Origin of the sequence: Streptomyces sp. NPDC059008, assembly GCF_042749045.1 — a bacterium.
GTDB lineage: Bacteria > Actinomycetota > Actinomycetes > Streptomycetales > Streptomycetaceae > Streptomyces.
Genome location: NZ_JBHYJC010000047.1, coordinates 1 through 55889 on the forward strand (window position 1 = coordinate 1; position 55889 = coordinate 55889).

A 55889-nucleotide genomic window follows, 5' to 3' on the forward strand; every position below is an offset into this window, starting at 1 on the left:
AACCTCATGACCCGCCGCCTCACCCACGAAGCCACCACCAACTGGCGTGACACCTGAGCCAAACAAAACAGACAACCCAGAATCAAACGCTCACTGAGGTCAACCCGACCAGTATTCCGAGCGTTGACCACTAAGCCTGCGTCGGCGAAGGCGGTCGGCATCCACCAACGCCACACCACCTCACGTCACCCGAAGGCGAAGTACCGCAGCCACACGTAGCCGAGGGACAGTGCCACCGTCACCGCGGTGACGATCAGTCCGTACTTGGTGAACTGCCAGAAGGAGATGGGCTGGCGGTTGCGTTCGGCGATGCCGAGGACGACGACGTTGGCGGAGGCGCCGATGGCGGTGGCGTTGCCGCCGAGGTCGGCGCCGAGGGCGAGGGCCCACCACAGGACGTGATCACTGCCACCGCCCATGGTGTGGACGAGATCGCTGGTGATGGGAGCCATGGTCGCGACGTACGGGATGTTGTCGACGATTCCGGAGAGGACCGCGGAGCCGCTCAGCAGCGTCATGGAACCGCCGAGTTCATTGGAGCCGATCATGTCGGCGAGCGCCTTGGAGATCTCGCTGACGACGCCGGTGTCGATCAGACCACCGATCATGACGAAGAGGCCCGCGAAGAAGGCGAGCGTGGGCCATTCCACCTCTGCCAGTACCTCGTTGGTCTCCGCAGACGAGATGGCGACGAGGAGGCCGGCGCCGAGCAGGGCGACGATGCTGGGCGCGTAGTGCAGGACCGGGTGCAGAACGAAGCCGGCCACGACCAGGGCCAGGACGATGAGGCCCTGGACCAGCAGGCGCGGGTGCTTGATGGCCTCGCCCTCCTCAAGCGTCATGATCTCGGCGGCCCGGTCCTCGTCATAGACGAAGGTCTTGCGGAACATCACCCGGCACAGGACGAGGAGTACGACGACCAGGAACGCGGAGAGGGGGGCGAGGTGGACCAGGAAGTCGTTGAAGGTGAGGTCGGCACGGCTGGCAATGATGATGTTGGGCGGGTCGCCGACCAGGGTTGCGGTGCCGCCGATGTTCGAGGCGAGCACCTCGGCGATGAGAAAGGGCGCGGCGGGGAGAGCGAGGCGTTCGCAGACGAGCAGGGTGACGGGGGCGATCAGCAGGACCGTGGTGACGTTGTCGAGGAGCGCCGAGGCCACGGCCGTGATGACGATGAGCATGGCCATCACCCGGAAGGGTTTGGCGCGGGCCCGTTTGACCGACCAGATCGCCAGGTACTCGAAGACGCCGGTCTTCTTCAGTACGCCGACGATCATCATCATGCCCATGAGCAGGAAGATGACGTTCCAGTCGATGCCGGACTCCTTGGCGTAGAACGCCGAGACATCGTCGGTCGCCCCGATCACCAGCATCAGCCCAGCGCCGCCGAGGGCCACGGCGACCCGGTGAATCTTCTCGCTGATGATCAGGGCGTAGGCGCCGACGAACACGACGACTGCCGCCCAGCTGTGCCAGTTGTTCACGATCCTCCGATGAAAGGTTCCGGCAGAGTGTCCCCGCGTGTGTGCACCGGCTCGGTCTCCGCAGTGCCCGCACGGGGGCAGGGGGCACCGCCATCGCGTGCGGCCGGGGCGCCGGCCGGGCCATCGACGTGGAAGGCGCGAGCGATCGGCACATCCGTGGAACTGTGGGCAATGATCGAGAAGGCGATGCACACCGCGATGAGGGTGAACGCCTCCTCGGCGTGCGGGATGCCGGACTGGAGCACCAGAAGGCCGTAGACCACCGACGCGAAGCCCTTGGGACCGAACCAGGCGGCCACCAGCTTCTCCCGGCGGGGGAAGCTCGTACCGAGCAGCGAGATCAGCAGCGAGGCCGGGCGGATGAGCACGATCGCCAGAATCACCACCACGTAGCCGCCCCAGGACAGGGCGCCGAACAGCTGCGGCGTCAGCAGCGCGCCGAAGACCAGCAGTGCCGCGAACTTCGCCAGCTCCGCCAGCGCCTCGCCGAGCGGTTCGAAGGACCTCTGCGCCTCCGGCGAGACGTGGGCCAGGACCGCGCCGGCCGAGAACGCGGCCAGGTAGGGGTTGGCGTGGGTCAGGTGGCACAGCGCATACAGGATGATGCCGGTCGCCAAGGGCAGCAGCGGCTGCAGCTTCGGCTCGGCGCCGAGGTGCCGGAAGCGTACGAGGCCGTTGACGAACAGCGGCAGCGTGATCCCGACGGCCATACCGAGCGCCAGTTCCAGGGCGATCTTGGTCAGCGACGCCTCCGCGTCACCCGCGGTCGGGCCGGCGGCGGCGATCAGGACGAGGACGACCGGGAGAGCGAGACCATCGTTGATGCCGCTCTCCACGTTCAGCAGCTGCCGCAGTTTGGCCGGGACTTCGATCCGGCCGACGATCGCCGAGGCGAACACCGGGTCGGTGGGCGCGAGAACAGCTCCGACCAGGAACGACGTCGTCCAGTCCAGGCCCACCAGGTAGTGGGTGATCAGTGCCATGAAGACGAACGCAAGCGGCATGCCCAGGCCCAGGGCGCGGGCGGGACTCTTCCAGTTCGCCCGCAGTTTCGGCAGCGAGACATGCATGCCGTCGGTGAACAGCACCGCGAAAAGCGCCAGGTCGGCCGTGACGGACACCATCTCGCTGTCGCGCGTGATGTGGATCAGCCCCAGGAACCCGTCGCTGACCAACGCCCCACCGATGAGGAAGAGCAGCGATGTGGAGAGCACCGTCCGCGCCGCCAGCCCGGACAACAACACCGCCACCAACAGTGCGACACCGAACACCACCACGAGCACCATGACGTAAGCCCCGATCGGAAGAGAGAGTGATCCCCTGCTCGCCGACCAGACTTCCCGGCACACCGCGCGGAAGCTTACATTTCCTTGACGAGTCTTTGACAGATCCCTAACGGGCAGTACGAGGGCCGGATGGTTGCCGGACTCCGGCAACTGACGGTGGACGAACAGCCGTGCCTGACCGGCTCAGCCACGCCGCGGGGCTCCGTTCGACCTACTCCCGCCCCGCCTAGAGCGGCGGGGTGGTGGGAGATGACCATAGGCTCACGATCAAGTGCGCCGGGAAGTCTGGTCGGCAGTCAGCCGCCCCTGCCCTGGAGCCCGGATGCCGAACGAGTTCCCTGCCGGAGAGCACCACGGCCGCCATGACCCGCGCCAGCCGGACGCTCTTCTTCGGCATCCATTTCGCCCCCGAGCGAGCGGGGCCGATCCCGCTCCGGATCACGTCACTGTGCGGCTGCCCCGCGAAGTCACCCTCGACAATGTGGACCGCATCAAAGAAGAGCTCCGGGAGGCCCTCAGCTCCGGACCGCCTGTCAGGGCGCGGCGATGAGTAGCCGCTCCAGCAGATGGGAGGCGGTGATCACGCCGAGCAGGCGTGGTGCGCCGGTCCCGTCCTTGTCTGTGACCGCCACCAGTGGGCTGCGGACCTGCGCCATCAGTGCCGCGACCTCCAGTGCGGTGTCGTCGGGCGCCGCGACCGGCGGCGCGGGTGCCGTCTTCGACAGGCAGTCCCGCACGGTGCGGCCGGACAACGCTTGGCACAGCCGGTCGGCGTGGTGCTCGTCCACCACTGCTGCCAGTGTCGGGTCCTCCACGACATAGCCGGGTACCAGGACTTTGATCATCTGGGAGGCCGGGAGGATCGCCGCCGGGGCGCCCTGTTCATCCACCACCAGCAGGCCGGGCAGCCGGTGCTCGGCCATCAGCCGGGCCGCGTCCAGGGCCTCACTGTCGAGGCCGACCGTCTCGTATTCCACCGCCAGGTCACGTGCGCGCACGATCGGCTCCTGTCTCGCGCCTGAGGCGCCGCCTTCGGCGCCGCGGATGCGACGCCGGGACGGACCTGGGCACCATACAACCGGCCGAGACGGACACCGACGACGCGGCACTGCGTTCCAGACCATGGCGCCAACCGTTGCATACCCGCGGAGCCAGGCTCTCGCTCCCCTTGTGGCCTGGCCGCGTGCCGGCCGGGGGTGGCCATGAGGTGGCGGGGTCGGCAGCACGGTGCTGACGGATTTCGACGGCAATTGCCCGTTCCCGGCAGTCTTCACTAAGGTCTCCGTGCCCAGGATGCCGCTAAGAAAGCGTCACCAGCACGTCAGGAAACCGGGGGAACTGTGGCGGACCATGAGATACCCGAGGACTGTCTGACGGGGTATGCGCAGATCCTCGCCGACGTCGCGGCCACCGGCCGCCGGCTGACCCGCGACGAGATCACCGCCCGCCGCTCCCTCGGCGAGCAGGCCGCCGAAGCCGGACTAAGCCTCCGCACCCTCGTCAGCAGCCACCTCGCGGCCACCCGCACCGCCTGGCCCAGCGCCCCCACATCGGCAGACAGCATGCTTGCCGCCGTGCAGCAGGCCATCGACGCCTTCGCCGAGGGCTACGAGCGGGCTCAGCGGCTGGCCGTACGTCAAGAGGAGGCCGCCCGCCGTGAGTTCATCGACGACCTCCTCTACGGCCGCAGCGATCTGGGCCGCCTGGCCGAGCGCGCCGAACGCTTCGGCCTGCGCCTCTCCCACGCCCATGCGGTCGCCGTCGCGCAGGGACCGGCCGCTTACGACGAGGGCGACCCCGTTCCCCGACGCGTCGAGCAGTCCCTCATCGCCCGGTTCGGCGACCGCAGCACCCTGCTCACCACCAAGGACGGGCGCATGCTGTGCATCGCCCCAGGCGACCAGGACGAGGTCCTCCTCCACTTCGCCAAGCAGGCGCACGCTGCCACGGACGGCGGCCGGGTCGCCATCGGGCGTGCCCAGCCCGGCCCCGGCGGCGTGGTCCAGTCGTACGAGGAAGCGCTCAACACCCTGGACCTCGCCGACCGCATGGAGCTCGACGCCCCCGTGCTGCACGCCGCCGACCTGCTCGTCTACCCCGTCCTCACCCGCGACCGGCAGGCCATGGCCGACCTCGTCCGCAGCGCCCTCGGTCCCCTCACCACGGCCCGGGGCGGGCCCGAGCCCCTGCTCGACACGCTCACCGCGTACTTCGACTCCGGCTGCATTGCCGCCGAAGCCGCCCGCCGGCTCTCCCTGAGCGTGCGCGCACTGACCTACCGCCTGGAACGCATCCACACCCTGACCGGCGCCAACCCCGCCGCCCCCGACCACCGCTACATGCTCCAGACCGCGGTGATCGGCGCCCGACTGCTCGACTGGCCCGCCACGGCTCTGTGAAGGGCGCGGGCCGAAGCCCGCTCACCATCAGGCGGAAGGACGGCGACGTTCATCACCGGCCGGTGCAGGAGAGTTGCCGGCCGGAGCCGGGTCCGATGCGCGAGGGGCCGGACAGGCTCGGCCCGAGGATCTTCGTGGCATTGCGCACCGACCCCAGCAGCGCGTTCGCCTCCCGGATCCGGGCCTTGCCGACGAGTTGGGGTACGAAACCGCGCAGCGCCGGCGTGGCGAAGGCGGCGAGAGTGCCGTTGAGGAATTCCAGCGCCGCCACGAGGGGCAGCGCGCCTCGCTGATCGAGGTCCTGACCGCGTTCGCCGAGGCAGGCGGGAACCGGCCGCCCCCGGCGCCAGCCCGGCTGCACCCGCTGGGATGGCCGGACCCGCCCGGCCCCGCAGCATCCTGATGTCGACGCGATCCGGAAGTCGCCTCGCATGTTCATTTGCCCTCTGCAAAGATAACGAAGCCATCTCCGGTAGCGGTGGACGTACGGCGGCGTGAGCTTGCGAAGCAGTACTGATGCCGTCGTGCGGTCACCGTGAGACGCACGTCGGGCACAGGCCCAGGCCGGACCGTCTCACCCGCGCCCGTACGCAGGGAAGTCCGGCTGCGATGCGTGGTGTCGTGCCGCCGCCATCCCACCGAAGGGTCTGCGATGCCGCGCAAGGTCAAAGCCACCCCGTCCCCGACCGGCTGGCGCCGCCTCATCGCACGCGCCCCGATCCACCTGTACCGCTGGCACCTGGGCGCCCTCACGGGCAGCCGAGTCCTGCTGCTCACCCACACCGGCCGCAAAAGCGGACAGCCCCGCCAGGTCGTCCTGGAAATCACCGGACGCAATCCGCAGAACGGCGCCTACCACCTGGCCTCCGGCTTCGGCCCCACCTCACAGTGGTACCGCAACATCCGCCACACCCCGCGCGTCACCATCCAGGTCGGGCGGCACCGCACCACCGCCCTCGCCCGCCCCATGACACCCGAAGAATCCGGCCGCGCCATGGCCGACTACGCACCCCGCCACCCCCGAACCGCCCGCCGCCTCATGGGCATCTGCGGCATAGAGACCGACGGCAGCACGGACGACTACTACCTCATCGGCCGCGACCACATCCCCTTCGTCGAGATCACCCCAACACCCGGCACGAGTCCGACCCTCAACCCGTGACGGCCGGACCTTTGCTGAGGGCCCCAACTGCCGTGAACAGCAACTGACCGCCATGCTCCAGCAGGCTCAGGAGGACGGCTCGCTCAGCCCACAACGGGACGCCGCACCGAGGCCGCGGGGCACCATGGAGATATGGAGATCGAGCTGCTCACAGTGGCCGACTGCCCCCATGCACAGCCTGCGGCCGACCAGGTACGCCGGGCACTGGCCGAAGTCGGGCCGCCGGAAGCTGTGTTCACCACACGGGTGATCAAAGACCCGGACGATGCGGAGCGGTCCGGGTTCGCCGGATCGCCCACGGTGCTGGTCAACGGGCGCGCCCCGTTCGCCCAGCCCGGCCAGCTGCCCGGCATGACCTGCCGGGTTTACCAGGGCCCGCAGGGGCTGTCCGGCATTCCACCCCTGGCGGAGCTGCGACAGGCCCTGCGAGAGGCCGCAGCGGCCAGCTGAGTCAGGTCCGGGCCGGCGTGGCCTGGTCCAGACGGGCGTTCAGGGTGGCGGCGAAGTCCTCGGCTCGGGACAGCTGCACCCGCAGTTCCTTGACGCGCCGGGCCGCCACCTGCTGGTACTCCCGCACGCGGCCCAGGAGCGCCTCGCGCTCGCTGTCGCCGAGCCCGGCGGGGGCGTCGAGACGGTCGGTGGCCTCCAGCAGGTCGCGCATCTGGTCGAGCGTGAAGCCCAGCGGCTTCATACGCCGGATCACCATCAGCCGGGCGACATCCGCCTCGGTGTACAGGCGAAATCCGCCCTGGGAACGGGCCGACGGGATGACGAGGCCGGTCTCCTCGTAATGCCGGATGGTGCGCAGCGACAGTTCGGTACGCGCGGCGACCTCGCCGATCTGCATGTGCTCGCTGCTCACGCGGACGCCTTCCTCGTCTTTCGCCGCAGGCCGGGCGGCCCACAGCGATCTCTACCGTAACGTTAGGGTAGAGTCTGCGGATGCAAGGGGCGGTGTTGGGCCGTCCCCACTCCATGGTGCGGGACACCATCTCGCACTTTCTCAGCCGTGTCGGGGCCGACGACGCCCCCGGCGAAGCCCGATGCCTGCAGGAGAGAGCGTGCGCATCCCCTTGACGCCCAGCGCCGCCGCCTGCCCACCGTGACCCTTCGCCCCCAAGCTGTGCCCGGTCTCCTCCCGGTCGCACTCGCTGCTGCGTTGTGACTTCAAGCCCGCCGCTCGCGGGCTTTGCGGAGTGCCGCCCCGGTCTTCCGCGTCTCCCCGCACGCCTGCCGTGACACCAGGTGTGCCCGAGCACGACAGGATCGCCTCCTCTTGTCCACGTCCGCACTGCCCCCGGCGGCCGATCGGCTGCGCGGCCTTCGCCCCTCCTGGCTGTCCCCGAAGGTCTTCCGCACCGAGGTCCTCGCCGGCCTCGTCGTCGCCCTGGCGCTGATCCCCGAGGCGATCTCGTTCTCGATCATCGCCGGCGTCGATCCGGCGATCGGCCTCTTCGCGTCCGTCACCATGGCCGTGACCATCGCGATCGTCGGCGGCCGCCCGGCCATGATCTCCGCGGCGACCGGCGCCGTGGCCCTGGTCATCGCACCGCTCAACCGCGAGCACGGCTTCGGCTATCTGGTCGCGGCCGTCATCCTCGCCGGCGTCTTCCAGATCGTGCTGGGCGCGCTGGGCGTCGCGAAGCTGATGCGGTTCGTGCCGCGCAGCGTGATGGTCGGCTTCGTCAACTCCTTGGCGATCCTGATCTTCATGGCGCAGGTGCCGGAGATGACGGGCGTGCCGTGGGCCGTCTATCCGCTGATCGCCGCCGGCCTGGCGCTGATGGTGTTCTTCCCCAAGGTCACCAAGGTGGTGCCCGCGCCGCTGGTGTCCATCGTGATCCTCACCGTCATCACGGTCGCGGCGGGCATCGCGGTGCCGACCGTGGGCGACAAGGGCGAACTGCCCTCCTCGCTGCCCGTGCCTGGGCTGCCGGACGTGCCGTTCACCCCGGACACGTTGAAGATCGTCGCTCCGTACGCGCTCGCCATGGCCCTGGTCGGCCTGATGGAATCCCTGATGACGGCCAAATTGGTCGACGACATCACCGACACCCGCTCCTCCAAGACCCGCGAGTCCATCGGCCAGGGCATCGCCAACATCGTCACCGGCTTCTTCGGCGGCATGGGCGGCTGCGCGATGATCGGCCAGACCATGATCAACGTACGGGTCTCCGGCGCCCGGACCCGCCTGTCCACCTTCCTGGCCGGCGCCTTCCTGATGGTGCTGTGCATCGCCTTCGGACCCATCGTCTCCGACATCCCCATGGCAGCCCTCGTCGCCGTCATGGTCATGGTGTCCATCGGCACCTTCGACTGGCACTCCATCGCCCCGAAGACCCTCAAGCGGATGCCCGTCGGCGAGATCACCGTCATGCTGGTCACGGTCGCCTGCGTAGTGGCCACCCACAACCTCGCCATCGGCGTCGTCGCCGGCTCCCTCACCGCGATGGTCATCTTCGCCAAGCGCGTCGCCCACCTGGCGAACGTCACCGCCGTCACCGACCCCGACGGCAGCCAGGTCGTCTACGCCGTCACCGGCGAACTGTTCTTCGCCTCCTCCAACGACCTGGCCCCCCAGTTCAACTACGCCACCGACCCCGACAAGGTCGTCATCGACCTGAGCGCCGCACACATCTGGGACGCCTCCTCCGTCGCAGCCCTCGACGCCATCACCACCAAGTACGCCCAGCGCGGCAAAACCGTCGAGATCATCGGCCTCAACAAGCCGAGCGCCCAGATCCACAAGAAGCTCAGCGGCGAACTCACCGGGAGCCACTGACCTGTCTCCCCGGTCGATGGCCGCCCGGAAAGCACAGGCTTCCTGGGCGGCCATCGCGTTTTTCCCAGACTCCCCCGCAATCCGCGGACCCACCGCAGTAGTGCCCGCGACGCACAGCGATCCGGTACCTGCGTGGAAACTCCGAATCACCGGCGATGCCCCGCCGTGCCAGTCGCGTGCCAGATAGAGCGGTAAACAGGGGTCAACAAGGGACAGAGAAGGGACAGAGATTCGACTGGTCGTGCCAGCCCCAACTGCGATATCTGCGCTGCTCAGAAGGACCTTGGACACCCGAAAGTCCCCTGATTCCGGAGCTCAGGGCGCGTCCCGCTCAGTCAATGCGGCCGCCCCTGTCAGCGCGACCAAGATCACTGGGGGATGGTGCTGACTTTTCGCTGACCTCTCAGTGTGAGCTATTTCCCGATTTACGCCGAATGGGAATCCCGGATGGGCTGTAGATTCACCAACAGGGCCCAGCGCTCTTCGAGTTGATACCCTTCAGGAGAGGTGAGAATGATGTCAGGAACCCCGCCCATTCCTAATTAGGGAATTGCGAGGACATGGACTACACCTGGTCCCAGCAACTCGCCGGCAGACGTGCGGTCTACGTCCCCGACGCCGTCGCCCTCGCCGCCGACCCCGAAGACCTCACCTACCTCCGCAAACAGGTCTGGCGCTGGATGGCCGGCTTCTGTCAGAACGTCCGCCTCCATCTGGGCCGCCTGATCCTCCGCAAACCGCTCCTGGCGCTCTGGGTGCTCCTCGCCCTCTTCGAGATCGTCACCGCACCCCTGTGGTGGGCGACGCCCTTCCTGGCCGCCGCCACCACCGGTCAGCCGCTCCCGCTGACCGTCACCTGGTGGGCCGGAGCCGAACTCCTCCTCACCGCCCCACCCCTGATCTACGCCGCCCACCGTCGCAAACTCCCGCTGACCGGCGTCCTGTTGAACCTCCCCTGTGTCTACGCCACCAAGGCCGTCAACCTCGTCTACGCCTGGAAGGCCCTCGTCGTGGAGCTGCTCCTGGTGCCGCTCCATCTGGCACGGGGCCTGACGGTGTACGAGAAGGGGCGGGCCGACACCCCGTCCGGACGGACGGCGCTCGCGGGAGCGGGGTGAGTACGAAGGGTCGTCCGGCAAGCCACAGGGCCGGCGCCCGCCTGCTCAGGACACGAGGGTCTGCTCCGCCAATTCGGTCAGCTGCACGGTGCACAAGCCGCCGCGCTCGGCCTTCACGTCCGTCACCTTGAGCTGCGTGCCGGGCGAGAGGATGAATTCCTCCTCGTCGGTGAACGCGGAGAAGCTGTGGATTCCCACGGCCCGGACGGGGAGCACCTCGAAGAGCGTCCGCTTGCCGCGGCTGCCGAGAAACGCCCGGGCCACGCTGAGTTTGGAGGTGCAGGAGGACACGCCCCACCAGGTCACGGTCCGTCCGAGTGGGTACTGCGCACGCAGGTCCAGCGACACCCCGCGCCACAAGGACTCCGTGCGGGCGGGAAGCCGTGACACCGCCGAGAACAGCAGCCGCAGATAAGGGAGGTAGGGAATGATCCTGGTCCGGTCCGGAGAGCGGAGGATGGCGTTGATCTCCCGGTAGAACGCGGACTCGCAGGTATAGAGGTAAAGGGCGGCGATGGCGTCGGCGGACAGGCTGTCGGCCACCTCGTCCGCCCGCCGCTTGCCGAATTCATGCGACAGCTCGACGTGCCGATCGAGCCCGGACAGCAGCTTGGCCACCGGGCCGACGGCGTCGCGGAAGTCCATGAGCGGGGTGTCGAATACACCCGTGATCGCGGGGAGGACGAGGCCCTCGTCTTTTACACCGGCGAGCCGTTCGAGGTAGAGCTGATGAAGCTCCATGGTGGAGGCGATGAACGCGCCCATGCGTGCGGCGAGGTCGCCGTTGGTCCCGTCGGCCTCCGCCGCGAGCTCGTTCCACCCTGTGCTCGGCAGCCAGTCGATCTCCTCGGCGCCCAGCGATGCGAGGGCCGCGTTCACCGTTCCGAAAGGGTCGCCTTCACAGAAGATGTCGCCCTGCGCGGCGGGATTGGGGTGGTCGATATGCCGGACTTCGACCTCGGGGTACTTCTCCTGGAGCCGGAGGACGATCTTCTTCAGATTGCGCGCGTGAGCTCCCCACCATGCGAAGACCACACCCCGGTCTTCCTCGTCGGCGTTCTGTTTGGCCCTGAGGATCTCTTCGACGATCCGCTCGGCGACCGGACGCCAGAACGCGGTGTGCCGGTCGGTCCCCGTCGTCCCGTCACCGCTGGCGGTGAGTGCCGCGTTCAACAGCAGTACGCCCTGCGTGAGCATCGCCTGGAACCACTCCGGTGGTTGGACGGCGTCCTGTTCCTTCAAGAGTGCGCGAATATCGGCAATCGGGGTCTTCTTGGGTATGCCGTACTTCCACATCGCCGCGGCCTTGATGATGCAGCGGATACTGACGACCCTGCCGAACTGACTGTCTTTCCAGTTGTGGAAGGTGTTGTCGAACATGGCGATACCCGTGGCGCTTTCCGGTCGCGGGTAAGGGTTCTGGCCGAAGATGACGACCTTCCACTTGTGTGGTGGATGGGGCTTGAGGGCCTGGAAGGTCAATTCACGGACGGGGACGACCTCCGGACCGCGGTCCGCGCCAATGAACGCGGCCGCGTCCGGCTGGGCCTCGATGACCGGCTTCAGCAGGGGAAGCCACGGCTCACCGCCGCCCTTGAACAATTCGACGAGGGCCAGCGGGTCATTCGGATCGGGCGTGGCAGGCATGTGGGCATCGCTCATGGTGAGGGAACTCCGAATTGTTCAGAACGTGCTTGAGGGCATGATGACGAGGTGGAAGGGAATGGAATTTTTGAACGAAATGGAGGGGTGGGGTGGTGACGTAGTCGATGTCGGCGCAGGGGGCTGGATGTGATGCTGGAGAACCTCAAATGCCGTGCATTTGGGCAGGCGTCGAATCTTGTCGACGGTGGGGGAATCCAGGGCCTGGCCCGCGGAAATCTGGCGGCAGGCTAACACCGGGTCGGGGCACTGGCAATCATGACGAGAGGTCACGAACGGCCGCTGGCAGAGGCGTTGTCAGTGGGGCAGGGTAGCGTCGTGAGCGGTGGAAGGACCGTCTCTCAGGGGGAGTGGATTATGACCGGCAACCGCGTTCAGTCGCCGCTCAGGGTGGTGTTGACCGACATCAACACGAAGGTGGTGGAGGCCTGGCGGGCGGCGTTCGCCGACACCCCCGGGATCGAGATCCGCGAGGGCTCGATCCTCGATGAGGAGGTCGATGCCTGGGTCAACCCGACCAACTCCCGGGGCCGGATGGACGGCGGGGTCGACGCGGTCATCAAGCGGCATATCGGAGCGGGCATCCAGCTACGGGTGCAGCGGGCGATCCGCGACCAGTTCGCCGGAAGACTCCCGGTGGGCAGCGCGGTGTGCGTGCGGTCCGGGGCGGTCAATCCGAAGTTCCTGATCTCGACGCCGACGATGGAAGCCTCTTACCAGAACGTGAGCGAGACCCTGAACGTGGCCCTCGCGTGCGCCGCCGCGTTCCAGGCGATCCATCGGCAGAACAGGGAGGCGCCGGGAAGCATCGGGTCGGTGGCGCTGGTCGGCATGGGCGCCCATACGGGCCGGGTGCCGGCGCAGGTGTGCGCCAACCTGATGTGGACGGGCTACACGTTGTTCCACGACTTCCACTTCGAGGACTACGACGAGCTGCGCAGCACGATCATCGCGCAGCTCGACGACATAGAGAACGCGCCCCAGGAGAGGCGGGTACGCATCGCCGCGCCCCCGCGCCCCGCCTCCCGACGCTGAAGGGCCGCCGGGCCCTCCTAGCCGATATCGGGCGCCGACCGTACTTCGATCCCGTCGCCCGTCCGCTCCATCTCCAGTACGACGAGGTCGTTCCGGCCGCGCCGCCACAGATGGCTCGGTGCGTAGAGGGTGACCTGTGGTCCCAGGGACCAGTACCGGCCGAGCGCGAAACCGTTGAGCCAGACCATGCCCTTGTCCCAGCCGGGAAAGGCCAGGAAGCCGTCAGCGGGGGTGTCGACATGGACCCGGGCCCGGTGGAATGCGGGGCCGGTCGGGGTGCTTCCGCTGCCGAACTTCAGGGGTGAGAGATCGTCCAGGGGCAGTCGGCGGATCTCCCAGTCGCGCAGTTCCTCTTCGTCGAGGAGGACTGTGCCGCTGATTCCCTTGGGGTCGTTGAGGCCCTGGCCGAAGTTGACCCGCCCGGTGGGGTCGACCAGCAGATCGAGGGTGCTTAAGGCGCCGGAAACGGTGAAGTCGACGGTGTGGGCCGGCTGGTTGCGGTCGAAGGTGCCGATGCGCCGGCCGTCGCCGTACACCAGCGCACGGTCGCCGAGTCCGGTGATCCGCAGGCGCCTGGTCCCCTGCGGTCCGCGCACCCGGGCGCGGTAGTGGATCAGCCCGTGCGGCTGTCCGAGGGCCTCCATGTGGACGGGGGCGGCACGGCGCACGGGGGCGCCGCTCAGTGCGTCGAGGGCCTGCATCAGCGGTACGGACTCGCGGACGGTGACCTTCTGGGCTGGCATCCGGCGTGGTGTGGCCGGCAGGGGTGTGGGCGGCAGCGTGGTGTACTCGGCGAGCACCTCGCGCACCTTGTGGAACTTCTCGGTGAGTTCGCCGGATTCGCTGATCGGGGAGTCGTAGTCGTAGCTGGTGACGGTGGGCTGGTAGGCGCTGCCGCGCAGATTGGCCCCGGCGGACCAGCCGAAGTTCGTTCCACCCACCGCCATATAGAAGTTGATCGACCCTCCTGCTTCGAGGATCTTCCGCACGTCGGCCGCGGTCTGCGCCGGGTCGGTGGTGTGGTGGCGCTCGCCCCAGTGGTCGAACCAGCCGTCCCAGAACTCCGTGCAGAACAGGGGCTTGCCCGGCTGGAATTCACGCAGCTGCGCGAACGGCCCGGTGGGGTCCCCGGCGAAGTTGACGGTGGAGAGGAGGTCGGGGAGGCTGCCGGCCTCGAGCGCTTCCCGGGAGGCTCCGTTGGAGCAGAACAGGAGGCTGTCTATGCCCTGCGCCCGCATGGTGTCCCGCAGATGCTCCAGGTGTGCGTGGTCGTCGTCGTAGCTGCCGTACTCGTTCTCGACCTGCAGGGCGATGACGGGCCCGCCGCGGGTGGCCTGCAGATCGACGAAGCGCGGCAGCAGTTCGGCGAACCAGGTGTCGACGGCTCGCTCGTACGCGGGGTCGGAGCGGCGCAGCGGCGCGTCCTTGTCCTTCAGGAGCCAGGCGGGCAGACCGCCGAAGTCCCACTCCGCGCAGATGTACGGCCCCGGTCGCACGATCACCTTCAGCCCGACCTCGTCCGCGGTCCGTACGAAGGCGACGACGTCGCGCCATCCGGTGAAGTCGGGCTTGCGCTCGTACGGTTGGTGGAAGTTCCAGGCGACGTAGGTCTCCACCGTGTTCAGGCCCATGGCCCGCATCCGCAGCAACCGGTCCCGCCAGTCCTTGGGATGCGTTCGGAAGTAGTGGAAGGCGCCCGAGAGGATCCGGAACGGCTCGCCGTCCAGCAGGAATTCGTCGCCGCGGACGGTCAGTCCCCGCGGGCTTTCGGCCTGGGCGAGGGTGGTACGGCCGCTGCCCAGGGCGACACCCACCGACGCGGCGCCCACCATGGCCGCGCTCACGAATCTCCGTCGGCTGAACTGCGTCATCTCTGCTCTCCTCGACTCGATCGGTCGTCGCCCAAGGTTCGAACATGTTCAGCGGTGCGCGTTTCTGTGCATTGAGAGTGTTGTGTAGAACAGAAAGGAACACAAGGGTTCGTGGCGCAACGCGGTGGCCGGCTCCGCACACGCACAAGCGCGTGCGGAGGGGGTGTCAGCAGGTGGCGGGGGCGTCTCGAACGTGCCCTGGCCGTCGACCGTGATCAGGGCGACATACGAACGGCCGCAGGGTCAGCTCATGTTCCAGGTGCTGTCGGCGCGCTCGTTCGTGCTGAGGGTCTTCTTCGGGCCCCAGGTCGTGCCGTTGGCGCGGAAACCGAGGTGCGCCTTGATCCGAGGTCAGGTGGGGACCGGCGCCGGCTCCCCTTCGTGTCGCGGTGCGTTGTCGCGACGGGGGAGGAGGAACGGCGTGGCCAGAAGGAGGAGACCGGCGAGGGCGATTGCCGTGCGGGGGCCGGTGAGGCCGGCCAACAGGCCCCACAACCCGGTCAGGGCCGCGGTGGCGGCCTTGCCGGTGACCGACCACGCGGACAGGGTGCGGGCCACTTGGTCCGTCGCGGTGCGCTCCAGCCGATAGGTCGCGTACACCGTGTTGAACACGCTGGAGCAGGTGATCAGCCCGAGTTCGACGGCCATGACCAGCACCATCCCGGCGGCCCCGGGACCGACGAAGGCCAGTCCGAGCGACCAGCAGGCGCGCAGCGTCCCAGAGGTCAGCATCACCGTGCGCTGCCCGAACCGCGCGACGAGCCGGCGGGCCAGCCGTGCGCCGATCAGTCCGCCGACGCAGGGCACCGCGAAGGCGAGGCCGTACTGCCAGGGGGCGAAGCCGAGGCGGCCGAGCATGAGGACGGCGAGCAGCGGCATGGTCGCCATGATCAGCGCATTGACCAGGACCGTGTTGAACAGTAGCGGACGCAGTGTCGGGTGGGCGAGCAGGTATCGCCATCCCTCGAGCAGGCCGCCGGCCCGGCGGCGTGGCGCGGCGGTGCGTCGCGCGGGGCGTGGCTCACCGCCGCCGATCGCGCGGATCCCGGCCGCCGAGAGCAGATAGCTGACGGCATCGGCCACCACGGTCGCCATGGGGCCGAGCAGTCCGATCGCGGTCGTGCCGAGCGGGGGCCCGAGCAGGGTCGTGGTCCATGTCGTGCCCTCGAACCGCCCGTTGGCGACGAGGAGATCCTCCTGCGGTACGAGCGACTTCAGGTACGCCCCGCTGGCCGCCCTGAAGGCGATGTCGGCCGCGGCCACGACGACCGACACGATCACGAGCTGGGCGAAACCGAGCCGGCCGAGCGCGTACGCGGCGGGGATGCTCAGCAGCGCCGCGAACCGGACCAGGTCCATCGCCACCATCACCGGCCGCTTGCGGCGGAACTCCACCCACGGCCCGAGCGGCACCGCCACCACCGCACCCACCGCCAGCCCCGCGGCGGTCAGCGCCGACACCTGTGCCGGCCCGGCGTGCAGCACCAGGATCGCGATCATGGGGAACGCGTCGAACGCGAGCCGGGTACCGAACGCGCTGACCGCGTACGCCGCCCACAGCCACCCGAAACTCCGCCCCAGCGACCTCCTGGACTCCATGCCCCCGCCCCCCTGACCGTCGCCCTCACGCCACCCGAACGACCTCGCGTTGTTGTGTCGTATCCAAGCCAGGGGCAGGCCCGCCGATCAAACAACCGCTGTGCGTGGTGGAGTACAACCATGCGTTGTACGCGGAGGTGGAGCCGACCCTAGGGTGGTCGGCGTGAATCTCGATGCCGTGCGCACCTTCGTCGCCGTCGCGGACGCGGGGCAGTTCCAGGAGGCCGCCGCCCACCTGTCGATCACCCAGCAGGCCGTCTCCAAGCGGGTCGCCACGCTGGAGGGGGACCTCGGGGTGCGGCTGTTCACGCGTACGGCGCGCGGGGCCCGGCTCACCATCGACGGGCAGGCGTTCCTGCCGCACGCCCGCGACCTCCTGCGGGCCGAGGAGCGGGCCGCCGCCTCCGTGCGCCCCGGCAGCCGCGCGCTGCGCGTCGACGTGATCGGGCGGCAACTGGCCCCCGCGGCGCTGCTGCGCGACTTCCACCGCGCGCACCCCGGCACCGCACTCGACGTCGTGACCCTCTTCGACGCCGACGCGGCCCTCGCCGCCGTCCGGTCCGGCACGATCGACGCGTCCTTCCGCGCCGTCACCCTGCCCACGCGGCAGCTCCCCGACGGCATCGAGGCCGTCCGGGTCCTCCATGAGCCCCTGCAGCTCCTCACCGGACCGGCCCACCGGTTCGCCGCCGCCCGTTCGGTCGCCCCCGCCCGGCTCGCCGGCCACCGGATCTGGATGCCCGGTCTCGTCACCGGCACCGAGTGGGCCGTCTACTACGACGACCTCGCCGCCGCGTTCGGCCTCACCATCGAGGTGACCGGCCCCGACTTCGGCACCGAGCCGCTGCTCGACACGATCGCCGACTCGGCGGTGCTGGCGACCTTCGTCGGCGAGCAGACCCGCCTGGTCTGGCCCGCCGACTGCGATCTGCGGCGCATCGACCTGCACGACCCGACACCGGTCTACCCGCACTCGCTGATCTGGCGCGGCGACAATCCGCACCCCGCGCTGCGTACGCTTCGCGACTACCTCGCCGCCAGGCGGCCCGGCCCGCACGAGGCCGGGACGTGGCGACCGGAATGGGCGCAGTGACCCACACCGGCGCCGGTCCGGCTCCCGCACCGTGGCCAGGACCGGAGGCCGGGGCCCCTGCGCCGCCCCGGGCGCAGCGCGCTCAGGCGATCAGTGCCGGCAGCTCACCGCGGGCGCCGGCCAGCACCGACTGGTCGTAGCGGCGCAGCACCAGCCGGGCCAGTTCGGGAGCGGCGCCGAGGACGGGGGCGAGGACGTCGGCGCGGGCCTCCCGGGCACCGGCGGCGATCCGGTCCGGGAGGAAGCCGGGGGCGATGACGTACGGGGCGACGGCCACCCGGTGCACGCCCTCGGCGCGCAGCGCCCGTACGGCATCGGCCGTGCGGGGAAGAGATGCGGAGGCGAACGCAGGTCGCACGGCACACCAACCAGCGGTGCGCCGCCACTCCCGCGCGATTTCAGCGATCACTGCGATCGCCTCCGGGTCCGAAGAGCCCGCCGAGGCCAGTACGACCCCGGTCGAGCGGCGGTCGCCGGGCCGCAGCCCGGCTTCGGCCAGCCGGCGCTCCAGCGCACCGGTCAGGAGGGGGGACGGGCCGAGCACCTCGGCCTGGCGGACGGTCAGCAGGGGAAGCCGCGCGGCGGCCTCGCGCAGCACCGACGGAATGTCGGACTTCGCGTGGAAGGCGCGGGTGAGCAGAAGCGGCAGCGCCACCACATCCCGGACCCCTTCGGCCGACAGGCGCTCCAGCACCCGCGGCACCCGGGGCGCGTTGAAGTCGAGATGGCCGACCTCGACGCGCAGCCCCGGCCGCAGCGCCCGTACCCGCGCGCAGAGCGCGGAGACGGTCGCCGCGTGCCGCGGGTCGCGGCTGCCGTGGGCGACGACGACAAGCGTGGGGGAGGCGGGGCGGATGTCCATCGGTCAGCTCTTCACCAGCAGGCCGCGGCTGCGCAGCACCCGCCGCTCGATCGGCGCGAAGATCAGCAGCTCGATGCCGATGCCGACGATCAGGATCAGCAGGATCGCGCCCAGCACCCAGGACATGTCCTGCAGTTCGCGCCCCTGCTCCAGCAACTGCCCCAGACCGGTGCCCAGGTCGGGCGCGTTGACGATCAGTTCGGCGGCCATCAGCGAGCGCCAGGAGAACGCCCAGCCCTGCTTGAGGCCGGCGATGTAGCCGGGCAGCGCGGCCGGCAGCAGCACATGCCGCACCCCGGCCAGACCCGTCGCACCGATGGTGCGGCCGGCCCGCAGATAGAGCGGGGAGATCTGATCGACGCCCGCCACCAGGCCGTTGGCGATGGAGGGGACGGCGCCCAGCAGCACCACCGCGTAGATGGTGGCGTCGCTCAGCCCGAACCAGATGATCGCCGCCGGCACCCAGGCCACCGAGGGCAGCGACTGCAGACCGCTGAGGATCGGGCCGATCGCGGCCCGTACGGCCTTGATCTTGGCGACGATCAGTCCGAGCACCGTACCCAGGGCGACCGAGGCCAGGAAGCCCAGGGCGCCGCGGGAGACGCTGGTCCACACGAAGTTCAGCAGGGTGCCCTCGAGCCACTTCTGCTGCAGCGAGCGGGCGACGTCCACGGGACTCGGCAGCAGGTAGTGCGCCTTGAGCTCGAAGTGGTAGGCGAGCTGCCACAGTCCCAGCACGATCGCGATGGCGACGAGCGGGGGCAGCGCCTTCGAGGCGGTGGTGCGCAGCCACGGCTGCCGGGCGACGACCGTGGACTCCAGCGCGTCGAGGCCGGCCTCCAGACCGGCGATGTCACCGGAGGCGTCGCGCTTCTTGGCGAGGGCGGTGTCGGTGGCCGGGGCGTCGCCGCTCGATGCGGCGGCCGACTCGGCCGAGGTCTCAGTGCTGGCCATGGCGGCGGATCTCCCCACGGAGCTGTTCGGTGATCTCGATGGAAAGGTCGGCGACCGCGGCGTCCTCGATGCGGCGCGGCTGCGGGATGTCCACCCGCCACTCGCGCGCGATCCGGCCCGGCCGCGAGGACAGCAGCACCACCCGCTCGGCCAGCCGTACGGCCTCGCGGACGTTGTGGGTGACGAACAGCACCGAGAGGTTGCCGGCGGAGCCGCTGTCGTTCTGCTCCTGCCAGATGCGGGTCAGCTCGTCGTGCAGGACATCGCGGGTGATCGCGTCCAGCGCGGCGAACGGCTCGTCCATCAGCAGCAGCTGGCTGTCCTGGGCGAGCGCACGGGCCATCGCGACGCGCTGGCGCATACCGCCCGACAGCTCGTGCACCCGCTTGCCGTACGCGCCCTTGAGACGGACGAGTTCGAGCAGCCGCTCGGCCTCGTCGCGGCGCTCGGCGCGCGGCACCCCGCGCAGCCGCAGCGCCAGCTCGATGTTGCGGCCCGCGGTCAGCCACGGGAACAGCGCGTGCTCCTGGAACATCAGGGCCGGCCGGCCGCCGGGCGTCTCTATGGCGCCGGCGGACGGCGCGTCGAGGCCGGCGACCAGATTGAGCAGGGTGGACTTGCCGCAGCCCGAGGCCCCCAGGAGGCAGACGAACTCGCCGGGTGCCACATCGATGCTGATGTCGTCCAGCACCTGCTGCTGCGCGCCGGTGCGGCCGAACGACTTCGAGACATGGTCGATGCGAGCCGCGTACGGCACGGTGGTGCCCGTGTCCGCCGTGGCGGGCTGCTGCTTGGTGAGCGTGGTGGTCGTCATCGGTGTCACCTCCTGGGGGAGTGCGGTGCGGTGAGGGCTACTTGCTGCCGAGGCCGGCGTCGTCGACCGGCTGCTTGCCCTCGGACTTGAGCACCTTGTTCAGCAGCGTGAGGTCGTAGATGCCCTTGAGGTCGGGCTTCTGCAGCAGACCCGCCTTCACGGCGTGATCGGCCTCCTGCTCAAGGGTGGCGGCCAGCGGGTCGTCGGTGATGTCGACGTTCTTGAACGCCGGGTCGAGGACGTCGTTCGGCAGCGGCTTGCCGGCGACCTCCGCCAGCTTGTCGTTGAGCGCCTTCTTCGCGTCGGCCGGGTGCGACCGGATCCAGGCGTTGGTCTTCACCGAGGCGCGCAGCACGGCCTCGACGGCCTTCGGGTGCTCCTTGAGGAACTTCTGCGAGACGATCACGTTCGTGATGACGAACCTGCCGTCCTTCCACAGCTTCTTCTCGTCCAGGATCGTCTTGCCGCCCGCGGCGACCAGCTTGGACGCGGTGGGCTCGGGCACCCAGGCACCGTCGATGGAGCCCTGCTCGAAGGCGGTCGGCGTCACCTTGTTGTCGGTGCGCTGGACGGTGACGTCACCCTTGCCGGTGGTGGCATCGACCTTGTAGCCCTTGCCGGCCAGGAAGTTCAGCAGCGCCACGTCCTGGGTGTTGCCGAGCTGGGGGGTGGCGATCTTCTTGCCCTTGAGGTCGTCCAGACCCTTGATCTTCTTGGGGTCGACGACGAGCGAGACACCACCGGACGCCGAGCCCGAGATGATCTTCAGGCTCTTGCCCTGCGACTTGGTGAAGCCGTTGATCGCGGGGGAGGGGCCGATCCAGCCGATGTCGATGGCGCCCGAGTTGAGCGCCTCGATCTCGGCGGGGCCCGCGTTGAAGGTGGCGGGCTTGATGGCCGTGCCGCCCAGTTCCTTCTGGAACAGGCCCTTCTGGAGGCCGATCAGGGGGGTGGCGTGCGTGGTGTTGCCGAAGTACCCGATCTTGATCTGATCGAGCCCGTCGGTCTTGGCGCCCTTGGGGGCGACGCCGGCGGACGTTTCCTTCTTGGCCTCGGAGCCGTAGCCGCAGGCGCCCAGCGCGCCGATCAGAAGCGGGACGGTGGCGGCGGCCGCCAGCAGGCGGTGTCGAACGGCAGACACGGGAGGAGTTCCTCTCGGAGGGCCGGGGCAGTCCGCGCCCGTACTAGGGCGCGCCCGGCGGTGCTATGGATCTTCGGAAAGGTGGCGTGGGGGGTACGGAGTCGTGCATCGTCAGCACACACATCGGCCGACTCCGCCCTGACCGCTCCCTAGGGCGCCGCTGCCGATGCGGCCGCCCTCCTTCGCGAAGGTCGAGAAGATGTCCTGGGTCGTCTCTGGCATGTTCAGAAGTCCCATCCCTCGTCGTCCGCCGCCGTCGCCGGTGCGGCGTCCGCGGCCGCTTCCGCGAACGCGGTGCCCGCCATCCCCGCGGTCAGCGTCGTGCCGTCCGCCGGGTCGATCAGCAGGAACGAGCCGGTGCGGCGGGAGTCGGCGTAGGCGTCCAGGGCCAGCGGCTCGGCCGTACGGACCACCACCCGCCCGATGTCGTTGGCGGCCAGCTCACCGGGCGCCGGGTGCTGGGAGAGATCGTCCAGCGTCAGCCGGGACGGGATGTCCTTGACGATCGCCTTGACGGTACGGGTGGTGTGCTTGAGCAGCACCCGCTGGCCGACGGTCAGCGGACGGTCCGCCACATGGCAGACCGTCGCCTCGATGTCCTGGGAGACGGCCGGGGCCGCGGCGGTCGGCGCGATCAGGTCGCCGCGCGAGATGTCGATGTCGTCGCTCAGGCGCACGGTCACCGACTGCGGTGCCCAGGCGACGTCCACGGCCTGGCCGAGCGCGTCGATCGCCTCGATGGTGGTGGTACGGCCCGAGGGCAGCACGGTGACGGCGTCGCCGACGCGCAGCACGCCGGAGGCGATCTGGCCCGCGTAGCCGCGGTAGTCGGGATGCTCGGCGGTCTGCGGGCGGATCACGTACTGGACCGGGAAGCGGCCGGGGTCGTCCGACGGGTCGGCGACGACCGGCACGGTCTCCAGGTGCTCCAGCACGGTCGGGCCGCCGTACCAGTCCATGTGGGCCGACGGCGACACGACGTTGTCGCCGGCCAGCGCCGAGATCGGGATCGCGGTGATCTCCGGGACGCCCAGCGAGGCCGCGTACGTCGTGAACTCCTCGGCGATGGCGGCGAAGACCGGCTCGGCGTAGTCGACCAGGTCCATCTTGTTGACCGCGAGGACGACATGGGGGACGCGCAGCAGGGCGGCGACCGCGGCGTGCCGGCGGGTCTGCTCGACCACGCCGTTGCGGGCGTCGACCAGCACCACGGCGAGTTCGGCGGTGGAGGCGCCGGTGACCATGTTGCGGGTGTACTGCACATGCCCGGGGGTGTCGGCGAGGATGAAGCGGCGCCGCGGGGTGGCGAAGTAGCGGTAGGCGACGTCGATGGTGATGCCCTGCTCGCGCTCGGCGCGCAGCCCGTCGGTGAGCAGCGCCAGGTCGGGCGCCTCCTGCCCGCGGCCCAGAGAGGCCCGCTCGACGGCCTCCAGCTGGTCGGCGAGCACCGACTTGGAGTCGTGCAGCAGCCGCCCGACCAGGGTGGACTTGCCGTCGTCGACGGAGCCGGCGGTGGCGAAGCGCAGCAGTGAGGTGGCACCCGCGTCCACGGTGTTGATCGTGCTCATGGTTAGAAGTACCCCTCGCGCTTACGGTCCTCCATGGCGGCCTCGGACATCTTGTCGTCCGCCCTCGTCGCGCCCCGCTCGGTGAGCCGGGACGCGGCGATCTCCGCGATCACGGCCTCGATGGTGTCGGCGTCGGAGTCGACGGCACCGGTGCAGGACATGTCGCCGACGGTGCGGTAGCGCACCTGCCGGATCTCCAGACTCTCGCCGTCCTTGGGGCCGCCCCACTCACCGGGCGCCAGCCACATGCCGCTGCGGGCGAACACCTCGCGCTCGTGGGCGTAGTAGATGGCGGGCAGTTCGATCTTCTCGCGGGCGATGTACTGCCACACGTCCAGCTCGGTCCAGTTGGACAGCGGGAAGACCCGGACGTGCTCGCCGGGCGAGTGGCGGCCGTTGTAGAGCTGCCACAGCTCGGGCCGCTGCCGGCGCGGGTCCCAGCCGCCGAACTCGTCGCGCAGCGAGAAGACCCGCTCCTTGGCGCGTGCCTTCTCCTCGTCCCGGCGGCCGCCGCCGAAGACCGCGTCGAAGCGGTTGCTGTCGATGGCGTCCAGCAGCGGGACGGTCTGCAGCGGGTTGCGGGTGCCGTCGGGGCGCTCGCGCAGCTCGCCGCGGTCGATGAAGTCCTGTACGGAGGCGACGTGCAGCCGCAGGCCGTGCCGCTCCACGGTGCGGTCGCGGTAGTCGAGGACCTCGGGGAAGTTGTGCCCGGTGTCGACGTGCAGCAGCGAGAAGGGGATCGCGGCGGGCGCGAACGCCTTGAGCGCCAGGTGCAGCATGACGATGGAGTCCTTGCCGCCGGAGAACAGGATCACCGGCCGCTCGAACTCGCCCGCCACCTCGCGGAAGATGTGCACCGCCTCGGACTCCAGGGCGTCCAGGTGCGACAGCGCGTAGGGGTTGTCGCCGCCGGGCTCGCCGCCGGTCTCGGTACGAACGGTCGCGGTGGTCACGCCAGTCCCCTTTCGGTGAGCAGCGCATGCAGCGCCGCAGCGGACTCCTGCACGGTCTGGGTGTGCGACTCGATGCGCAGATCGGGCGATTCGGGCTGCTCGTAGGGGTCGTCCACGCCGGTCAGACCGGAGATCTCGCCGGCCGCCTGCTTGGCGTACAGCCCCTTCACATCACGCTCGGAGCACACCTCGACCGGCGTGGCCACATGCACCTCCAGATACGCCGTGCCCTCGTTCTGGTGGCGCTTGCGCACCGCCTCGCGGCTGTCCGCGTACGGCGCGATCACCGGCACCAGCGCCTTGACGCCGTTGCTCGCCAGCAGCTCGGCCACGAAGCCGATGCGCTGGACGTTGGTGTGCCGGTCCTCGCGGGTGAAGCCGAGGCCCGCGGAGAGGAACTCGCGGATCTCGTCGCCGTCGAGCACCTCGACGCGATGCCCCTCGCCGCGCAGCCGGTCGGCCAGCTCGCGCGCGATGGTCGTCTTGCCCGCGCTCGGCAGTCCGGTCAGCCAGATCGTGGCGCCCGTCATGGATATCTCCTGATGCGTCGTCATCAGTGCAGCCCGCACTCGGTCTTGTTGCTCCCGGCCCAGCGGCCGGCCCTGGCGTCCTCGCCCGCCAGCACCCGGCGGGTGCAGGGCGCGCAGCCGACGGAGGCGTAGCCGTCCATCAGCAGCGGGTTGGTGAGTACACCGTGCTCGGCCACGTAGGCGTCCACGTCGGCCTGCGTCCAGCGGGCGATCGGCGAGACCTTCACCTTCTGCCGCTTGGGGTCCCAGCCGACGACCGGGGTGTTCGCCCGGGTCGGCGACTCGTCCCGGCGCAGGCCCGTGGCCCAGGCGTCGTACCCGGTCAGGCCCTCTTCGAGGGGCTTGACCTTGCGCAGCGCGCAGCACAGGTCCGGGTCGCGGTCGTGCAGCTTCGGGCCGTACTCGGCGTCCTGCTCGGCCACCGTCTGCCGCGGCGTCAGGGTGATGACGTTGACGTCCATCACCTCGGCGACCGCGTCCCGGGTCCCGATGGTCTCGGGGAAGTGGTAGCCGGTGTCCAGGAAGACCACGTCCACGCCCGGGAAGGCCCGCGAGGCCAGGTGCGCGACGACCGCGTCCTCCATCGAGGAGGTCACGCAGAAGCGCGGACCGAAGGTCTCGGCGGCCCACTTGAGGATCTCCAGGGCGGGCGCGTCCTCCAGGTCGCGGCCCGCCTGTTCGGCGAGCTGCTGAAGGTCGGTAGCGGTGGTCACGACGTACCTCCGTCGGACGGTGAAGCGGTGGCCGGCCTGCTCCGGGAGAGCAGGCCGAGGAACTTCAGCCGGAACGCCCTGCTGCACGCCCGGCACTCCCAGGCCGCGCCCTCGCCGCGGACCGAGCCCTCCTCGGAGGGGCGCAGGTCCTCGTCGCCGCAGTACGGGCAGTAGAACGGGGCGGCGCGCTCGCTCACAGTGCCTCCCTGTTCGCTTCTCCGCCCACGCGGCGCAGAGGTGCAGCCATCGCCGTTGTCTGCGGCCCGGCGGCCGCGCGTGCGTCGCTCACTTCAGCGCACCCTCTTCCGCGCGGGCCGCCCACTGGGCGAACCGCTCGCCGTCGGTGCGCTGCTCCTGGAAGTTGCGCAGCACCCGCTCGACGTAGTCGGGGAGTTCGGCGGCGGTGACCTTCAGGCCCCGGACCTTGCGGCCGAACCCGGCCTCCAGCCCGAGCGCGCCGCCCAGGTGCACCTGGTAGCCCTCGACCTGGTTGCCGTCGTCGTCCAGGACCAGCTGGCCCTTGAGGCCGATGTCCGCGACCTGGATACGGGCGCAGGCGTTGGGGCAGCCGTTGATGTTGATGGTGAGCGGTTCGTCGAACTCGGGGAGTCGGCGCTCCAGTTCGTCGATCAGCGAGGCGCCGCGGCCCTTGGTCTCGACGATCGCCAGCTTGCAGAACTCGATGCCGGTGCAGGCCATCGTGCCGCGCCGGAACGGGGAGGGGCTGACCCGCAGGTCGAGCGCCTCCAGACCGGCGACCAGCGAGTCGACCTGCGACTCCTCGACGTCCAGCACGATCATCTTCTGCTCGGCGGTGGTCCGCAGCCGGCCCGAGCCGTGCTCCGCGGCGACCTCGGCGATCTTGGTGAGGGTGGTGCCGTCCACCCGGCCGACGCGCGGCGCGAAGCCCACGTAGTAGCGGCCGTCCTTCTGCCGGTGCACACCGACGTGGTCGCGCCACCGCTGGGCGGGCTGCGCCGGGGCGGGGCCGTCGGACAGCTTCCGCTCGAGGTACTCGTCCTCCAGCACCTGGCGGAACTTCGCCACGCCCCAGTCGGCGACCAGGAACTTCAGCCGGGCGCGGGTGCGCAGCCGGCGGTAGCCGTAGTCGCGGAAGATCGAGATGACGCCCTCGTAGACGTCGGCGGCCTCGTCGACGGAGACCCAGACGCCGAGCCGGACACCGAGCTTGGGGTTGGTGGACAGTCCGCCGCCGACCCACACGTCGAAGCCCGGACCGTGCTCGGGGTGCTCGACGCCGACGAAGGAGATGTCGTTGATCTCGTGCGCGACGTCCAGCAGCGGCGAGCCGGAGACCGCGGACTTGAACTTGCGCGGGAGGTTGGAGAACTCCGGGTTGCCGATGATCCGGCGCTGGATCTCCTCGATGACCGGGGTGCCGTCGACGATCTCGTCCTCGGCGATACCGGCGACCGGCGAGCCGAGGATGACGCGGGGGGTGTCACCGCAGGCCTCGGTCGTGGACAGGCCGACGGCCTCCAGCCGCTGCCAGATCTCCGGCACGTCCTCGATGCGGATCCAGTGGTACTGGACGTTCTGCCGGTCGGTGATGTCCGCGGTGCCGCGGGCGAACTCCTGGGAGATCTCGCCGATCACCCGCAGCTGATCGGTGGTCAGCCGTCCGCCGTCGATGCGGACCCGCAGCATGAAGTACTTGTCGTCCAGCTCCTCGGGCTCCAGGATCGCGGTCTTGCCGCCGTCGATCCCGGGCTTGCGCTGGGTGTACAGGCCCCACCAGCGCATCCGCCCGCGCAGGTCGTTGGGGTCGATCGAGTCGAATCCGGCCTTGGAGTAGATCGTCTCAATGCGTGTCCGCACATTGAGACCGTCGTCGTCCTTCTTGAACTGCTCGTTGCCGTTCAGGGGCGTGAAGTGGCCCACGGCCCACTGGCCCTCGCCGCGGTGGCGTCCGGCCTTGCGGCGGGTCGTGGCTGCGGCGCGGGCACCCCCGGCCGACGGCTGGGGGGCATCTGGGGTGGCGGCCATGGGTGTACGTCCTTCTGGGCAGGCTCAAGGGATCGGGACCGGCGCCGGGCGCCCACGGTGACCTGCGCGGACACACCGAAGAGCGGCGCGTGGCGACGCGTCGGCGGTGGGTCTGCGGATCGTGGGGTCTCAGCGCGTCCGCGACGATGGGGACGGCGGGGTGTTCGGTGGTGCTGGGTGCTGTCCGGGGCCGATCGCCCCAGGTGGGTACGGCCTCAGCCCGTCCGACAAATGGCGCTGGACATGCGGCCGAGGTCGACGTGCCGCCGACTCACCAAGGCAATTCCAGCTCGAGACATGACGGAAGCGTGGCACGCCGCTCTCCGGCCAGTCCACCGTTATCCAGGATATGGACATCGACGTCTCGCATGGCGGGACGGTGTGGTGCCGATCACTCCCCGGCGGGGGTGTGGGGCGCGATGAGCGGTCCCGCGCCCGGCCAGGGTCCCGGGGCCGCTGTGTCGGACTCCTCGGTCACGGTGGTGTCGTACAGCCGGAACCCCCGCCGCTGGTAGTTCGCCATCGCGTGCGCGCCGTCCAGGGAGCAGGTGTGCAGCCACACCCGCTTCGTCGGGGCCTGTCCGGGCCACCGTTCGGCCAGGTCCCAGGCCCGCTCGATCCCGTACGCCAGCAGGTGCCCGCCGATCCGGCGCCCCCGGAAGGCCGGGACGAGCCCGAAGTAGACGATCTCCACGGATCCGTCCCGGGCCGCCTCCAGCTCGATGAACCCGGCGGGCGTCCCCCGCTCGTACGCCACCCAGGTCTCCACGCCCGGCCGCCCCAGGTACTGCGCCCACCGCGCGTACGGCCACCCCAGCCGGTCGGTCCAGGCGACGTCCCCGCCGACCGCCGTATAGAGGAACCGGCTGAATTCGGGTGACGGCTGCTCGGACCGGACGATGCGGACACCCTGCTCGGCCGGCGGCTCCTGCGCGGGGCGCAGATCGGCGCGCGCGGTCTGTTCGAGGTACCAGGTGGTGACCGAGAGGCTCATGCGGCCAGCACATCACACCGGCCCGCGCCGGCCGGATGCGGTCCGGGCGCCGGGGCGGGGTGCCTCCGTGCCGTGCGGCGGCGCACCATCCGGATGGTGAGACATCGGCTCACCGTGTGGACGGCGCGGTGGTGCGTTCCGCGGCCCGCCCGGCCCCCGCTACCCGGTCTTGACCATCCTGGCGAAGACCACCACGTTGCCCGTGTAGCCCGAACCCGCGGAGTACGTCCCGCCGCAGGTCAGCACGCGCAGCTCGGGGCGCCCGGTGTCGCCGTAGACCTTCCGGGCGGGGAAGCGGCGCTTGTCGAAGACCTGGACGCCGTAGACCTCGAAGTCCGCGATCCGCCCGTCCTCACGGGTCACCCGGATCGTCCTGCCCTTCTCCAGGGCGCCCAGCGAGTAGAAGACCGCCGGTCCGCCGGCAGTGTCGACATGGCCGACCAGGACGGCGGTGCCGCGCTCCCCGGGAGACGCCGCCGCCTTGTACCAGCCCGCCAGACGGGCGTCCGACGCCGGCGGCGCCTCGATCCAGCCGTCCCTGTCCAGGCCCAGCGGCAGCACCGGGGCGGACACCCCGATCGACGGGATCGCCACCAGCGAGGGGGCGGAACGGGGCAGCGCGGCCGGGGCGGGGCCGCCGGGCGGCGGATCGCCGGAGAACAGGGAGAGGGCGGCGTCCGGCTGCGGCGGCCCGTCCGCCTCACCGGACAGACCGTGGCGCAGCATGCCGAACCCGACGAGGCCGACCAGCGCCAGCGTGCCCCACCGGGGCCGCCGTCCGACCGCGGGCTGCTCCTGGGCCGTTTCCGGTGTCCTCGGCGAGCCTGCCGGGCCCATCGCTCACCTCCCGGGGCCGCACGCCGGGGAGTGCGCGGCCCCGGTCGGCACGCTAGGGCGCCGCCGGGGCGGCGGCGAGCGCAGCCCGCCGAACGGGTGGCGGCGGACCGCCGCGGCCGCAGCCCGCCGTGGCCCCGGCCGTCGGCCACGGGCCCCTCACGCCCGCCGCGCCGCCACCACCGCCGGCGCCGTCGACTGCGGCAGCAGCTCGACGGGGCGCGGCGGCAGCCGCAGCTCCACCTCCACACCGTCGGCGAAGCGGTACGGCCGGTGCGCCAGCACGCCCCCCAGATGGCGGCGCAGGCGGGACAGCTCGGCGCGCACCGTGACCGTACGGCTCCCGTCGCCGAACAGGTCCTCGGCCAGCTCGACGGCGCTGCGCCCCGGCGGATGCGCGGCGAGGGCGAACAGCAGCTCGGCATGGCGCGGGGTCAGCGCGTGCGACCAGCTGCCGGCCGGCCCGCTGACCGTGACCGTGGCGCCGTCGCGTCCGCTGACGTCCAGCACCACCCGGCTCGGCCCGGCCGCCGGCTCCGGCCGGCCGACCCGGATCAGCCAGCCGCCGGGCAGCGGCTCCAGGGCGCACATGCCGTAGCGCGGCAGCCACAGCGGCCCGGCCTCGGGCGCCTTGGGCAGCGCCACGCGTTCCGTCGGCGTCAGGCCCGTCACGCCGACGACCCAGCCGTGGGGGTCGACGGCCAGCGCCCGCCCGCCGAGCCGCGCCAGCACCGGCGCCGCACTCGACCGCAGCCGCTCCAGGGACGTGTGGTGGCGGGTGCGCAGCTCACCCTCCGCGAGCCGGGCGACCGCGGACACCAGGGACAGTGTCGTGGGGTGGAAGGTGTGCGCCGGTCCGCTGATGTCCACGGTGCCCAGCAGGCGTCCGTCACGCGGGTCGTGCAGCGGTGCCGCGGCACAGGTCCACTGGTGGTGGCTGCGCACGAAGTGCTCGGCGGAGTGCACCAGCACCGGGCGGCGGGCCACCAGCGCGGTGCCGATGGCGTTGGTGCCGACGACGCCCTCCGTCCAGTCGGCGCCCTTGTCGAAGCCCAGCCGGTCGGCCATCCGCCGGACCGGCGCGCTGCCCTCCCGCCACAGCACCCGGCCCTCGGCGTCGGTGACGACCATGATCTGCTGGGCCGCGTCGGCCGTCGCCAGCAGTCCCTCGTTGAGCACCGGCAGCACTGTCGCCAGCTGCGACTTCTGCCGACGGTGCTCCAACTCCGCGACGGACAGCAGGAATTGGGGCTGATCGCGGTCGGGGTCCACGCCGGAGCCCAGCACCCGGCGCCAGGACTCGCCGATGACCGCGCGGGGCGACTCCGGCGCTGCGCCCGGTGGCGCCTCGCCCGCGAGCGCGGCCTCGTGCACGGTGGCGAGGCGGCGGGCGGTCGAGCGGATGTCCTGGGCCGACCAGATGGCGCTGTGGATCGGTCTGTCGCTCACGCTGTTCTCCGTTGTGCGGTCCACCGGTCGGTGCCCATCGTGCCGTCACCAGGCCGTCCGGGAGGCGCCATTGTCCAGATCCGCCGGTGCGCACTGCAACGCACTGCAACCGTTGTGGCCTATGACGCGTAACCAGGACGCTGATCACAGCGGCCGATGGCTTCTCGCCACCGCGAGGTTCGCCGGTCACCCGTCGGAGGACCCGCCGGTGACGTCGGGAACCCATCGGCCGCGGCGCGACGTCGGCACGGTGCGAGGGGGGCTCACCATGGTGGCCGCTGCTCCGCGCGTCGTGGTGATCGGCGCGAGCGAGGGGGTGCGGATCGCGCGCGCCGCCCGGCTCGCCGGCCACTACCGGGTCCCCCGGCTGCCCGCGGTCGACGTCCTGATCGGGCGTCAGCCGCCGCCCGCCGGCGGCTATGTCATCGACGGCGCCCCGCAACTGCTCGACCGGGTGGCCGGCGTCGGCGGTCTGCTGCCCGCGCTGGCCTTCGCCGACCTCGTCGTGGTGCTGCGCACCGCCGAGTGCAACGGCACGGGTGAGGCCTGCCGGGTCCTGCGGTACTACGAGGCGCGCGGGGTGCTGGCGGCCTTCCCGCCGGGCACACCCGACGGCGAGATCATCGTGGCCGTCGACGCGGCGCTGCGCGGGCGCACCGCCGTGGACCCGCCCGACGACCCGACGGACCCGCCCTAGCGGCCCTTGAGACCGGGAGCGGTGCCGAGTCGGCGCGGCACCGCTCCCCGACGGGCGCGGCGGCGGTAACCCCCTGTCCCCGTCCCCCCGCGAGGCAACGGCCCGGAGGTGACGGGGAGCCGCCGCCGCGCCGACGTCGTACGGGGCCGGCGCCGCTCAGGGCGCGTCGTCCAGGACCGGCCGCGCCCGCGCCACGACCGCCGCGAGATCCAGTGTGTGCGGCAGCGTCCCGAACGCGGCGCCCGCGTCGCCGCCCAGACGGGAGGCGCAGAACGCGTCCGCGACCTCGGGCGGTGCGTAGCGCACCAGCAGCGAGCCCTGCAGCACCAGCGCCATCCGCTCCACCAGACGCCGGGCCCGGGCCTCGATGCCCTCCAGGTCGGCGAGTTCGGTGAGCAGCCCACGGATCGCCCGGTCCAACCGGTGGTCCGCGCCCCGCGCGCCGCCGATCTCGGTCAAAAAGGCGTGCAGCGGCTCGGGATCGTGCCGCAGCGCCCGCAGCACGTCCAGCGCCTGGACGTTGCCGGAGCCCTCCCAGATCGAGTTCAGCGGGGCCTCGCGCAACAGCCGCGGCAGCCCCGACTCCTCGACGTAGCCGTTGCCGCCCAGGCACTCCAGCGCCTCCGCGACCACCGGCGTGCACCGCTTGGTCACCCAGTACTTCGCCGCCGGGACCGCGAGCCGCAGCAGGTGCCGGTCCTGCTCGCCGCCGCTGTCGTACGCCGCCGCCAGCCGCAGCGCGAGCGTGGTCGCCGCCTCCGACTCCAGCGCCAGGTCGGCCAGCACGTTGCGCATCAGCGGCTTGTCGATCAGCCGGCCGCCGAACGCCTCCCGGTACGCCGTGTGGTGCAGCGCCTGCGCCACCGCCTGCCGCATCACCGCGGCCGCGGCGGTCACGCAGTCCAGCCGGGTCGCCGCGACCATCTCGATGATCGTCGCCACTCCGCGCCCCTCCTCACCGACCCGGCGCGCCCAGCTCCGCCCGTCGAACTCGACCTCCGCCGAGGCGTTGGAGCGGTTGCCGAGCTTGTCCTTGAGCCGCTGGATGCGGAACGCGTTGCGGCCGCCGTCCGGCAGCACCCGCGGCAGCAGGAAACAGGTGAGCCCCCCGGGCGCCTGCGCCAGCACCAAGAAGGCGTCCGACATCGGCGCCGAGCAGAACCACTTGTGCCCGGTCAGCACGTACTCGCCGGGCGCGGCCAGCGGCTCGGCGCGCGTGGTGTTGGCCCGTACGTCGCTGCCGCCCTGCTTCTCCGTCATGGCCATGCCCGCCAGCGCACCGCCCTTCTCGGCGACCGGCCGCAGCTCGTGGGCGTAGATGTGCGAGGTGAGCAGCGGCTCCCATACGGCCGCCAGATCCGGCTCGGCGCGCAGCGCGGGCACCGCCGCATGGGTCATCGACAGCGGGCAGCCGTGTCCGGCCTCCGCCTGGGTCCACACCAGGAAGCCGGCGGTGCGGCGAAGATGGCCGTGGGGCCGCGACCAGGCGTCGGTCAGGCCCGCCGAGACGGCGTGACCGAGCAGCCGGTGCCAGGCCGGGTGGAACTCCACCTCGTCGATGCGATGGCCGAACCGGTCGTGGGTGTGCAGGACCGGCGGATGGGCGTTGGCCTGCTCGCCCCAGCGCTGGGCGTGCGCCGAGCCGGCCGCCTTCCCCAGCAGGCTCAGTTCCGCCCGTGCCTGAGTGAGCCGGGCGCCGTCGAGGTACCGGGCGACGCCCTCGGTGAGGGCCGGGTCGCTGCCGAAGACGTCGTAGCCGACCAGCGGCGGGGGCTGGTTGGTGACCGTGTGAGTGGTGGCTGCCATGCCGGATACGGTAAGGAGGTGCAGCCGGCAAACGAACCAACCGAGCGGCCCGCGGGGCGTCTGACCAGGGCCCGCGTGCTGTACCGCAATGTCTCCAAGCGCCGGCTGGCCTGGCTGCTGCTCAAGGACATCGTCCACTCGTGTATGACCTACCGCGTCACCGGCCTGGCGGCCGAGGCGGCGTTCTGGTGCCTGCTGTCGCTGCCGCCGCTGATCCTCGGACTCCTCGGCGTGCTCGGCTACACGCAGGCCTGGATCGGGCACGACACGATCGACGGCGTCCGCGAGCGCATCCTCAGCGCCGCCGGCACCGTGCTGTCCGGCAAGGGCGTGGACCAGATCGCCCGCCCCCTGCTGGACGACGTCTTCACCGGCCGCCGCCCCGACGTCATCTCCCTCGGCTTCGCCATCGCCCTGTGGTCCGGCTCCCGGGCGCTGAACGTCTTCGTCGACACCATCACCATCATGTACGGGCTCGACGGCCGGCGCGGCATCGTCAGGACCCGGCTGCTGGCGTTCGCGCTCTACCTGGGCGGGCTGGTCGTCGGCGCCGTCGCGCTGCCGCTGATGGTGGCCGGACCCGACACCGTCGTCAGCTGGCTGCCGGCCAGCGAGCAGATCATCCGGGTGCTGTACTGGCCGTTCGTCCTGCTGGTGTCCATCGCCTTCCTCACCACGCTCTACCACCTGTCCGTACCGGTCCGGTCGCCCTGGCAGGAGGACATTCCGGGGGCGGTGGTCGCACTCGGCATCTGGGTGCTCGGCAGCTTCCTGCTGCGGCTCTACCTCGTCTCGACCGTGGAGGGCCCCACGATCTACGGGTCGCTGGCCGCGCCGGTCGCGGTACTGCTGTGGATCGGTGTGTCCGCCTTCGCGGTGCTGGTCGGTGCCGCGATGAACGCCTCGCTCGACCGGGTGTGGCCGTCGGTCGCCACGGCCGCGGCGCGCGAGGAGATCGCGCGCCGGGCGGCGGAGCGGGACGGCGACGGGGACGAGGGCGGGGACGAGGGCGCGGACGGGGAAGAGGGGGCGGCCGGCGACGGCGGCGGGCGCACCGGCTGAGCGTTGTCGTCCTGGTATCGCCTGTCGCAGCGGCGGCCGGGCCTGCTTCAGTGACCGGGTACGCGTCCGCCCGGGCCCGTCCTCACACCGCAGGGAGACGCCACATGGCCCCGACCCCGCAGCCCACCCCCCTCGATGCTCCCCGCGCCCCGGAGCACCCCGCCCGCGACCACGTCCCGTACCGCAGCGGCGCGTTACGCCGCCCCCACCGGCCGCCGGTCGAGATCGACCACCGCGTCGACCCGGAGGCCGTGGAGCTCCGCGGACCCGTGTTCGGCGTCACGGACGTCGGCGCACTCGACGCCGACCTCACCCGGCAGCACACCGGCGAACCCCTCGGCGAGCGCATCACCGTCACCGGCCGCGTCCTGGACCGCGCCGGCCGCCCCGTACGCGGCCAGCTCGTCGAGGTCTGGCAGGCCAACGCCTCCGGCCGGTACGCCCATCGGGGCGACCGGCACCCCGCCCCGCTGGACCCGAACTTCACCGGCACCGGCCGCGCACTGACCGACGACGAGGGCCGCTACGCCTTCACCACCGTCAGGCCCGGCGCCTATCCGCTGAGCGGGCACGACCACACCTGGCGCCCGGCCCATATCCACTTCTCGCTCTTCGGAGCGGCGTTCACCCAGCGGCTGATCACCCAGATGTACTTCCCCGGCGACCCGCTGCTGCCGTACGACCCGGTCCTCGGCTCGGTCAGCGACCCCGCCGCCCGTGCGCGCCTGGTGGCCACCTACGACCACGAACTGTCCGACCCGGAAGGGTCCCTGGGCTACCGCTGGGACATCGTCCTGGACGGCCCGTCCGCCACCTGGACCGAGGAGGGCCGCTGATGCCCCGCGCCACCACCCGGCCGGATACGTCCGACGCGGCGCCGCCCGCTCCGTCGCCCGCGCCGCTCGCCCCCACACCCTCGCAGACCATCGGCCCGTTCTACGGCAACGCGCTCCCGTTCCCCGGCGGCGGGCAGATCGCGCCGGCCGGCCACCCCGACACGATCACCGTGCACGGCTGCGTACGGGACGGAGCCGGCGACCCGGTGCCCGACGCGCTGTTGGAGTTCTGGCAGGCGGCACCGGACGGCAGCCTGACCGGCGCGCCCGGTTCGCTGCGCCACGACCCGGCCACCGGCGCGGTCCTCGGTCGCGACGGCGTGGACTTCACCGGCTTCGGCCGCGTCCCCACCGACGCCGACGGGCGCTACGCCGTACGCACCCTGCCCGCCGCCGCCCCCGCCGGCCGCCCGGACGCCGCGCCGTACCTCGCCGTGTGCGTCTTCGCCCGCGGACTGATCGACCACCTCTTCACCCGCGTCTACTTCCCCGAGCACCCCGCCGCCCACGCCGCCGACCCGCTGCTGGCACAGCTGCCCGCCGCCCGCGCGCGCACCCTGCTCGCCCGCCCGGACGGACCGGGACGGTACCGCTTCGACGTACGGCTGCAGCGGTCGGCGGACGGCGCGCACGAGGAGACGGTCTTCCTCGCCCACCGCTGACCGCCCGGACCAGAGCCGGTTCGACACCCGGCTGCAGCGCTCCTCGCTCGACCGGCTCGCCGCCTTCGGGCGCACGCCGCGGCGGAGCCGGCGGAGAACTGCGCGGGGCCGCCCCTGGGGTGACGCCGGTTCAGCGGCGCTCGCGGTAACGCACCAGCAGCATCGCCGCGTCATCGTGCAGCGGCCCCTCGGCGTGCTCGACCACGTCCTCGCGGACGGAGCGCAGCGCGGCCTCCGGGTCGGGGTCCTTCAGCAGCGCGGAGCGCTCGTCGAGGGGGTAGAAGCGGCCCGCCGCGTCGCGGGCCTCGGTGACCCCGTCGGTGTAGAACAGCAGCTGGTCGCCGGCGGTGAACGGCACCTCGTAGGGGAGCGGGGCACCGGGGCCGGTGGAGGTGAGGCCGAGCGGCAGGGCCCGGTCGGGGGGCGCGGCGAAGGCGACCGTACCGGCGGGGCGGACGACCAGCGGGGCCGGATGGCCGTAGTTGAGCAGCGTGGCATGTGGACCGTCACCGATCTCCGCGAGCACCGCCGTGACGAACCGTTCGCCGGACAGATGGCGGTTCAGGGCCCGTTCGACGCGCTCGCCGACGGCCGGCAGATCCGGCTCGTCGTGCGCGGCCTCCCGGAACGCGCCCAGCACCACCGCGGCGCTCTCCACCGCCTCCAGACCCTTGCCCTGGACGTCGCCGACGATGATCCGCACACCGGCGGGCGAGGTCACCACCTCGTACAGATCGCCGCCTATCCGGGCCTCGGCCACCGCCGAGGTGTAGGAGACCGCGATCCGCAGCGGGCCCGCGCTGCGCGGCACGGGGCGCAGCAGCACCCGCTGGGCGACCTCGGCGATGGAACGGACGCTGGCCAGCTCCGCCTCGCGGCGCTGCCGCATCACCGCCGCGACCACACCGGCCGCGGTCACCCCGGCCACCGACAGCAGCGCGGTCAGCCCGCGCCGGCTCTCGAACAGACCGCTGTAGAGGCCCAGTCCGAGGCAGAGGACGAACGCCGTGAGTCCGACCAGGGCGGTGCGCCGCCAGCCGCCCACCAGTCCGGCGAACGCGGGCCCCAGGGACACCAGGGGCAGAAAGCCCACTTCCGGGCCCGCGGTGAGGTCGACGACGCTGACCACGGCCATCACCGTGTAGGGGAGTACGGACAGCACACGGGAGCCGGTGCGCAGCTCCCCGTTCTCCACGGCCAAGGTGTTCTCCGACGGTGTCGTGTCCGGTGATCGGGCTATGGGGGCCGTCGGCCGTCGGAGTGTCCGAAAACGGCCCCCCAACCCCCGACCTGAGCATATGCAACCCATGCCGTACCGAAATACCTCGAATGCGCCTGTTACCGAATCGCAGTGGCCCGGGGCGCGCCGCGCCAGTGGCCCGGGGCGCACCGCGCCAGTGGCAGGAGCGGCCGCGGGATCTTACGGACCGGTGACACGACGGTCGTGGCGCGCGCCGGACGGCCCGGTCCCGCTTAGCGTGACCGGCATGCGAGTACTGGTCACCGGAGGCGCCGGCTTCATCGGATCGCAGGTCGTCACCGCGCTCGTCGCACGCGGCCACGAGCCCGTGGTGTTCGACGCGCTGCTTGCCTCGGCGCACCCCGAACCCCCGCCGCCGCGCCCGCAGGAGCGCCGCATCGTCGCGGACGTACGCGACCGGGCTGCCGTCGACGCGGCCCTGCGGGGCATCGACGCGGTCTGCCATCAGGCGGCGATGGTCGGCCTGGGCAAGGACTTCGCCGACGCGCCCGACTACGTCGGCTGCAACGACCTGGGAACGGCCGTGCTGCTGGCCGCCATGGCCGCCGTGGGCGTACGCCAGTTGGTGCTCGCCGGGTCGATGGTGGTCTACGGGGAGGGGCGCTACACCTGCCCCGCGCACGGTGCGGTGCGGCCCGGTCCGCGCGGCGCCGCCGAGCTGGCCGCCGGACGGTTCGAGCCGTGCTGCCCGCGGTGCGGTGCGCAGTTGCGACCGGGGCTGGTCGGCGAGGACGCGCCCACCGATCCGCGCAACGTCTACGCCGCCACCAAGCTCGCCCAGGAGCATCTGGCCGCCTCCTGGGCGCGGGCGACCGGCGGCCGGGCCGTCTCGCTGCGCTATCACAACGTCTACGGGCCCGGAATGCCACGCGACACCCCGTACGCCGGCGTCGCCTCATTCTTCCGCTCGGCACTGGCCCGCGGCCAGGCACCGACCGTCTACGAGGACGGGGGCCAGCGCCGGGACTTCGTGCACGTGCGGGACATCGCGGCGGCCAACGTGGTGGCGCTGGAGGCCCTGCCGGAGCGGGCGCCCGACACCCTGACCGCGTACAACACGGGCAGCTCGCAGCCGCACACCGTCGGCGAGATGGCGCACGCCCTGGCCGAGGCCCACGGCGGGCCGGCGCCGGTGGTGACGGGGGAGTACCGGCTGGGCGACGTACGGCACATCACGGCGTCGTCGCGGCGGATCGCCGAGGACCTCGGCTGGCGGGCGGCGACCGGATTCGCGGAAGGGATGGCGGAGTTCGCCCGGGAGGAGATGCGCCCGGCGGCCGGGGTGGCCGGGGTGACCGGGGTGGCCGGGGTGACCGGGGCCGCGGCGGGCGCCGCCCGCCCCGCCCCGGTGGACGTCGTCCTGCCCTGCCTCGACGAGGCCGCCGCGCTGCCCTGGGTACTGGCGCGCATCCCGGCCGGCTGGCGGGCGATCGTCGTGGACAACGGCTCCACCGACGGCTCGGCCGAGATCGCCCGCGACCTGGGCGCCACCGTCGTCCACGAACCGCGCCGCGGCTTCGGCGCCGCCTGCCACGCCGGACTGCTGGCCGCCGCGGCGGACATCGTCTGCTTCTGCGACTGCGACGCCTCCCTCGACCCGGCACTGCTCGCCCCGTTCGTGGCCGCCGTCCGCGACGGCGACAGCGATCTGGTGCTGGGCCGCCGGCGCCCCCAAGGGCGTGGCGCCTGGCCGCCGCACGCCCGCGCCGGCAACCTCGCCCTGGCCCGGATGCTGCGCCGCCGCACCGGGCTGCGGCTGCACGACCTCGGCCCGCTGCGCGCCGCCCGGCGCACCGCGCTGCTCGACCTCGGCCTCACCGACCGCCGCAGCGGCTACCCCCTGCAGATGGTCGTCCGGGCCGCCGACGCCGGCTGGCGCATCGAGGAGCGCGATGTGCCCTACCGGCCGCGCACCGGCCGCTCGAAGGTCACCGGCACCTGGCGCGGCACCTGGCACGCGGTCCGCGACATGCGCGGCGTCCTCCACCAGCCGCCGCTGACACCGCGTACGAAGGAGGCGGCCCGATGACCGCGCCCGACCGTCCGGAGCCGCTGCCGGGCCCCGGGCCGACCACGGTCCTGGTCATCGCCAAGGAGCCGGTGCCCGGCCGGGTCAAGACCCGGCTCACCCCGCCGTACACCCCCGCCGAGGCCGCCCAGTTGGCCGAGGCCGCGCTGTACGACACCCTCCGGGCCGTACGCGCCATGCCCGCCCGGCGACGGGTCGTGGTGCTCGACGGCCGGCCGGGAAGCTGGCTGCCGGCCGGCTTCGACGTGCGGCCGCAGGGCAGCGGCGGCCTCGACGAGCGGCTCGCCCAGGCCTTCGCCGCCAGCACCGGACCGACCCTGCTGATCGGCATGGACACTCCGCAGATCACCCCGCAACTCCTCGCCCCCGCGACGGACTCCGGCGCGTGGGACGACTGCGACGCCTGGTTCGGCGCGGCGGAGGACGGCGGATTCTGGGCGCTCGGCCTGGCCGTGCCCGACCCCCGGCTGCTGCGCGGCGTCCCCATGTCCACCGACCGCACCGGCGCCGCCCAGCGGGCCCGGCTGACCGCCTCCGGGCTCCGGGTGGCGGAGTTGCCGCCGCTGTGCGACGTCGACACCGCGGACGACGCCGAGCGGGTCGCGGCCGCGGCCCCCGGCGGACGGTTCGCCGCCACCCTCGCCCGGCTGACCCGGGCCGGCGGGCGATGAGCCGCGCCGTGCCACCGGCGGCGACCGCCCCGCCCGGCACCGCCTCCTGGGGAGCGGACCCGTACGCCGACGCCCTCCGCCGGGGCCGCGGCCCGCTCTTCCTGCGCCGTACCGACGGCTGGCTGCTGCCGCTGGAGGTCGAGCGCTGGTGCGCCGGGGCGGACGCCGCCGACCTGTCGGCGCTCGGCCGCTGCGAGGGCGCCGTCCTCGACATCGGCTGCGGCCCCGGACGGCTGGTCGCCGCGCTCGCCGCACAGGGCCGGCCGGTGCTCGGCATCGACGTCAGCCGGGCCGCGGTCACCCGCACCGCGGCGACCGGTGGTGCCGCGCTGCACCGCTCCGTCTTCGACCCCCTGCCCGACGAGGGGAGCTGGGGCACCGCGCTGCTCATGGACGGCAACATCGGCATCGGCGGCGACCCGCGCGCCCTGCTCGCCCGGACGGCCCAACTCGTCGGCCCGTCCGGCCTGCTCATAGTGGAGACCGCCCCGGCGGACCTCGACGAACGCGTCGAGGTCCGGGTCGACACCGGGCAGTACGCGGTCGCCGGCCACGGCCACGCATCCCGCGCACCGGGCGCCCCCTTCCCCTGGGCCCGGGTCGGCACCCGCGCGCTGTTGCGGTACGCGGCCGCCACCAGCTGGACGCCCGCCGAGCGGTGGACCGTCGCGCCGGCGCCCGCTCAGTCCCCGGCGCCCGGCCGCTGCTTCGTCTCCCTGCGCCGGCGCCGGACCCTGCCCGCCCGGCGCGGCTGAACCGTACGACACAGCAGCCACAGGGCCGAGACCGCGAACAGCCCCGCGGTGATCAGCAGCCAGCGGGTCAGGAACCCCTGGCCGGACAGCCCGGTGGCGGCCTCGAAGTGCGCCGCCGACCCGCTCCCCGCGGAGCCCGCGATCAGCGGGAACCACACCAGCAGCAACAGCCCGGACAGCGCGGCGGGGACCCGGACGTACCCGGTCCAGGCCGTGTGCCGGGCGGTCCCGGCCGCGTACGCCGCCACCGCGCGGTCGGCGCACGCGTACAGCGGCAGCAGCACCAGATCGTGCAGCAGCGCCGCCCCGACGAACCACACGACCACCAGCGGCCACTCCCCGCCGCCCAGCAACCGCAGCCCCGCATAGCCGGTGAGCGCGAACGAGGCGAGCATCAGCACCAGATGCAACGGCCCTTCGCCGTACCAGCGGTGACGCCTCAGTGCCCGCCGCCACCCTCCCGCGCGCTCGCGCCACGTGCGCCGCACCCTCACCACTCCCCGAACGTCAGCCGCGACACCCACTTGGTGTTGAGCACCCCGGGGGCCGCCGGAACGATGATCCGCGCCGGACGGCCGTGGTCCGCGGACAGCTCCGCACCGCCCACCCGCAGCGCGAGCAGCGACCGCGGATCGCGCACCTGGTTGCCGCGCAGCGCGGCCCGGCGGAACGCGCCGTGCAACTGGAGCGACTCCACCAGCAGGTCGGGCGGCTGCGCGCCGAGCCCCACCAGCGCGGCGAGATCACGCAGCCGCACTCCGCTCCACAGCTGGTCATCCGTCGACCAGCCCTCCACACAGGCGATCGGCAGCGCCGACTCGTGCTGCGGCAGCGCCAGCAGCGCGGCGCGGTCCAGCCGCACCCGCCGCCCGCCGCCCTCGACCGTCAGCCGCCAGTCGTCGCCGGTGTCCTGCGGTCTGATCCCGACGAACGCGGCCGTCTTGTTGATCTGGAAGCCGTTCGGTCCGCTGCCCGGGTCGCGGCCACCGTGCGGCGCCAGCACGGCCGTCCGCCGCCACCGTCCCCCGATGCTCTGACCGGCGGTCGTCGCGAGCAGCAGCAGCGATCCGGCGCCGACCAGCCCCAGCGCACCGCGCCGGGACACCGTCGGCCGGTCCGGCCGGACCGCCACCAACCCGGTGTCGTCGGCGTCCGCCGCGGGGTCCGTGCGCTCCCGCAGCGCCCGTACGGTCCGCGGCAGACGCAGCACCACATGGGCGAGGAAGGCGCCGATGAACACCCACGCGCCGTAGAAGTGCAGCGGATAGAACGACCCCGGAAAGAGGTACTCCAACTGGATGTTGAGGATGCCGGTCACGAACTCGAACAGTGCCCCGCCGACCAGCAACAACAGCGAGACCCGCTCCAGCGCGTGCCCGACGGACCGGGCCGGCGGCAGCGTGAACAGCTTGGGGATCACCGACCACAGCTTCGCCAGCAGGACGGGCACCAGCGCGACGCCGAGCGTGACGTGCACCCCCTGGGTGAGCCGGTAGATCCAGTGCGGATCGGTCGGCCAGTCGAAGAGGTAGAAGCCCAGCAGCCCCTTGCCCGGCGTCTTGTCGTTGACACCGCCGGCCAGGTCCGGGTTGTACGCGGCGTAGGAGAGCAGGCCGGTGACGAACAGCAGGGTGATCCCGGCCAGCAGCACCACGCCGAGCACCGCGGTCAGCCGGGGGCCGCGCAGCGGGCTGCGCCAGAACGTCGGCGAGGTGGGGGGAGCGAGACGGTGGTGGGCACCCATGATGAGTCCTCGGCGGTCGATGAGCCTTCGGAGGTCGGCGCGACGACGCTCCGCCGCCCGGACGAACACGTCCGCTCCGACGGTATGCCGCCACCCGGGCCCCCAGAGGGGCGCGACGCATGACGAAACTCTGACGTCGGCGGAACGGCGGGCCCAGGTCACCCCGCCGGCGCCCTAGCGTGCCGGTGTGACCTCCCGACCGACGTCTGAAGAACGCGCCGACGCGGCCGCCGCCCGCCGGACTCCGGAAGAGCGCGCCGCGTGCCGTGCCGATCTGCTGGCCGCCGCGGCCGGCGCCCTGCTCGTCGCGCTGGCCGCGGTCGTCGGCACCGTCATCCAGCGCGCCAACGGCAGCCTGCACGTCAACGTGCCGCCGCTGTACGCCTCGTGGTTCGCACACCTGGGCCCCGGCACCCCCGCCGCGCTCGCGGTCGCCGTCCTCGTGATCGCCTACGGGCCGCCGCTCGCCGACCGGCTGCCGTGGCGCCGGCTGGTCCTCACGGGCTGGGCGGCCGCCCTGGCCTGGACGTGGTCGCTGGCCCTGGTCGACGGCTGGCAGACCGGTGTCGCCCGCCGGCTCACCACCGAGTACGAGTACCTGACCGTCATCCGCCGCTTCGACGATCTCGGCCCGGCCCTGCGCGGCTTCACCGCGCACATCCTCAACACCGCGCCCGACCACTGGCCCGCCCATGTCGCCGGGCACCCTCCGGCCGCGGTGCTCACCTTCGTCGGCCTGGACCGCGTCGGCCTGGGCGGCGGGGCCTGGGCCGGCGCCTGGTGCATCACCGTCGGCACCTCCGCCGCGGCCGCGGTCCTCATCGCGCTGCGCGCCCTCACCGACGAGCCGACCGCGCGCCGGGCCGCCCCGTTCCTCGCGCTGGCCCCGGCCGCGGTGTGGGTGGGCACCTCCGCCGACGGCTACTTCACCGCCGTCGCCGCCTGGTCGACGGCGCTGCTCGCCCTCGCCGCCACCCGCCGCACCCGTCACCCCGCGGCCGCGGCCCTGGCCTCCGGTCTCCTCCTCGGCCTGACCTGCTACCTCTCCTACGGCCTCACCCTCGTCGCGCTGATCGCCGCCGCCGTGCTGCTGCTCGCCCGTACCGCGCGGCCGCTGTCCCTCCTGGTCGTCGGGGTCGCCGCCGTGGCGGCGGTCTTCACCCTCGCCGGGTTCGACTGGTGGGAGGGCTACCGCCTGCTGGTGGAGCGCTACTACCAGGGTGCCGCGGCGGTCCGCCCGTACGCGTACTGGGTCTGGGGCAACCTCGCCTGCACCGTGCTGATCACCGGCCTGGCGACGGTCGCCGGTCTGCGCCGCGTCCTCGCGGCCGCACCCACCGCGGTACGGCAGCTCCGCTCCCGGCCCCCTTCCGTCACCGGACCGACCGGCACCGGCCCCCTGCACCGACCCGTCGACCGCCTGGCGATCCTCGTCCTGGCCGCGCTGCTCGCCCTGCTGGTCGCCGACCTCTCCGGCATGAGCAAGGCGGAGACCGAGCGCATCTGGCTCCCCTTCGCCGTCTGGCTCCTGCCCGCCTGCGCCCTGCTGCCCACCGCCCGGCACCGCCACTGGCTCACCGCGCAGGCGGTACTGGCGCTGGGCGTCAACCATCTGCTGTACACCGGCTGGTGACGGGGCGTCAGTGCGGGGCGGGGCGGGCTGTCGCGTCGGTCAGGGGCGTGGGGCAGGCGCAGGTGTGGGCGTCGGGCCACCCGCCGGGCGCGTACGGACGGGCGCCGGCCTCAGGCGAGGTACGTACGGGCCGTGTTCACCCGGCCGGGGCGCAGGATCCGGATCGGGCCGCGGTTGCAGGACGGGCAGTCGTTGCGGGTCAGCGGGGAGGCGACCCGGACGCCGCGGGTGAAGTAGTCGGCGCGCCGATGCCCGGACAGGTCCGTGGTGTGCCGGATCTCGTACTCCTCCTCCCAGCCGTGCCCGCAGTGCAGACAGACGAACGCATACGCCTCGTGAACCGTCTCGGTGTCCCGTTCCATGGTCACCACGCCCTCTCCCCGGGCCCACCGCGCTCGCGCCGGGGCCGGATACTTGCCGCACCTCCCATTATTGCGCCGTGCAACCGCGAGCGCCGGGGCAGACCTCCGGGCCGCCGGCAGCGCCCGAAGGGGCCTGTCACCAGGTGCGATGCCGTCAGCGGTATAAAGGCAGCCATGGGGCCGAAGGCAGCGGCGGGGCACGACGACGATCCCGGCCGGGACGACGATCTCGACCATGATGCCGAGGAGGTCATCGCCGCCGTGCTGACCGCCTCCCGGCTGCTGGTCGGGATCTCGGTCCGTGCGCTCGCCCGGACGGATCCCTCGCTCACGCTGCCCCAGCTGAGGGCACTGGTGGTGCTGGACGGCCGGGGCCCGGTCAAGCTCGCCGCGCTGGCCGCCGCGCTGGGCGTCAATCCGTCGACCGCGATGCGCATGGTCGACCGGCTGGCGGCGGCCGGCAGCGTCACCCGGCAGGCCAATCCCGGTAACCGCCGGGAGGTGGTGCTGAGCCTGACGGCCCAGGGCCGCGCGCTCGTCGAGCGCGTACTGGCCCACCGGCATGCGGAGATCGCCGCGGTCGTGGCCCGGCTGCCGGTCGCCCAGCGCGCCGGGCTCGTGGCGTCGCTGCGCGCGCTCACCGATGCCGCCGGCGAGCCGCCCGTCGCCCCGAGGCCCGCGCCGCCGCCCGAATCGGCCATGCCCTAGGGCCGGTGCGTCAGCCCCGCACCCGTTCCAGGGCCGTGTACACCGCCGCGACCAGACCGACGTTGCGCGGGTCGTCGCCGCTCGTGCCGCCGCCGCACCTGTTCATGACGTAGGCGTACGACAGCCCGTTCTCCGGGTCGGCGAAGGCGTACGAACCGCCCGCCCCGCCGTGCCCGAAGGCCCGCGGATTGGGGCCCGCCAGGCCGTGCTGGTTGAGGAGGTAGCCAAGGCCCCAGCGGTGCTCGAAGCCCGCCGGGGCGAGCGCCCCGAGGGCCAGGTCGCGCTCGCCGGGCAGGCTCTGCGACCGGCGCATCTCCTCCAGGGTGGCCGGGCCGACGAGCGTGCCGCACGCCAGCGCGCCGTAGACCGCCGCCAGGCCGTGTGCGGTGGCGTGCCCGTTGCCCGCCGGGATCTCGGCCGAGCGGTAGGCGGCACTGTTGACGTCACCGGTGGGGATATAGGTCAGCGCCAGCAGCACGGCCGTCAGCGGATGATCGGTGATCGACCGGAACGGCGGCTTCGGCGCGCCGGGGAACCATTCCCCGATCCGTGCCCCGTCCAGCTGCCCGATCATGTCCGCGCAGGAGGCGTGCTCCTCGGCGGGGGTCCCGATGAACACCCGCGCGCCCATGGGACCGGTGATCTCGCTGCGCAGGAACGCGCCGAGGGACTGCCCGGTGATCCGCCGTACCACCTCGCCGACGAGGTACCCGAAGGTCACCGCGTGGTAGCCCTGAGCGGTGCCCGGCTCCCACCACGGCGCGGTGACCGCCAGGGCGGCGCACACCCGGTCCCAGTCGTAGGCGCGCCCCGCGGGCAGCGGCTCTCCGGGCGCGATCAGTCCGGCGCGGTGGCTGAGCAGCCAGCGGACGGGTAAGTCCTGCTTGCCGGCCTGCGCGAACTCCGGCCAGTAGCGGGCGACCGGCGCGTCGAGGTCCAACTCGCCCCGGTCCACGAGGAGATGGGCGCACAGGGCGGTCATCCCCTTGGACGTCGAGTAGACGTTCACGAGGGTGTCGCGCTCCCAGGGGCGGGTCCGGCCGGCGTCCGCGTGGCCGCCCCACAGGTCGACCACCGTCGTGCCGTCCACGGTCACCGCGACCGCCGCGCCGACGTCGTCGTGCTCGCCGAAGTTCCGCTCGAAGGCCTCCCGTACGCCGGCGAACTCCGGTGCGCAGTGGCCGTTGACGGCGGCTGGTCCCACGGCGGCTCTCCTCGCGTCGTCCTTGTGCGTCGTCCCATGAGCCCGTACGGCGCGTGCACGGGCTGGTACGCAGGGCGCGTACGTGCGGCGGGTACCTGCGTACGGTGTGCTCGACGGGATGATCCGCCGGGTCGATGTCCATGGCAACGAAGTGAGCCCGGACGGCTCAGCGGCGCGTGTCCGGACCGGCCGGAGCGCTGCGGCAGCACCAGCCCCCGGCCCTTGCACCAGCCCCTGGCCCTTGCGCCCTTTCGCCGCGACCGTCCGCTGCGTGACCTTCCCTGGCCGGATCCCGCCGTGCTCGGCGATCACCGCCCGTCCGCGCCCGCACCATGGTCACCATGACCACGACCAGCACCACGACCGGCCCGCACACCGGGCCCGAGGCGCGGCCCGGGACCGGGGCGCATGCCGTCGCCGCGACCGGCGAGCCGATTCACCCCGCCGGCCCCCTCCTCCCCGTCGAGGCCCTCCTCCTCGTCGACCTGCAGTCGGCCTTCGTCGCGGGCGACGAGGCGGTGCCCGACGCGGCGCGGGTGCTCGACCGGAGCCGCGACCTGCTCGCCAGGGCCCGCGCCGCCGGCGCCCTCGTCGTCCATCTGCAGAACGACGGCGCCCCCGGAACCGTCGACGAGCCGCACACGCCCGGCTGGGAACTCCAGCTGCCCGTCGAGCCGGGCCCCCGTGAGGTCGTGGTCCGCAAGACGGAGGACGACGGCTTCGAGGGCACCGCGCTGGGCGCCCTGCTCGCCGACGCCGGCGTCCAGGCGCTGGCCGTCGGCGGGGTCCTGTCCGAGATGTGCGTCGCCGCGACCGCCCGCACGGCCCTGGACCGCGACTTCCGGGTGGTTCTGCCGCACGACGCACACGCCACCTACGACATCCCCGCGGCTCCGGGCATCAGCGATGTCGTCCCGGCGGCCATGTCCTCCCGGGCCGCAGAATGGGCCCTGGGCGACGAGGTGGAGATCGTCGCCCGCGCCGCCGACGTCCCCTTCACCCGCACCCCGTCCACCGCGTCCCGCCCCGACCGATGAATCCGCGCCCCGGGCGCGGTCTACCTCCCCGGACCCGGCGGTCCGTCTCCTCGGACCCTCGGGCCTCGTAGCCCCTACACCTCGCCACAGGAGGACATCGTGTCCGACACCCCCGCCCCCGCCGCCATCCAGCCCGTGATCGTCACTCCTGACGCCGAACGGCTGCAGAGCTTCTATTGCGAGCTGCTCGGCGCCGAGGAGTTCACCCGTGTGCCCGAAGAGGGGCCGGTCTTCTTCGTGGGGCTGCGGCTCGGTGGTTCGGAGCTGGGCATCGTGGCGGACAAGGACGTCGAGACCGGCACCCCGACCCGCATCCTGCTCAGCTTCGCGGTCGAGGACGTGGACCACCTCCTGGACCGGGTCGCACCCCTCGGCGGCACGGTGCGCGGCCCGGCCAACGACATGCCCTGGGGCCAGCGGGTGGCCCACATCCAGGACCCGGACGGCAACGCCGTCAACCTCACCCAGCCGGTCAGTTCTGGTTCTTCTCCAGGGCGTTGATGTACGCGTTCATGAAGTGGTCGCGGACGCCGTCGGAGGCGGGCGCGAACACATCGGCGGTGAGCCCCTTGGCGCGGTCGAACAGGCCGGTGATCACCGGCATGGAGTTGTGGATGGTGCCCTTGGAATCGATGTAGCGCAGCGCGGTGACGTGGTGGAAGGCGGGCTCCGGCGGGAGCTGCGGCACGATGTCGTTGTTGTTGACGAAGCGGTACATGCGGTCCGTGAACGCCGTGCTGAAGGCCTGTGACAACAGCTGGTCGCAGGTCCGCGGCTGCCCGAAGGTGTACACGCCGGTGGCCGTCACATGCGGCTCTTCGAAGTGCAGCCGGGCACCGGCCAGCATCGCCAGCGCGCCGCCGAGGCTGTGGCCGGTGAACCACACGGTCTGGCCGTTGTCGCGGAACTCGTCGATGGCGGCGCGGACCTGCGGCCAGATGCCCGCCAGCGCCTCGCTGAAGCCGTAGTGGACGTACCCCTTGCCGCCGGGGCCGGGACACGGCGGCGTGGTGGCGTCGGAGAGCCAGTCGCGAAGGTTCGCCGGTTCCGTGCCCCGGAACGCGGTGATGATCATGTTCTCGCCGCCGAGGGTGTAGGCCTGGGTGTCCTCCAGCGGGAAGGGCTGACGGAACTCGGTGTGATGATGGCGCACCCGGTCGAAGCCCCAACTGCGGGCGGTGGCCTCGACGGACTTCTCGTCCTTGTACGCGAGCTCGGCGGCGCGCGCCATGCACAGCGCATGACGGACGCTGTAGCGGGTGGCTTTCTGATCGATGACGGTGCTGGTCACAGTGGCCTCCTGGTGGGGTCGAAGGTGGGCAGTGACTGCCGATGATCACAGAGAGGCGCCTTCGATTACAGAACGTAACATTCGCGTGTCGCGTCGCGGCGTTGCGCCGTTCAAACCACTCGTTCGAGCCTCGGGTCGCACACACCGGGCCGTGGCGCGAGCCTGGAAGCGTTCGGCCCCGGAGGAAGGCCCGCAGAGGAAGGCCCCACAGTGAACAGCGCGGATCAGGCATCACACGCGGAACACGTATCGGCCGAGGTGGTGGTGGAGCTGGAGAGCTGCGCCGCGCAGGACGCACACGCCGTCTTCAGTGCGCTGCGTACCTCGTTCAGCTCAGACCGGGCCGCCGATGACGTGCCCGAGGAGATGGCGGGGCCAGGTGCGACCGTGTGGACCTCGACCTTCGACGTGAGCGAACGCAAGGCCGAGGCCGAGCCCCGGCGGCTGAGCGCGCCCGTCATCGTCAGCCTCCAGGGGGGCTATTGGGCGGTCGACCAACTGGTCAAGGGCCTGCAGCCGGCCTTCGCGGTACAGATTCTCGGCATGGCCGCCGGCGACCAGGAAAAGGAGGTCGAACTGCGCCTGGAGTCCCGCTGACGGACGATGCGCGGCGCAGAGCGAGCGGCGGGGGAATCACGTACGGCACGACCCGCACCGGAAGGTATGACCGAGTGGAGCCCACCAACGACCCGTCGGCCGCAGCCGGCGACGCCCCGGCCGACTCCGACGGCGCCCGGCCGGAGGCCGGCCAGGCGTCCGAGCTGGTGCTGCACGTCAACAACCGGACGCACCCGCTGACCCTGGACCACCGGACGACGCTCCTGGACGCGCTCCGTGAGCACCTCGGTCTCACCGGCGCCAAGAAGGGGTGCGACCACGGACAGTGCGGCGCCTGCACGGTCCTCGTCGACGGCCGGCGCGCCAACAGCTGTCTGCTGTTGGCGGTGGCGCAGGACGGACGGCGGATCGTCACCGTCGAGGGCCTGGCCGAGGGGGAGCGGTTGCACCCCCTGCAGGAGGCCTTCCTGGAGCGGGACGCCCTGCAGTGCGGCTACTGCACCCCTGGCCAGATCTGTTCGGCCGTCGGGGTGCTGGCGGAGGCGGCCGACGGCTTTCCGTCCCACGTCACCCCGGCCACCGCGGACCCCGGGGCCCCGGTGGAGCTCGATGCGGAGGAGATCCGCGAGCGGATGAGCGGAAACCTGTGCCGCTGCGGCGCCTATCCCCGGATCGTCGAAGCGGTCGGGGACGTCGGCGCCGAGGACGCGGCGGCAGGCTTGCCGACCGGTCGGGGGGTGGCCTCGTGAAGCCGTTCGGATACGTCCGCGTGACCAGCGTCGACGAGGCCGTACGGGCGGCCGGCGGCCGGCCCGGCGCACGGTTCCTCGGCGGGGGCACCAACCTCGTCGACCTGATGAAGCTGGGCGTGGAGACGCCGCGGCTGCTCATCGACGTCACCCGGTTGCCGCTCGACCGTATCGAGGAGCTGCCGGACGGCGGACTGCGCATCGGCGCCATGGTCCGCAACAGCGATCTCGCCGCGGCCGTCCCCGTACGCGACCGCTACCCGGTGCTGTCGCAGGCGCTGCTGGCGGGCGCGTCCGGGCAGCTGCGCAACACCGCGACCACCGGCGGCAATCTGCTGCAGCGCACCCGCTGCCTGTACTTCCAGGACACCTCCAAGCCCTGCAACAAGCGCGCCCCGGGAAGCGGCTGCCCGGCCCGTGAGGGCGCGCACCGCGACCTCGCCGTCCTGGGCCACTCCGAACACTGCGTCGCCACCCAGCCGTCGGACATGGCGGTCGCGCTGGCCGCCCTCGACGCCACCGTGCACCTGCACGGCCCCGACGGCGTACGCAGTGTGCCGGCGACCGACTTCCACCGGCTGCCGGGCGAGCAGCCGGAGCAGGACACCGTGATCCGGCCCGGCGAGCTGGTCACCGCCGTCGAGCTGCCGCCGGCGGGCCCCGGCGCGCGCTCGCGCTACCGCAAGGCCCGTGACCGCGCCTCGTTCGCCTTCGCGCTGGTCTCCGTCGGCGCCGTACTGGAGGTCCGGGACGGTGTCGTACGGCGCGCGGCGCTGGCGTTCGGCGGGCTCGCGCACCGGCCGTGGCGAGCCCGTGCGGCCGAGGAGGTGCTGCAGGGCGCGCCAGCCACCGAGGAGACCTTCGCACGCGCCGCCGACGCCGAACTCGGCGCCGCCCGGCCGCTGCGCGACAACGGCTTCAAGGTCCCCCTGGCCCGCAATCTCGCCGTCGGAGTGCTGTCGGACCTGTCGGGCCTGTCGGATCAGCCGGACCCGGCAGCGAGCGGTTGACGGTTGACGGCCAACGGTACCGATCCCCACCCCCAAGGACCCCGCCATGACCCCCCAGTTCCCGTCAGGTCCACCGCCCTACCCCCTGGGCGAGCCCCTCGTCCGCCGGGAGGGCCGGCTGAAGGTCACCGGCGCCGCCCGTTACGCGGCCGAACACACCCCGCCGGACTGCGCCTACGCCTGGCCGGTGCCGGCGACCGTCGCCCGCGGCCGGGTCACCGCGGTGGACACCGCGCGGGCGCTCGCGTTGCCGGGGGTGTGCGCGGTGCTGACGCACGAGAACGCGCCCCGTCTCGCGGCCGCCGACGATCCGACGCTGTCGGTGCTCCAGGAGGACCGGGTGCCGCACCGCGGCTGGTACGTCGCGCTGGCCGTCGCGGACAGCCTCGAAGCCGCCCGTGCCGCCGCCGAGGCGGTACGCGTCACCTACGAGTCCGACGCGCACGACGTGCGGCTGAGCGCCGGGCATCCGCGCCTGTACGAGCCGGAGACGGCCAACGGCGGCTATCCGGGGACCCGGGAGCGCGGCGACTTCGACGCGGCGTTCGCGGCCGCTCCGGTCACCGTCGACGCCACCTACACCGTGCCCCCGCTGCACAACCACCCCATGGAACCGCACGCCTCCACCGCCCACTGGAACGACGGCCGTCTGACGGTCCATGACTCCAGCCAGGGCTCCACCAAGGTGTGCGAGGACCTCGCCGCGCTGTTCAAACTGGACAAGAGCGACGTCACCGTCGTCTCCGAGCACGTCGGCGGCGGCTTCGGCTCCAAGGGCACCCCGCGCCCGCAGGTCGTACTGGCCGCGATGGCCGCCCGGCACACCGGGCGGCCGGTCAAGCTGGCCCTGCCGCGCCGCCAGATGCCGGCCGTCGTCGGGCATCGGGCCCCCACCGTCCAACGGGTGCGCATCGGGGCGGGCGAGGACGGTGTCATCACCGCCCTCGCGCACGAGGTCGTCACCCACACCTCCACCGTCAAGGAGTTCGTGGAGCAGGCCGCGGTCCCGGCGCGCGTCATGTACACCTCGCCCCACAGCCGTACCGTGCACCGCGTCGTCCCGCTCGACGTGCCGAGCCCCTCGTGGATGCGCGCACCGGGCGAGGCCCCCGGGATGTTCGCCCTGGAGTCGGCCGTCGACGAACTCGCCGTCCTCCTGGACGTCGACCCCGTCGAACTGCGGATGCGCAACGAACCGGACACCGAGCCGGACAGCGACCGCGCCTTCAGCAGCCGGCACCTCGTGGGCTGCCTTCGGGAGGGTGCCCGGCGCTTCGGCTGGCAGCCGCGCGACCCCCGGCCGGCCGTCCGGCAGGAAGGCCGCCTGCTGCTGGGCACCGGCGTCGCCTCGGCCACCTACCCCGTCCTCCAGGCGGCCTCCGAGGCCGAGGCGCACGCGGACGCGGACGGCGGTTTCCGTATCCGTCTGAACGCCACCGACATCGGCACCGGCGCCCGTACCGTCCTCGCGCAGGTCGCCGCCGCCGCGCTGGGCGTGCCGGAGGGCCGGGTCGGCATCGAGATCGGCAGCAGCGATCTGCCGCCCGCGATGCTGGCCGGCGGCTCGGCGGGCACCGGGTCCTGGGGCTGGGCCGTGCACAAGGCGTGCACGGGGCTGCGGGCGCGGCTGCGCGACCATGTCGGGCCGCTCCCGTCCGACGGGTTCACGGTCACCGCGGACACCCGCCAGGAGGCGGCCGAGCGGTCCCCGTATGCCCGGCACTCCTTCGGTGCCACCTTCGCGGAGGCCCAGGTCGACACCGTCACCGGGGAGGTCCGGGTGCGCCGACTGCTGGGCGTGTTCGCGGCCGGGCGGATCCTCAACTCCCGTACGGCGCGCTCGCAGTTCATCGGCGGCATGACCATGGGGCTCGGGATGGCCCTCATGGAGGGCAGCGGTCTGGACCCCGCCTTCGGCGACTTCGCGGAGTGCGACCTGGCCTCGTACCACGTGCCGGCCTGCGCCGACGTCCGGCGGATCGAGGCGCACTGGCTGGACGAGGAGGATCCGCATCTCAACCCCATGGGCAGCAAGGGCATCGGGGAGATCGGCATCGTCGGCACCGCCGCGGCCGTCGCCAACGCCGTGTGGCACGCCACCGGCGTCCGGTTGCGGGATCTGCCGCTCACGCCCGACAAGCTCCTGCCGCATCTGTGAGGCGGTCGGGGCGGTCCGGGCCGTCCGGGCGGACGAGGGCGGGGACTCCGGTGGCCCAAGATCTGTTGCGGAAGCCTCGCCGTCGGGCCACCATGACAAATGACCCATACGTGATTGATGCTCACTCTTCGTGTTCGGGGTTCGTTGGTCCAACGAGGTGAGGGCGTGAGCCTCGCGGTGAGGAGCCACGACATGACACTTCCCAGCGACCGGCACTACACGGTCGAACTGCATGCCTCGGCGGAGCGTGTGCCGCAGATCCGGCGGATCCTGGCCGCGCACCTGCGGTACTGGAGTCTTGAGCTGCATATTCCGCCCGTATGCCGGGGAGTGGCGGAACTCCTGACCAACGTCCATCGCCATATCGGCCCCGACGCCCGCTGCGTCGTCGAACTCCGCTGGTCCGGACGCCATCTGACGGCCTCCGTCGCGGACGAGGGCCCACGGCTGCCGAAGCTGCGCAGTGCCGGTGGCGGCGGGCTGTCCACAGTGGCGGCGCTGAGCGACAGTTGGGGCACCTGCGGGACCCCGGACGGCAAGGTCATCTGGTTCACCCGACGGGTCGAGGAGACCCGCAAGGCCCCGCTGACGAGCCAGGCCCCGCTGCGCAGCGTGCCCGACGAGAAGGGACAGCCGGCCATGCCGCCGGCCCTCCAAGCCGTGTCCTCGTGAGATCGATGTGTCCTCGGTGAGATGAGGAGGCGAGGCGTGGGCGATCACCGCCGGCACGCCTCGCCGGCAGGCCGATAACCGTCCGGCGGGCACCGGGATACCGGCGACGGCCGTCCGCCCCGGTTACGATCGGGGCATGGGGACGGCCCGTTCGATCAACGGCAGCATGCGGAACCGCGGTTCAGCGGTTCCGTTTCGTCTGCTGTGGCTGGCCGCGTTGCTGATCAGCGTGCTGGTCGCGCACGGTGCGCGGGCGGAGAGCGCCGAGGGGCACCTGGTGAGCGCCGTGCCGATCGCGGCCGCCTCGGCCGCCTCCGCGGACTCCGGCGCCTGGCTCGCCCCCGAGGACGGCGGCCGCTCCGAGCACCCGGCCCACCCCGGCCACCCGGGCCAGCACTCCCACGAGTTGTGCGTGTCGGCGCCGCCGCAGCAGGGCACTTCGGTGGCCCATCCGTGCGCCAAGCCCCTGATGGGCTCCTCCTGGCGCGCGCCGACGCAGGACCGCTCCGGGCCGCCCCCGGGCGCCTCCTCCGCGCCTCCGCCCTTGAACGGCGCTACGGCTTCCGTCGTGCGGCAGGTGTAGAGCGGCAGGTCCGGTTTCCGGCCAATTCCGGTTCACGCCCTGCTGACTTCGCCTGCCCGCGTGCGCGCTCGCCTGATCTGCTGCGACGCGGCGGCGGCAGCCTCTCGGAGGACCCGTGCCCGCCCGTACCCCGTTCCGCATCCGGCCCGGCACCCGCTATCGGATGCGCCACCGCCTTCCTTACCGCCTTCCGCACCGCATTCCCGTGGGTTCGACGCTGCGCCCCGCGCCCCGATCACCGCTCCGGTCGGCGATCCGGCCGACGGCGCGGCTGACGTTCCTTCTCCTCCTGGCCGTCGGGCTGCTGTCCGTGCTCCTGCCGTGCGCCGACGGTACGGACGGGCACCACCATGTGGCCGTACCGGTGGCCGCGGCCGCGGCGCAGTCCGAGCCCGCGGCCGCGGCGCCCGCCGCGACGGACGACGGGCACTCCGCCTCCGAGTGCGGGCCCGGCGCGCAGGGGCACGGCCCGCAGGGCCGGACGGCCCCGGAGGCGCAGGGCGCCACACCCGCGGACCTCGGGGCGGCCGCCGGTGCCACCGCCGTGCGGTGGCCGGCGCCCCGGAGCGCGGGCGGGTCCCGCAGACCGGTGTGCGACGGCCGGTCCACCCTCGCCGCCCTCTGCCGGTGCCGGATATAGGAGCCGCGGCCGCGTCCCGCCGCGCGGTGGTGCCGCCGAGCGCCACCGCGGGCGACGCGAGACCAGCGTCCCTGTCACTCCCCACACCGTAGCGAGAGCGAATCATGCACTCTGTTCCCACGGCTGCCGGCTCCGGCCCCTTCGGGATCCCGGACCACCCGGCCCCCGGCGTCTCCCACGACCCGGCCACCCCCGGCCCCGCCGCAGGCATCCCCGGCCTGGTCGGCAACACCCCCGTACTGCACATCTCCGAGCCGCTCACCCAGCCCGGACGCGGCTTCTGGGCGAAGCTGGAGGGCCGCAACCCGGGCGGCATCAAGGACCGGCCGGGCCTGCACATGGTCGAACGCGCCCGCGCCCGCGGCGAGCTGCGGCCCGGCGCCCGGATCATCGAATCCACCAGCGGCACCCTCGGGCTCGGCCTGGCGCTGGCCGGGATGGTCCACGGCCATCCGGTCAGCCTGGTCACCGATCCCGGCCTGGAGCCCTCGATGACCCGGCTGCTGACCGCCTACGGCGCACAGGTCGAGCTGGTCGGCGAACCCCATCCGTCCGGCGGCTGGCAGCAGGCCCGCCGCGACCGGGTGACCGAGCTGCTGGCCGCGCACCCCGGATCGTGGTGCCCGGACCAGTACAACAACCCCGACAACACCACCGCCTATCTGCCGCTGGCCCTCGAACTCGCCTCCCAGCTGGGCCATATCGACGTCCTGGTGTGCAGTGTGGGCACCGGCGGGCACTCCGCCGGGGTGTCGCGGGTGCTGCGCCAGCTCTACCCCGAGCTGCGGCTCGTCGGGGTCGACACCATCGGCTCGACGATCTTCGGCCAGCCCGCCCGCCCCCGGCTCATGCGCGGGCTGGGGTCGAGCATCTACCCGCGCAACGTCGCCTACGACCAGTTCAGCGAGGTGCACTGGGTCGCGCCGGCCGAAGCGGTGTGGACCTGCCGCCAGTTGGCCTCCTCGCACTACGCCACCGGCGGCTGGAGCGTCGGAGCGGTCGCGCTGGTCGCCGCCTGGCAAAGCCGCGTCCAGCCGGCCGGAACCCGTATCGCGGCGGTCTTCCCGGACGGACCGCAGCGGTATCTGAGCACGGTGTACGACGACGAGTACTGCGCCGCCCACGGCCTGCTCGACACCCCGCCGGCGGCCGCACCGCAGACGCTGAGCCGCCCGGACGAGCGGGAGGTCACCGCCTGGAGCCGGTGCGCGAACGTGGTGGATCCGCTGGCCGCGCCCGGACCGTCGGTGGCAGGGCGCCCCGACGGTGCCGGTCGGGTGCCCGCCGACGCGCCGCGGGAGGTGCTCCGGTGACCGGCATGCTCGCGCAGGTGCGTTCCTACGAGCGCAGCGCCCAGTTGTTGATGGTCAATCAGTTCACCATCAACCTCGGCTTCTACATGCTGATGCCGTACCTGGCCGGGCATCTGTCCGGCACCCTCGGCCTGGCCG

General features: G+C 72.3%; 56 protein-coding genes and 1 pseudogene (1 of these 57 running past the window's edge). 28 read left to right on the top strand and 29 right to left on the bottom strand.

The genetic code is table 11. The features are described 5' to 3' along the window. Positions 1-185: 185 nt before the first annotated feature. From ACFWZH_RS33180 to ACFWZH_RS33190, 3 genes are all read right to left on the bottom strand, one after another. Complete coding sequence (locus tag ACFWZH_RS33180) at positions 186-1484, bottom strand: SLC13 family permease (RefSeq protein WP_384439849.1); 1299 nt, start codon at positions 1482-1484, stop codon at positions 186-188. Beyond that, positions 1481-2770 carry a cation:proton antiporter gene (locus ACFWZH_RS33185; protein WP_384439852.1) on the bottom strand — a complete coding sequence of 430 codons (1290 nt, stop codon included), beginning with the start codon at positions 2768-2770 and terminating at the stop codon, positions 1481-1483. Before ACFWZH_RS33185 ends, ACFWZH_RS33180 begins: the two co-directional genes overlap by 4 nt. Before the next feature lie 533 nt (positions 2771-3303). After that, positions 3304-3768, bottom strand: a complete 465-nt coding sequence (locus ACFWZH_RS33190) for a CBS domain-containing protein (RefSeq protein ID WP_384439855.1) — start codon at positions 3766-3768, stop codon at positions 3304-3306. Positions 3769-4110: 342 nt separating this feature from the next. Here ACFWZH_RS33190 and ACFWZH_RS33195 point away from each other — a divergent pair, with 342 nt between their 5' ends. Then, complete coding sequence (locus ACFWZH_RS33195) at positions 4111-5169, top strand: PucR family transcriptional regulator (RefSeq protein WP_384439858.1); 1059 nt, start codon at positions 4111-4113, stop codon at positions 5167-5169. A gap of 52 nt (positions 5170-5221) precedes the next feature. On the opposite strand, the gene ACFWZH_RS33200 is transcribed toward ACFWZH_RS33195, so the two are convergent. Beyond that, positions 5222-5608 (bottom strand): hypothetical protein, encoded by a 387-nt coding sequence (locus tag ACFWZH_RS33200; protein WP_384439861.1) that lies wholly within the window; start codon positions 5606-5608, stop codon positions 5222-5224. A 213-nt stretch (positions 5609-5821) separates the two neighbouring features. On the opposite strand from ACFWZH_RS33200, the gene ACFWZH_RS33205 reads away from it, so the two are divergent. Then, positions 5822-6331, top strand: a complete 510-nt coding sequence (locus tag ACFWZH_RS33205; protein ID WP_384439864.1) for a nitroreductase family deazaflavin-dependent oxidoreductase — start codon at positions 5822-5824, stop codon at positions 6329-6331. Positions 6332-6463: 132 nt separating this feature from the next. Then, a complete protein-coding gene (locus tag ACFWZH_RS33210) occupies positions 6464-6781 on the top strand; it encodes a hypothetical protein (protein ID WP_384439867.1) in 318 nt (105 codons plus the stop codon). A 1-nt stretch (position 6782) separates the two neighbouring features. On the opposite strand, the gene ACFWZH_RS33215 is transcribed toward ACFWZH_RS33210, so the two are convergent. Beyond that, a complete protein-coding gene (locus ACFWZH_RS33215) occupies positions 6783-7193 on the bottom strand; it encodes a MerR family transcriptional regulator (RefSeq protein ID WP_384439870.1) in 411 nt (136 codons plus the stop codon). Between the two features lie 414 nt (positions 7194-7607). On the opposite strand from ACFWZH_RS33215, the gene ACFWZH_RS33220 reads away from it, so the two are divergent. Both ACFWZH_RS33220 and ACFWZH_RS33225 read left to right on the top strand, forming a co-directional pair. Continuing rightward, positions 7608-9113, top strand: coding sequence for a SulP family inorganic anion transporter (locus ACFWZH_RS33220; protein WP_384439873.1), 1506 nt, complete (start codon positions 7608-7610; stop codon positions 9111-9113). A 560-nt stretch (positions 9114-9673) separates the two neighbouring features. Continuing rightward, positions 9674-10231 (top strand): hypothetical protein, encoded by a 558-nt coding sequence (locus ACFWZH_RS33225; protein ID WP_384439876.1) that lies wholly within the window; start codon positions 9674-9676, stop codon positions 10229-10231. Positions 10232-10276: 45 nt separating this feature from the next. Here ACFWZH_RS33225 and ACFWZH_RS33230 read toward each other — a convergent pair whose 3' ends face one another. Next, positions 10277-11893, bottom strand: coding sequence for an ADP-ribosyltransferase domain-containing protein (locus ACFWZH_RS33230; protein WP_384439879.1), 1617 nt, complete (start codon positions 11891-11893; stop codon positions 10277-10279). Positions 11894-12250: 357 nt separating this feature from the next. Between ACFWZH_RS33230 and ACFWZH_RS33235 the strand changes: the two genes are divergently transcribed. After that, positions 12251-12928 carry a macro domain-containing protein gene (locus ACFWZH_RS33235; RefSeq protein ID WP_384439882.1) on the top strand — a complete coding sequence of 226 codons (678 nt, stop codon included), beginning with the start codon at positions 12251-12253 and terminating at the stop codon, positions 12926-12928. Positions 12929-12945: 17 nt separating this feature from the next. On the opposite strand, the gene ACFWZH_RS33240 is transcribed toward ACFWZH_RS33235, so the two are convergent. Both ACFWZH_RS33240 and ACFWZH_RS33245 read right to left on the bottom strand, forming a co-directional pair. Continuing rightward, the gene (locus ACFWZH_RS33240; RefSeq protein ID WP_384439885.1) at positions 12946-14799 is read right to left on the bottom strand and encodes a beta-galactosidase family protein; all 1854 of its coding nucleotides are present in this window, start codon (positions 14797-14799) and stop codon (positions 12946-12948) included. A gap of 351 nt (positions 14800-15150) precedes the next feature. Further along, entirely contained in the window at positions 15151-16398 is a 1248-nt protein-coding gene (locus ACFWZH_RS33245) for an MFS transporter (RefSeq protein ID WP_384439888.1), read from the bottom strand. A 163-nt stretch (positions 16399-16561) separates the two neighbouring features. Here ACFWZH_RS33245 and ACFWZH_RS33250 point away from each other — a divergent pair, with 163 nt between their 5' ends. Next, positions 16562-17491 (top strand): LysR family transcriptional regulator, encoded by a 930-nt coding sequence (locus ACFWZH_RS33250; protein ID WP_384439891.1) that lies wholly within the window; start codon positions 16562-16564, stop codon positions 17489-17491. Between the two features lie 82 nt (positions 17492-17573). Here the strand turns inward: ACFWZH_RS33250 and ACFWZH_RS33255 are convergent, their stop codons facing one another. The 14 genes from ACFWZH_RS33255 to ACFWZH_RS33320 all read right to left on the bottom strand — a co-directional run bounded on the left by ACFWZH_RS33255 (position 17574) and on the right by ACFWZH_RS33320 (position 30310). Further along, the gene (locus tag ACFWZH_RS33255) at positions 17574-18353 is read right to left on the bottom strand and encodes a sirohydrochlorin chelatase (protein ID WP_384439894.1); all 780 of its coding nucleotides are present in this window, start codon (positions 18351-18353) and stop codon (positions 17574-17576) included. Between the two features lie 3 nt (positions 18354-18356). After that, positions 18357-19307, bottom strand: coding sequence for an ABC transporter permease (locus ACFWZH_RS33260; RefSeq protein WP_384439897.1), 951 nt, complete (start codon positions 19305-19307; stop codon positions 18357-18359). Continuing rightward, positions 19294-20121 (bottom strand): ABC transporter ATP-binding protein, encoded by an 828-nt coding sequence (locus ACFWZH_RS33265; protein WP_384439899.1) that lies wholly within the window; start codon positions 20119-20121, stop codon positions 19294-19296. The genes ACFWZH_RS33260 and ACFWZH_RS33265 overlap by 14 nt, the downstream gene beginning before the upstream one ends. Before the next feature lie 37 nt (positions 20122-20158). Further along, entirely contained in the window at positions 20159-21262 is a 1104-nt protein-coding gene (locus tag ACFWZH_RS33270; protein ID WP_384439902.1) for an aliphatic sulfonate ABC transporter substrate-binding protein, read from the bottom strand. 224 nt (positions 21263-21486) lie between these two features. Beyond that, positions 21487-22830, bottom strand: a complete 1344-nt coding sequence (locus ACFWZH_RS33275; protein ID WP_384439905.1) for a sulfate adenylyltransferase subunit 1 — start codon at positions 22828-22830, stop codon at positions 21487-21489. Between the two features lie 2 nt (positions 22831-22832). After that, positions 22833-23783 carry a sulfate adenylyltransferase subunit CysD gene (gene cysD / locus ACFWZH_RS33280; RefSeq protein ID WP_384439907.1) on the bottom strand — a complete coding sequence of 317 codons (951 nt, stop codon included), beginning with the start codon at positions 23781-23783 and terminating at the stop codon, positions 22833-22835. Further along, complete coding sequence (gene cysC / locus ACFWZH_RS33285; RefSeq protein ID WP_384439910.1) at positions 23780-24313, bottom strand: adenylyl-sulfate kinase; 534 nt, start codon at positions 24311-24313, stop codon at positions 23780-23782. Before cysC ends, cysD begins: the two co-directional genes overlap by 4 nt. Positions 24314-24336: 23 nt before the next feature. Next, positions 24337-25026, bottom strand: a complete 690-nt coding sequence (locus ACFWZH_RS33290; RefSeq protein ID WP_384439913.1) for a phosphoadenylyl-sulfate reductase — start codon at positions 25024-25026, stop codon at positions 24337-24339. After that, positions 25023-25223: a hypothetical protein gene (locus tag ACFWZH_RS33295; RefSeq protein ID WP_384439916.1), complete on the bottom strand. Its 201-nt coding sequence runs from the start codon at positions 25221-25223 to the stop codon at positions 25023-25025. The genes ACFWZH_RS33290 and ACFWZH_RS33295 overlap by 4 nt, the downstream gene beginning before the upstream one ends. Before the next feature lie 88 nt (positions 25224-25311). After that, the gene (locus ACFWZH_RS33300) at positions 25312-27033 is read right to left on the bottom strand and encodes a nitrite/sulfite reductase (protein WP_384439919.1); all 1722 of its coding nucleotides are present in this window, start codon (positions 27031-27033) and stop codon (positions 25312-25314) included. A gap of 215 nt (positions 27034-27248) precedes the next feature. Further along, positions 27249-27332, bottom strand: coding sequence for a putative leader peptide (locus ACFWZH_RS33305; RefSeq protein WP_352300790.1), 84 nt, complete (start codon positions 27330-27332; stop codon positions 27249-27251). 92 nt (positions 27333-27424) lie between these two features. After that, entirely contained in the window at positions 27425-28027 is a 603-nt protein-coding gene (locus tag ACFWZH_RS33310; RefSeq protein WP_384439922.1) for a GNAT family N-acetyltransferase, read from the bottom strand. Positions 28028-28186: 159 nt separating this feature from the next. Next, positions 28187-28864, bottom strand: coding sequence for a class F sortase (locus tag ACFWZH_RS33315; RefSeq protein WP_384439925.1), 678 nt, complete (start codon positions 28862-28864; stop codon positions 28187-28189). 156 nt (positions 28865-29020) lie between these two features. Further along, positions 29021-30310, bottom strand: coding sequence for a GAF domain-containing protein (locus tag ACFWZH_RS33320; protein WP_384439928.1), 1290 nt, complete (start codon positions 30308-30310; stop codon positions 29021-29023). Positions 30311-30578: 268 nt separating this feature from the next. Here ACFWZH_RS33320 and ACFWZH_RS33325 point away from each other — a divergent pair, with 268 nt between their 5' ends. Beyond that, positions 30579-31007 carry a hypothetical protein gene (locus ACFWZH_RS33325; protein ID WP_384439931.1) on the top strand — a complete coding sequence of 143 codons (429 nt, stop codon included), beginning with the start codon at positions 30579-30581 and terminating at the stop codon, positions 31005-31007. A gap of 156 nt (positions 31008-31163) precedes the next feature. On the opposite strand, the gene ACFWZH_RS33330 is transcribed toward ACFWZH_RS33325, so the two are convergent. After that, positions 31164-32813: an acyl-CoA dehydrogenase family protein gene (locus tag ACFWZH_RS33330; RefSeq protein WP_384439934.1), complete on the bottom strand. Its 1650-nt coding sequence runs from the start codon at positions 32811-32813 to the stop codon at positions 31164-31166. Between the two features lie 18 nt (positions 32814-32831). Here ACFWZH_RS33330 and ACFWZH_RS33335 point away from each other — a divergent pair, with 18 nt between their 5' ends. The 3 genes from ACFWZH_RS33335 to pcaG all read left to right on the top strand — a co-directional run bounded on the left by ACFWZH_RS33335 (position 32832) and on the right by pcaG (position 35373). Beyond that, on the top strand, positions 32832-33875 hold the full coding sequence (locus ACFWZH_RS33335; RefSeq protein ID WP_384439937.1) for a YihY/virulence factor BrkB family protein: 1044 nt from the start codon (positions 32832-32834) through the stop codon (positions 33873-33875). 104 nt (positions 33876-33979) lie between these two features. Further along, positions 33980-34711: a protocatechuate 3,4-dioxygenase subunit beta gene (gene pcaH, locus ACFWZH_RS33340; RefSeq protein WP_384439940.1), complete on the top strand. Its 732-nt coding sequence runs from the start codon at positions 33980-33982 to the stop codon at positions 34709-34711. Beyond that, the gene (gene pcaG, locus ACFWZH_RS33345; protein ID WP_384439943.1) at positions 34711-35373 is read left to right on the top strand and encodes a protocatechuate 3,4-dioxygenase subunit alpha; all 663 of its coding nucleotides are present in this window, start codon (positions 34711-34713) and stop codon (positions 35371-35373) included. The genes pcaH and pcaG overlap by 1 nt, the downstream gene beginning before the upstream one ends. Positions 35374-35503: 130 nt before the next feature. Here pcaG and ACFWZH_RS33350 read toward each other — a convergent pair whose 3' ends face one another. Continuing rightward, positions 35504-36508: a PP2C family protein-serine/threonine phosphatase gene (locus tag ACFWZH_RS33350; RefSeq protein WP_384439995.1), complete on the bottom strand. Its 1005-nt coding sequence runs from the start codon at positions 36506-36508 to the stop codon at positions 35504-35506. Between the two features lie 352 nt (positions 36509-36860). Between ACFWZH_RS33350 and ACFWZH_RS33355 the strand changes: the two are divergent. The 4 genes and pseudogenes from ACFWZH_RS33355 to ACFWZH_RS33370 form a co-directional block, all read left to right on the top strand. Further along, a pseudogene (locus ACFWZH_RS33355) lies at positions 36861-37913 on the top strand (NAD-dependent epimerase/dehydratase family protein); the annotation flags it as partial. Next, positions 37899-38663 carry a glycosyltransferase family 2 protein gene (locus ACFWZH_RS33360; protein ID WP_384439998.1) on the top strand — a complete coding sequence of 255 codons (765 nt, stop codon included), beginning with the start codon at positions 37899-37901 and terminating at the stop codon, positions 38661-38663. The pseudogene ACFWZH_RS33355 and the gene ACFWZH_RS33360, both read left to right, overlap by 15 nt. After that, positions 38660-39334 carry a DUF2064 domain-containing protein gene (locus ACFWZH_RS33365; RefSeq protein WP_384439946.1) on the top strand — a complete coding sequence of 225 codons (675 nt, stop codon included), beginning with the start codon at positions 38660-38662 and terminating at the stop codon, positions 39332-39334. The genes ACFWZH_RS33360 and ACFWZH_RS33365 overlap by 4 nt, the downstream gene beginning before the upstream one ends. Before the next feature lie 8 nt (positions 39335-39342). Further along, positions 39343-40089 carry a class I SAM-dependent methyltransferase gene (locus tag ACFWZH_RS33370; RefSeq protein WP_384439949.1) on the top strand — a complete coding sequence of 249 codons (747 nt, stop codon included), beginning with the start codon at positions 39343-39345 and terminating at the stop codon, positions 40087-40089. Here ACFWZH_RS33370 and ACFWZH_RS33375 read toward each other — a convergent pair. After that, complete coding sequence (locus ACFWZH_RS33375) at positions 40017-40484, bottom strand: hypothetical protein (RefSeq protein ID WP_384440001.1); 468 nt, start codon at positions 40482-40484, stop codon at positions 40017-40019. The two genes, ACFWZH_RS33370 and ACFWZH_RS33375, sit on opposite strands and share 73 nt — an antisense overlap. A 95-nt stretch (positions 40485-40579) precedes the next feature. After that, a complete protein-coding gene (locus tag ACFWZH_RS33380) occupies positions 40580-41833 on the bottom strand; it encodes a molybdopterin-dependent oxidoreductase (RefSeq protein WP_384439952.1) in 1254 nt (417 codons plus the stop codon). 187 nt (positions 41834-42020) lie between these two features. On the opposite strand from ACFWZH_RS33380, the gene ACFWZH_RS33385 reads away from it, so the two are divergent. After that, positions 42021-43466, top strand: a complete 1446-nt coding sequence (locus tag ACFWZH_RS33385) for a hypothetical protein (RefSeq protein ID WP_384439955.1) — start codon at positions 42021-42023, stop codon at positions 43464-43466. Positions 43467-43576: 110 nt separating this feature from the next. Here ACFWZH_RS33385 and ACFWZH_RS33390 read toward each other — a convergent pair whose 3' ends face one another. Continuing rightward, the gene (locus ACFWZH_RS33390) at positions 43577-43828 is read right to left on the bottom strand and encodes a hypothetical protein (RefSeq protein ID WP_384440004.1); all 252 of its coding nucleotides are present in this window, start codon (positions 43826-43828) and stop codon (positions 43577-43579) included. 174 nt (positions 43829-44002) lie between these two features. Here ACFWZH_RS33390 and ACFWZH_RS33395 point away from each other — a divergent pair, with 174 nt between their 5' ends. Beyond that, positions 44003-44536 (top strand): MarR family winged helix-turn-helix transcriptional regulator, encoded by a 534-nt coding sequence (locus ACFWZH_RS33395; RefSeq protein ID WP_384439957.1) that lies wholly within the window; start codon positions 44003-44005, stop codon positions 44534-44536. 10 nt (positions 44537-44546) lie between these two features. On the opposite strand, the gene ACFWZH_RS33400 is transcribed toward ACFWZH_RS33395, so the two are convergent. Then, positions 44547-45740, bottom strand: a complete 1194-nt coding sequence (locus ACFWZH_RS33400) for a serine hydrolase domain-containing protein (RefSeq protein WP_384439960.1) — start codon at positions 45738-45740, stop codon at positions 44547-44549. Between the two features lie 341 nt (positions 45741-46081). Between ACFWZH_RS33400 and ACFWZH_RS33405 the strand changes: the two genes are divergently transcribed. Both ACFWZH_RS33405 and ACFWZH_RS33410 read left to right on the top strand, forming a co-directional pair. Then, positions 46082-46777, top strand: coding sequence for an isochorismatase family protein (locus tag ACFWZH_RS33405; protein WP_384439963.1), 696 nt, complete (start codon positions 46082-46084; stop codon positions 46775-46777). Between the two features lie 99 nt (positions 46778-46876). Further along, positions 46877-47278 (top strand): VOC family protein, encoded by a 402-nt coding sequence (locus ACFWZH_RS33410; protein ID WP_384439966.1) that lies wholly within the window; start codon positions 46877-46879, stop codon positions 47276-47278. Here ACFWZH_RS33410 and ACFWZH_RS33415 read toward each other — a convergent pair. Next, positions 47250-48068 carry a lipase family protein gene (locus tag ACFWZH_RS33415; RefSeq protein WP_384439969.1) on the bottom strand — a complete coding sequence of 273 codons (819 nt, stop codon included), beginning with the start codon at positions 48066-48068 and terminating at the stop codon, positions 47250-47252. The two genes, ACFWZH_RS33410 and ACFWZH_RS33415, sit on opposite strands and share 29 nt — an antisense overlap. Before the next feature lie 210 nt (positions 48069-48278). Here ACFWZH_RS33415 and ACFWZH_RS33420 point away from each other — a divergent pair, with 210 nt between their 5' ends. From ACFWZH_RS33420 to ACFWZH_RS33460, 9 genes are all read left to right on the top strand, one after another. Next, positions 48279-48665: a hypothetical protein gene (locus ACFWZH_RS33420; RefSeq protein ID WP_384439972.1), complete on the top strand. Its 387-nt coding sequence runs from the start codon at positions 48279-48281 to the stop codon at positions 48663-48665. A gap of 74 nt (positions 48666-48739) precedes the next feature. Beyond that, entirely contained in the window at positions 48740-49375 is a 636-nt protein-coding gene (locus ACFWZH_RS33425; protein ID WP_384439974.1) for a 2Fe-2S iron-sulfur cluster-binding protein, read from the top strand. After that, positions 49372-50385 (top strand): FAD binding domain-containing protein, encoded by a 1014-nt coding sequence (locus ACFWZH_RS33430; protein ID WP_384439977.1) that lies wholly within the window; start codon positions 49372-49374, stop codon positions 50383-50385. Before ACFWZH_RS33425 ends, ACFWZH_RS33430 begins: the two co-directional genes overlap by 4 nt. Positions 50386-50431: 46 nt before the next feature. Further along, positions 50432-52543 (top strand): xanthine dehydrogenase family protein molybdopterin-binding subunit, encoded by a 2112-nt coding sequence (locus ACFWZH_RS33435; protein WP_384439980.1) that lies wholly within the window; start codon positions 50432-50434, stop codon positions 52541-52543. A gap of 192 nt (positions 52544-52735) precedes the next feature. Next, positions 52736-53215, top strand: coding sequence for an ATP-binding protein (locus ACFWZH_RS33440; protein ID WP_384439983.1), 480 nt, complete (start codon positions 52736-52738; stop codon positions 53213-53215). Between the two features lie 136 nt (positions 53216-53351). Further along, positions 53352-53798, top strand: coding sequence for a hypothetical protein (locus tag ACFWZH_RS33445; RefSeq protein WP_384439986.1), 447 nt, complete (start codon positions 53352-53354; stop codon positions 53796-53798). A gap of 115 nt (positions 53799-53913) precedes the next feature. Then, the gene (locus ACFWZH_RS33450; RefSeq protein ID WP_384439989.1) at positions 53914-54438 is read left to right on the top strand and encodes a hypothetical protein; all 525 of its coding nucleotides are present in this window, start codon (positions 53914-53916) and stop codon (positions 54436-54438) included. A gap of 104 nt (positions 54439-54542) precedes the next feature. Next, complete coding sequence (locus ACFWZH_RS33455) at positions 54543-55751, top strand: PLP-dependent cysteine synthase family protein (protein WP_384439992.1); 1209 nt, start codon at positions 54543-54545, stop codon at positions 55749-55751. Between the two features lie 5 nt (positions 55752-55756). After that, on the top strand, positions 55757-55889 hold the 5' end (the start) of the coding sequence (locus tag ACFWZH_RS33460; protein WP_384440007.1) for an MFS transporter. The gene runs 1157 nt beyond the window's last position; the window shows 133 of its 1290 coding nt (coding positions 1-133); it begins with the start codon at positions 55757-55759; its stop codon lies beyond the right edge, outside the window.

What these genes read in the sequence shown, in the direction of transcription:
- ACFWZH_RS33375 (WP_384440001.1), bottom strand. Translation starts at nt 40,484, where the DNA reads ATGCTCGCCTCGTTCGCGCTCACCGGCTATGCGGGGCTGCGGTTGCTG.
- ACFWZH_RS33255 (WP_384439894.1), bottom strand. Translation starts at nt 18,353, where the DNA reads ATGGACATCCGCCCCGCCTCCCCCACGCTTGTCGTCGTCGCCCACGGC.
- ACFWZH_RS33185 (WP_384439852.1), bottom strand. Translation starts at nt 2,770, where the DNA reads ATGGTGCTCGTGGTGGTGTTCGGTGTCGCACTGTTGGTGGCGGTGTTG.
- ACFWZH_RS33435 (WP_384439980.1), top strand. Translation starts at nt 50,432, where the DNA reads ATGACCCCCCAGTTCCCGTCAGGTCCACCGCCCTACCCCCTGGGCGAG.
- ACFWZH_RS33305 (WP_352300790.1), bottom strand. Translation starts at nt 27,332, where the DNA reads ATGTCTCGAGCTGGAATTGCCTTGGTGAGTCGGCGGCACGTCGACCTC.
- ACFWZH_RS33260 (WP_384439897.1), bottom strand. Translation starts at nt 19,307, where the DNA reads ATGGCCAGCACTGAGACCTCGGCCGAGTCGGCCGCCGCATCGAGCGGC.
- pcaH (WP_384439940.1), top strand. Translation starts at nt 33,980, where the DNA reads ATGGCCCCGACCCCGCAGCCCACCCCCCTCGATGCTCCCCGCGCCCCG.
- ACFWZH_RS33245 (WP_384439888.1), bottom strand. Translation starts at nt 16,398, where the DNA reads ATGGAGTCCAGGAGGTCGCTGGGGCGGAGTTTCGGGTGGCTGTGGGCG.
- ACFWZH_RS33365 (WP_384439946.1), top strand. Translation starts at nt 38,660, where the DNA reads ATGACCGCGCCCGACCGTCCGGAGCCGCTGCCGGGCCCCGGGCCGACC.
- ACFWZH_RS33330 (WP_384439934.1), bottom strand. Translation starts at nt 32,813, where the DNA reads ATGGCAGCCACCACTCACACGGTCACCAACCAGCCCCCGCCGCTGGTC.
- ACFWZH_RS33235 (WP_384439882.1), top strand. Translation starts at nt 12,251, where the DNA reads ATGACCGGCAACCGCGTTCAGTCGCCGCTCAGGGTGGTGTTGACCGAC.
- pcaG (WP_384439943.1), top strand. Translation starts at nt 34,711, where the DNA reads ATGCCCCGCGCCACCACCCGGCCGGATACGTCCGACGCGGCGCCGCCC.
- ACFWZH_RS33380 (WP_384439952.1), bottom strand. Translation starts at nt 41,833, where the DNA reads ATGGGTGCCCACCACCGTCTCGCTCCCCCCACCTCGCCGACGTTCTGG.
- ACFWZH_RS33455 (WP_384439992.1), top strand. Translation starts at nt 54,543, where the DNA reads ATGCACTCTGTTCCCACGGCTGCCGGCTCCGGCCCCTTCGGGATCCCG.
- ACFWZH_RS33325 (WP_384439931.1), top strand. Translation starts at nt 30,579, where the DNA reads ATGGTGGCCGCTGCTCCGCGCGTCGTGGTGATCGGCGCGAGCGAGGGG.
- ACFWZH_RS33445 (WP_384439986.1), top strand. Translation starts at nt 53,352, where the DNA reads ATGGGGACGGCCCGTTCGATCAACGGCAGCATGCGGAACCGCGGTTCA.
- ACFWZH_RS33240 (WP_384439885.1), bottom strand. Translation starts at nt 14,799, where the DNA reads ATGACGCAGTTCAGCCGACGGAGATTCGTGAGCGCGGCCATGGTGGGC.
- ACFWZH_RS33350 (WP_384439995.1), bottom strand. Translation starts at nt 36,508, where the DNA reads ATGGCCGTGGTCAGCGTCGTCGACCTCACCGCGGGCCCGGAAGTGGGC.
- cysC (WP_384439910.1), bottom strand. Translation starts at nt 24,313, where the DNA reads ATGACGGGCGCCACGATCTGGCTGACCGGACTGCCGAGCGCGGGCAAG.
- ACFWZH_RS33390 (WP_384440004.1), bottom strand. Translation starts at nt 43,828, where the DNA reads ATGGAACGGGACACCGAGACGGTTCACGAGGCGTATGCGTTCGTCTGT.
- ACFWZH_RS33225 (WP_384439876.1), top strand. Translation starts at nt 9,674, where the DNA reads ATGGACTACACCTGGTCCCAGCAACTCGCCGGCAGACGTGCGGTCTAC.
- ACFWZH_RS33265 (WP_384439899.1), bottom strand. Translation starts at nt 20,121, where the DNA reads ATGACGACCACCACGCTCACCAAGCAGCAGCCCGCCACGGCGGACACG.
- ACFWZH_RS33360 (WP_384439998.1), top strand. Translation starts at nt 37,899, where the DNA reads ATGCGCCCGGCGGCCGGGGTGGCCGGGGTGACCGGGGTGGCCGGGGTG.
- ACFWZH_RS33440 (WP_384439983.1), top strand. Translation starts at nt 52,736, where the DNA reads ATGACACTTCCCAGCGACCGGCACTACACGGTCGAACTGCATGCCTCG.
- ACFWZH_RS33205 (WP_384439864.1), top strand. Translation starts at nt 5,822, where the DNA reads ATGCCGCGCAAGGTCAAAGCCACCCCGTCCCCGACCGGCTGGCGCCGC.
- ACFWZH_RS33275 (WP_384439905.1), bottom strand. Translation starts at nt 22,830, where the DNA reads ATGAGCACGATCAACACCGTGGACGCGGGTGCCACCTCACTGCTGCGC.
- ACFWZH_RS33200 (WP_384439861.1), bottom strand. Translation starts at nt 5,608, where the DNA reads ATGAACATGCGAGGCGACTTCCGGATCGCGTCGACATCAGGATGCTGC.
- ACFWZH_RS33210 (WP_384439867.1), top strand. Translation starts at nt 6,464, where the DNA reads ATGGAGATCGAGCTGCTCACAGTGGCCGACTGCCCCCATGCACAGCCT.
- ACFWZH_RS33310 (WP_384439922.1), bottom strand. Translation starts at nt 28,027, where the DNA reads ATGAGCCTCTCGGTCACCACCTGGTACCTCGAACAGACCGCGCGCGCC.
- ACFWZH_RS33395 (WP_384439957.1), top strand. Translation starts at nt 44,003, where the DNA reads ATGGGGCCGAAGGCAGCGGCGGGGCACGACGACGATCCCGGCCGGGAC.
- ACFWZH_RS33230 (WP_384439879.1), bottom strand. Translation starts at nt 11,893, where the DNA reads ATGAGCGATGCCCACATGCCTGCCACGCCCGATCCGAATGACCCGCTG.
- ACFWZH_RS33315 (WP_384439925.1), bottom strand. Translation starts at nt 28,864, where the DNA reads ATGGGCCCGGCAGGCTCGCCGAGGACACCGGAAACGGCCCAGGAGCAG.
- ACFWZH_RS33405 (WP_384439963.1), top strand. Translation starts at nt 46,082, where the DNA reads ATGACCACGACCAGCACCACGACCGGCCCGCACACCGGGCCCGAGGCG.
- ACFWZH_RS33300 (WP_384439919.1), bottom strand. Translation starts at nt 27,033, where the DNA reads ATGGCCGCCACCCCAGATGCCCCCCAGCCGTCGGCCGGGGGTGCCCGC.